This is a genomic window from Neomesorhizobium albiziae (assembly GCF_900114255.1).
GTDB lineage: Bacteria > Pseudomonadota > Alphaproteobacteria > Rhizobiales > Rhizobiaceae > Neomesorhizobium > Neomesorhizobium albiziae.
Genome location: NZ_FOSL01000011.1, coordinates 1 through 56,502, shown reverse-complemented (window position 1 = coordinate 56,502; position 56,502 = coordinate 1). Strand labels below are relative to the sequence as shown.

Sequence of the window (56,502 nt, the reverse complement as noted above, 5' to 3'; positions counted from 1 at the left end):
TCGATCTTCACGCCGAGCGCCATCAACACGTCGGCAGCGCCCGTCTGCGAGGACAGGCCGCGATTGCCGTGCTTGGCCACCGGCACGCCGCAACCGGCGATGACGAAGGCCGAAGCGGTGGAAATGTTGACGCTGTGCGAACCGTCGCCACCGGTGCCGACGATGTCGATCGCGTCTTCCGGCGCCTCGACCGTCAACATCTTGTCGCGCATCGTGGCGACGGCGCCGGAAATTTCGTCGACCGTCTCGCCGCGCACCCTCAGCGCCATCAGGAAGGCGCCGATCTGGCTCGGCGTCGCTTCGCCGGACATGATGATGTCGAATGCCGCCCGCGCTTCGGCGAAGGACAACGTCGCACCGGAGGCAACCCTGGCTATATGGTTCTTGAGTTCGCTCATCGCCGCCGTCAGAAAGCCAGTGCCCGCTGCACCGCCGCCTGGTCGACGGTGACCGTGTACTCGCTCTGCAGCCTGGCAACGAGCTGGTCCAGCAGATCGTCCGCAAGGCCGGACGAGAAGGCGTTGCGCTGCTCCTCATCAACGGAATCCGGCCCCGCGCTGGCCGGCTCGAACACTTCGGTCACCTTGAATAGGATCTGCGCGTCGTCCTGCGGCGACGAAAACAGCCCGGTTCCGCCTTGCGGCACGCCGAAGACAGTGGCCACGCCCGGCTTGCCGAAATCGGCGTCGTCAGCTTCCCGCTTCAGGCCACGCTTGGTCTGCTTCTCGGATTTGATCTCCGCCGCGAGCGTCTCAAATGCCGCGCCTTCCTTCAGCCGCTTCTCCAGCTCGGCCGCCTTGGCGGCCAGCCTGGACTGGATTTCAGCGGTTTTCCAATCGGCGACGACCTTTTCGCGCACTTCGTCGAGCGTGCGGTCGCGCGCGGGGGTGATGCCCTCCACCTCGTAGAATACGAAACCGTTGGAGCCGACGTTGAGTGCCGGATTTTCGACGTTCGCCTCGGTCTCGAAGGCGCCTGCCAAGAGGTTCTGCGACGAAGGCAGGTCGTTGACGACGGAGCCATCCGGCCGCAGCGCGGCGCGGTCGATGGCGTCGACCGTCACCACCTTGAGCTTGAGGTTGCCTGCCGATTCGCGCAGCGACGAGCCGGCGGCGCGGGCGTCTTCGTAGCTGTCGTGAACATCGAGCAGCACGCGGTTCGCCTCGACCAGCGCCAGTTCGTTGCGGATCTCTTCCTTAACCTCGGCCAGCGGGCGCACCACTTCCGGCTTGATGTTGGTGACCCGGATCAGCACCGGCCCGAACGCGCCCTGGATGACGCTGCTGACTTCATTTGCCTGCATCTTGAACGCGGCTTCGGCGACAGCATTGTCGGGCACCTTGTCCTTGGCAAAGGTGCCGAGCAAAACGTCCGCCTCAGTCTTGCCTTCCGCCTTGACCAAATCCTCGAAGGTCGAACCGGCGTCGATGCTGCCGCGTGCGGCCGTCGCCGCTTCCGGCGACTTGAAGACGATCTGCTCGATGGTGCGGGTTTCGGGCGTCGAGAACTTTGCCTTGTTGGTTTCGTAGTCCGCCGTGATCTGCTCGTCGGTGATCGCGCTGGTGTCGGCGATGTCTTCCGGTTCGAGCTTCACATAGGAGATTTTGCGGTATTCCGGCGCGGCGTAGCTTTTCTTGTTTTCCTCGAACCATTTGGCCAGCACGTCGGCAGACGGCTCTTCAACGGGCTCCACCAGCGATTTCGGCAGAGGGAGATAATCTACGGTGCGATCTTCGCCACGATAGAGCGCCACGGCGCGCAGGAAGGCATCGGGCGCCTTCATGCCGTCGGACACGGCCTCGACGATCTGCTGGCGAATGGCCACCTTGCCGCGGCTGGTCAGATAGTCGTTTGGCTGCATGCCTGCCTGCTGCAGCACGTAATTGAACTGCTGGCGGTCGAACTCGCCGCCGGGTCCCTGGAATGCAGGGTCCTGCCGGGTCAGGTCGGCCAGCTTGTCCTTGGACAGGCCAAGACCCATCTTGCGCGCCTGCTCGTCCAGAACGGCTCCGGCGACCATTTGCGAAAGAACCTGCTGTTCGATGCCGAACGCGGTCGCCTGTTCGCGCGTGATCCGCTGGCCGATCTGCTGGGACAGCACTGAGAGCTGACGGTCGTAGGCGAGGCGGAACTCGTTGGCTGATACGGAGGTGCCGCCCGCGGTCACCACGGCGTTGCCGCCGATGCCGCCTGCGAGCTGGCCCGAGATTCCCCATACGGCGAAGCTCACGACGAGCATCAAAAGCAGGGCTTTGGCGACCCAGGTTCCGGCCGCAGTACGCAAGGTGTCAAGCATGGTCAAATCCGTCTTGGCGCAATGGATGCGCCTTGGTGTCGAACGGCAATAGCGTCCTTCGCCGCCAGTGTCGATTGCTTTGTGGCCTGATTTTGGTAGGGAGAGCCATCGAAACGGCAAGGACAAGAGGGAGAAGCCGGATGACGCCGGGAATTCGTCCGCTGGTTGCGGGAAACTGGAAGATGAACGGCACCAGCGCTTCGCTCGCCGAACTCCACCAGATCGGCAATGGCTTCATGCATGGCCTCGACGCCGAGACGGAAGCGTTGATCTGCGTGCCGGCGACCCTGCTTTACCGTGCCGCGGAAATCCTGCACCAGACGCCGGTCAAGGCAGGCGGCCAGGATTGCCACACCGGGGAAAGCGGCGCCCATACCGGCGACATCTCCGCCGAGATGCTGAAGGATGCCGGGGCGAGCCACGTCATCGTCGGCCACTCCGAACGCCGCACCGATCACGGCGAAGACGACGCCACCGTATGCGCCAAGGCGGAAGCAGCGTGGCGGGCAGGGCTGGTCGCCATTGTGTGTATCGGCGAAACCCGCGCGGAACGCGAATCGGGCGCCACCCTCGATGTTTTGTCGCGGCAGATCGCCGGTTCCGTCGCGTCGGTGGCGACGGCAAAGAACACGGTCGTCGCCTACGAGCCGGTCTGGGCGATCGGCACCGGGCTGACCCCGACTGTCGCCGACGTCGCCGAGGCCCATGCCCACATACGCGCCAGGCTGCTCGAAAAGCTGGGTGCTGAGGCCGACAGGATGCGCATCCTTTACGGAGGCTCGGTAAAACCTTCCAATGCGACCGAACTGCTCGCCATTGAAAATGTCGACGGCGCACTGGTCGGCGGCGCCAGCCTCAAGGCCGCCGATTTCCTTGGCATCGCCGAATCCTACGAAAAGATCGGGTAACCGCCGGCCCGTTACGGCGTTGTATTTCAGCTTCGCCGCCCCATATTCGGCGGCGGGCTTGGAAATGCCACGAAACCCGTGTATCTGACCCGACTTCAAAGCTGGCGCCGTGCGCTCGGCCGCCCCCGAAACCTGCCGGATTATCGTATGCAAACCGTTCTTATCGTCATCCACCTGATGGTCGTTCTCGCGCTTGTCGGCGTCGTGCTCCTGCAGCGCTCCGAGGGCGGCGGTCTCGGCATTGGCGGCGGTTCGGGCTTCATGACGGCGCGGGGTGCTGCCAATGCGCTGACGCGCACCACCGGCATCCTGGCGATCGCCTTCTTTGCCACCTCGCTGGCGCTGTCGATCATGGCCCGCTATGGCGAACGCCCCATCGACATTCTCGACCGCGTTCCGGCGGCGACCGGCGAACAACAGCCGGCCGGCAACGGTGTGCTGAACCAGCTTGGCGGCGCCCCGACGCCGGCAGCGCCGAACACCGCCGATCCGGCAACCCCTGCGGCACCAGCGCAGCCGGCTGCACCGCAGGTTCCGAGCGGGCAGTAATTTCTTCCTTGAAACGGCGGCTTCGGCCGCCGTTTTTCTTTTGGCCTACAGGCAGCGGAATGCCGGCGAAATATCCGGCCAAGCTAAACTGTTGTTATTTCGACACACTTGCCTTCAATGCAGTAGTGGTGACCGGTTTCAGTGTTGGTGCGGCTGTGGTTGTGCTTGAGGCGGTTAGCGTTAATCGCTTATAAAGCGCCTAAGGGCAGTCTGGGTGGCGGTACGCGTTTGTGTGCCTCAAAGGGGCGCGTCCGCCTTCCAAAACATATATCTTGGGTAGCAACATGATCTCTCGCAGCCTCGTTCTTCTTGGCATGGGCGTCGCACTTGTGTTCGGCGTTCCGTCGATTTCCGCAGCGCAAACCGCGACGACCAAAACCGCGACGGTTCAGCAGGTGAAGCCCAAGCCGAAGGCCAAGACCACCGCCAAAAAGCCGATTAAGAAGAACAACAAGACGGTTGCGAAGGGCAAGGCGAAGAAGCCGGCCGCCAAGGAAACCGAACTGGCCGAACAGAAGCCTGTTGGCCTGTTCGCGGCGCTGTTCAAGCCGAACGACAAGAGCAAGGCCGATGCGAAACCGAATTCCAAGACTGCAAAGGTAAAGGAAAAGCCACAGAAGGTGGCGACCCGGGGGGAAATCCTCCAGCCGATGCAGCCCATTCCGCAAATTCAGCCTGTGCAGCCAGCGCTCGATCCCGAACAACTGGCCTTCAGGAATGAAGGCGAGTTGCGCAGCGAACAAACGATGCCGCGCTCCGGCTTCTTCGGCGTGCTGTTCGGCGACGACCAGGTGATGTTGCCGCAAACCCGCACCCTCGATGCCGCCCTTGCACAAAAGGAAGGGCGCAAGAAATTCACGGTGCGGCCGGAGTTCGAACCGCAGATCGTGGAATTCTCCGGTTATCCGCGCGGCACCATCGTCATCGATACCGCCAATCACTTCCTGTATCTCGTCGAAGGCCTGGGCACGGCCCGCCGCTATGGAATTGCCGTCGGCAAGGACGGACTTCAGTACAAGGGCCAGGTCAAGGTGGGCGACAAGCAGGAATGGCCGCGCTGGATTCCGACCAAGGAAATGCAGGAGCGCGAGCCCAAGAAGTACGGCCAGTATAAAGACGGCATGCCCGGCGGCGGCGAAAACCCGCTCGGCGCGCGCGCTATCTATCTCTACGACGGCAAGAAGGACACGCATCTGCGTATCCATGGCACCATCGCGCCGCAGACCATCGGCACCAACTCGTCGAACGGCTGCTTCCGCATGGTCAACGAACACGTGATCGATCTCTACCGCCGCGTGAAGGTTGGCACCCAGGTGGTCGTCCTCTAACCGCGTTTTTCAGCCAATCCCAAAGGGCCGGCACCGCCGGCCTTTTTTGTTGACCAGAATCAGGACCGGGGACCCAGCTTTTGAAAACCACCGACCCTTCCATTTTTTTCTGGCGGAATCGGTTCCGCCACGCTAAGCCCTGACTCCCATGGCGCGATATGTATTCATCACTGGCGGCGTGGTCTCCTCGCTCGGAAAAGGCATTGCAGCAGCGGCACTCGGTGCCCTTTTGCAGGCACGCGGCTATCGCGTGCGCATTCGAAAGCTCGACCCCTACCTGAATGTCGACCCCGGAACGATGTCGCCATACCAGCATGGCGAAGTGTTCGTGACCGACGACGGCGCCGAGACGGATCTCGATCTTGGCCATTATGAGCGGTTCACAGGTCGGTCAGCCAATCAGAACGACAACATCACCACTGGCCGCATCTACAAGAACATCATCGAGAAAGAACGGCGCGGCGACTATCTTGGCGCCACGGTGCAGGTCATTCCGCACGTCACCGACGAGATCAAGAATTTCGTCATCGGCGGCAATGACGACTATGATTTCGTTCTATGCGAGATCGGCGGCACCGTCGGCGATATCGAGGCGATGCCGTTCCTCGAGGCAATCCGCCAGCTTGGCAACGACCTGCCGCGCGGCCAGGCGGTCTATGTCCACCTGACGCTGATGCCCTATATCCCGGCGGCCGGCGAACTGAAGACCAAGCCGACCCAGCATTCGGTAAAGGAACTGCGCTCGATCGGCATCGCGCCCGACATCTTGCTGGTGCGCGCCGACCGCGACATCCCCAAGGAGGAGCGCAGAAAGCTGTCGCTGTTCTGCAATGTGCGCGAATCGGCGGTCATCCAGGCGCTCGACGTGGCACATATCTACGACGTGCCGATGGCTTACCACAAGGAAGGCCTGGATTCGGAAGTGCTTGCCGCCTTCGGCATAGATCCGGCGCCGAAGCCGCGCATGGAGCGCTGGCAGGAGATTTCGAGCCGTATCCACAACCCGGAAGGCGAGGTGACGATCGCCGTCGTTGGCAAGTACACCGGTCTGAAGGACGCTTACAAATCGCTGATCGAAGCCTTGTCGCATGGCGGCATGGCCAACAAGGTGCGGGTCAAGCTGGACTGGATCGAGAGCGAGATCTTCGAGAAGGAGGATCCGGCACCGTTCCTCGAAAAGGTGCACGGCATTCTGGTGCCGGGCGGCTTCGGCGAACGCGGTTCGGAAGGCAAGATTTTGGCCGCAAAGTTCGCCCGCGAGCGCAAAGTCCCGTATTTCGGCATCTGCTTCGGCATGCAGATGGCCTGCATCGAGGCCGCCCGTTCGCTGGCTGGCGTCGAGCACGCTTCGTCGACGGAGTTCGGCCCGACCGACGAACCGGTTGTCGGCCTGATGACCGAATGGCTGAAGGGCAACATGCTGGAGCAGCGCCGGGCTGCCGGCGATCTGGGCGGCACTATGCGCCTTGGCGCCTATGAGGCACAGTTGGCCGGCAATTCGAAGATCGCCGAAATCTATGGCGACACGCAGATTTCCGAGCGCCATCGCCACCGCTACGAGGTCAACATCGACTACAAGGATCGGCTGGAGGAATGCGGCCTGGTCTTTGCTGGCATGTCGCCGGACGGTGTACTGCCCGAGACGGTCGAATATCCCGACCATCCCTGGTTCATCGGCGTCCAGTATCACCCGGAACTGAAGAGCCGGCCGTTCGAGCCGCACCCGCTGTTCGCCAGCTTTATCAATGCCGCGGTAGAGCAGAGCCGGCTGGTATAAGGTATGTCGATATTCTGGTGATGCTGAGTTTGCCGAAGTAGCGATAGCCCCGCGCGGGGCTATCGCCGATCGTTGTTCAGGCCCTCGCGGCGGTGGCGCCGGCGCCAAGTGCTGCCCGGCGAAGCACGTAGTAGATGCCGCCGCCGATCGCCACGCCAAAGAACCAGCCGTACACGCCCCACCAGGACGGCAGCCAGTTGGTGAAATTGGGCAATATCGACGAGAAAACGATGCCGATGCCGGACGCAATCAGGGCATTCACGTGCCAGCCGCCCTGGAACCGGTATTCGCCAGTCTCGCGGTAAAGGTCCTCGACGTTGAGCCAGCCTTTGCGGATCATGTAATAATCCACCATCATCACGCCGAAGATCGGTCCCATCGTCGCGCCGACCATGTTGACGAAGTGCGCCGCGCCGCCTTCCCACGGCGCAAAGGGATAAAGCACCAAAGCGATCAGCGCCGCGATATAGCCGCCCCGCTTGAAACTGATATGTCTGGGGAAGACATTGGCGAAGTCGAACGCCGGCGAGACGAAGTTCGCCACCACGTTTATGCCAAGCGTCGCCACGGCGAAGGTGAGGGCGGCGAGCAGCGCCAGAAACCAGCTGTCGAACTTGGCCGAGATCTGGTCGGGATGCAGCAGCACTTCGCCGTAGACCTGGAACGCTGCCATGGTGGTGATGCCAGCGACCAGCGAGAACAGGATGAGGTTCACCGGCAGGCCCCAGATGTTGCCGATCCGCAGCGAACGTTCGTCAGGCGAATAGCGCGAGAAATCGCAGAAGTTCAAATAGAGCGCCGCGAAATAGGTCACCCAGATCGCCGCGACCGCCATAAGGGCCTCGACGGAGCCGGGAACACCGGGCACGCCCGCGTCCTTCGTCTTCTCCAGCAGGACGTCCATCGGAATGTCGCCGTAAAGCGAAATGCCACCCGCCTTGATCACCAGATAGATGGCCAGGATCAACATCATCACCCACACGGCTGGCCCGGCCCAGTCCTGGAACTTGCGAACCGTTTCCATGCCGCGCTGAATGATGAGCAGCTGCAGCGCCCAGATGACGACGTAGCAGATTACCTCCAGCGTCGAATGGCTGAGCACGTGGCTCGACTGATGGAAGGCGAGCATGCTTTCGTTGCGAATGAGCAGGGCGACGATGGCGCCCGAGGCGGCGGCCGTCTGTGCGCCGTACCAGAAGCAGGCGACGATGGCGCGCACGATCGCCGGGAAGTTGGCGCCCCAGATGCCGAAGGAGGCGCGCGCCAATACCGGGAAGGGGACGCCGGTTCGGACACCGGCGACACCGACCATGCTCATCAGGAAGTAGATGATCAGCGAGCCGATGCCGATGGCGAGCAGGAAATTGACGAGGCTGCCGCAGAACAGGAACAGGCTGGCGGCGAGATAATAACCCCAAAGGCTGTGTACGTCCGACGTCCACACGTTGAAGATCGAGAATGGTCCCCAGTTCCGAACCTTGGCAGGAGCCAGGTCCTCATTGTAGAGCGCCGGCGATGCGCCTTGTATCGTCATGACGATGTCCCTTCGTTGACGCTCATTCCCCTCGAGCGTTGACCATTGCAGTGTGCGCTTACGCTGGGGAATGGGCAACAAAAGCAATTGCCGGCTTTTGCCTTAAAGACATTCAATGCGGATCGGGGTTCTCTCGGATGATGAGAGGTGCGGGTGAGTCGGGGGGTGGGAAGGGGTTGGAAAGTCGGCGTTCCAAAGTGCCCTTCTTTCGCTCTCCTCTGACTTGCCGCGCAAACCGCCTCTCCCCCGTTCCGGGAGCGGATGGGTGTGGACGCTGCCCCTCATCCCGGCCCTTTGTAACTTGGATTCTGCCGGCTGTGGTAAAGTCCGGCGCGCGGCGGCGGACGAAAAACCGGCAGCAGGCCAGAGAGTTGGACTGTGGCGTGGTATAGCGAAGAATTCGGACGTCACGCTGAGCCCGTGAGCTATTGCGTCTTACGCTTTTTGCTCGACGAAGGGCGAGCCCCATCCTGGAGCTCGACTCCCTGACCGTTTAACTTAAGGCCGCACAAGACCATGTCGGTCCAGGCCCTCAGAAAGCGGTCATCGTCGATCTTGATTGCCCTTTCTCCCCACACCGCCTCAAATACACGGAACATGGCCAGGCTGCCGACCATCACCGCCGCGACCGCTTGGCTGTCGTGGGCGGCAATGCGTCCGGCCCGCGCGCTCTCATCCAGGCACTTGGCCACTGCGGCATAGGTACCCTGCATGATTTCCCGTCGAGCCGCCGCCTTTATCTTCGGAAATTGATCGACGTCGCGCCAAAGAATGCGCAATTCCTCGCTCTTTCCTGCGAGGACATTCAGAGTGTTCCGGCCGATCCATTCGATCGTGTGGCGCGGTTCCATATCCATTTCGAAGAGTTTCGCCCGAGCGAGTTGGGCCTCTTGGATGAACCGTTCAACGCCAATCCGAAACAGAGCCTCCTTCGACGGAAAATGCTTGTAAAGGGCGCCGGAGCCTCGAGAGAGCCCAGCAGCCTCTTGGATGTCAGGCACGCTGGTTCGGTCGTAACCTCGCTCGGCGAACAGCCGCATTGCCACTCGTAATATCCTCTCGGCCGCGTCGGTTTTCGGTGATTTCACATTAACTCCCGATGATTCAAGCAAGAAGGCTCAATTCCTCATTTACTCTGAATGCGTCGCAGGTTGAACCGAAACCTACAAGCCGATACCGTCGCGATGTGAGAGATCATTTCACTCACTATGCTCATCAATGTGTGGTTGGAGTTCCTGTGGACGAGTTGCGTTCGCGTCAAAGCGAAAAGGACCTCCCGAGCGGGATGGGTCGCCTCATTCATTGAGCTAAGCACCTTCGACACATCGAGGCAGCGGCTAAGGCGTGGCAGCGTCCGCAAGGCCGCTCGGGCAATGTCCCCTTCAGTGGTCGAGCATAAGTCGTTGTGTGCGCTCTATTGAAAACTTCCGTTGTTACTGTCCTTTTCGAACGAAGCACAATCGGCGTCGCATGGCGTGCGGTGCTGACACCTCGCCTGCAAGGATCGGGATCTATCATCTTCCATTCCTCACTACCGATAATAGGGGCTAGACGTCCGCGCGGAGAGAGAGTATTCATTCACCAGACACCCTTATCATTGCCTCTGATGGCCATTTTGAGGAGCCGCCGTGGAGAACTCCGTTGGTTCCGTAGCCATACGCCCCGGCTTCGTTGTCGATGTGCGGCTTTTGGCACTCAAGCCTGGCACCTCGAAGACGGTTGAATGGGCGCAAGGGGATTTGGCGACCGGGAAGGGATTGGTCGATGCTGTGCGGGGCGTGGACACCGTGCTTCACGCTGCGACGCTGTCGCCGATCGCGAAGCGTGGAATGAGGCCGATCGATTTCTTTTCTTCGCCGTCGACAGTCGATGTTGATGGGACGCGCCAACTTCTGGAGGCATCGTCGGGCGCCGGGATAAAGCATTTCCTGTTCGTCTCGATCGTAGGCCTCGAATCCACGTCGCTTCCCTACGCTCGCGTCAAGTTGGCGGGAGAGCAATTGGTAAAGCAATCGCAGCTCCCGTGGTCGGTGGTTCGCGCGACACCTTACTATTACTTGACGGCGCAGATGCTCGGCGGCCTACGCTGGCTTCCCATTTGGCCACTGCCCGCTGCTCCGACCAATCCAGTCGATACAACTGACGTCGCTCACTATCTGGCTGAGTGCCTCGATGACGGAAAGCGTGGGATTCGAGCGGAGATTGGAGGGCCGGAGACGATGTCGTTCGCCGAGTTTGGACGTCAATTCAAGCGCGCCAAGGGTTTTCACAGGCTCGTGGCCTCTATCCCTGTTTCGGAGAAAGCCGGGCTGGCAATGGGATTCGTCAAGACCGACGACAGAAAGGGCGTGAAGACATGGAACGCGTGGCTCAGCGAGCAGCAATCAGCTCCCAGATGATAACCTTGGCTGTACGCGACAGAGGCCATTGGAGGGAGAGATGATCGTCACGTCCATCGAATCCGAGTCGAACGTAAAGCTCGTCCTGAGCGCGATCGAGACGATATTCAACGAACACAATATCAGCGCCGTTGACGAGTTCTTCTCGGAAAACTTTGTTCAGCACAGTCCATATGTACCGCCGGGCGGGAAGCAGGAACTAAAGGAGTGGTGGCAGCGCACCGTCGAGGCAATGCCAGATATCCACGGCACCGTGGAGCACGTTGTTGCGGCTCGAGACAGTGTCGCCGTCTTTCGGACATTGAAGGGCACGATCAAGAAGGACATGCCTGATCTGGGCATTACGGCCAGTAACCAAGAGCTCGAATTCCAGGTTGCGCATCTATTTCAGGTGGCCGACGGAAAGATCGTTGGACACTGGGAAATCATGGACAGTGGCCCCGCGACCAAACTCTCCATCCAGTCAATGTGACTGCCGCTCGGTCAGGGCCCGGACCTACGGGTTCCCCCAGCAGCGCCACCGTCAGCGCTGCCGATCCGGCACCGTCGCCCTCCCTGATACCCGGTGCGCACCAGGTTCCCGTGAGGGCGATGCAGCCACTATGCCGGAGGCGGAAAGGGGCGTGCATAAAACAAAATGAAAGACTGCTGACAGATGCTGACAAATGCAGGGACGGGCGTATCTCCTCCCTTGTAGGGGAGATAACGCCAGCGCCTCGGTTGCCGCTATCGTCGCCGGCCACCATGCCCCTTGAACCGTTGCCTGCTTTGCGCCACATGCGGCCAATGACGCTTCCCATCGATCACCTGGTCCTGCCCGTTGCCGATCTCCACGCCGCGCGGGCGCGGCTTGGCGCTCTCGGCTTCACCGTGGCGCCGGTCGGCGTCCACCCGTTCGGCACGGTCAACTGTTGCGTCTACCTGCAAGGCGGCACTTTCCTGGAGCCGCTGGCGATCGGCGACCGCGCTGCGGCCGGCGCCGCGATGCGCAACGGCAATGTCTTCGTCGCGCGCGACCGGGCTTTTCGCGAAAGACAAGGCGACGAAGGGTTTTCCGCGGTGGTCTTCGGAACCGAAAACGCCGATGCCGACGACCGCAGGTTTCGCGCCGAAAAGATCTCGGCAGGCGCGATGCTCGAATTCTCGCGTCCGTTCGTCGATGCCGCCGGACAGACCGACACGGCAAGTTTCAAGCTGGCTTTCGCGGCGGAGCCGGACGCGGAAACCGCATTCTTTTTCGCCTGCGAACGGGTTAATGCGCCCAAAATCGACCGGACGGCGCTCGAACGTCATGCCAACGGGGTTTCAGCACTGAGGGGTGTCGTGGCGGTTGCGCACAAGCCCCTGAAACATCGCGACTTCCTGCGGCGACTTACCGGCGCCGACGCGGCTGGCGACAATGCCGCAGGCTTCGATATCGCGGTGGGCAATAGCACTGTCGTTGTCGTCGACCCCGCTGCGGCGAAAGCCCGATACGGGACCGCGGCGTCGACAAGCGATGGATTGCAACTTCACGCCGCTATCTTCGGCGTGGCCGATCCGGCCGCAGCAGAAAAGCTTTTCAATGCGAACGCGATCTCCTACGAGAGGCGCGACAATCGCATCATCGTGCCGCCGGCACCCGGGCAGGGCACTAATTTCGTTTTCGAGGCCATGAGATGAACAAGCCGAACCACACCGTCACCGCCGGCAAAGTCAGCTTCGCCAACGACGCCCCGCTGACGCTGATCGCCGGCCCGTGCCAGCTCGAATCGCGCCAGCATGCCTTCGACATGGCGGGAGCGCTGAGGGAGGTTTGCGGCAAGCTCGGCATCGGCCTCGTCTACAAGACCAGCTACGACAAGGCGAACCGCACTTCGCTTGGCGCCACCCGCGGCGCCGGCCTCGATACCGCGCTGCCGGTGTTCGACGACTTGCGCAAGGAGTTTGGCCTGCCGGTGCTGACCGACATCCACAGCGAGGAACAGTGCGGCCTCGTCGCGCCGCATGTCGACATCCTGCAGATCCCAGCCTTTCTCAGCCGCCAGACCGACCTTCTGGTCGCGGCGGCCAAAACCGGCAAGATCGTCAATGTGAAGAAGGGCCAGTTCCTGGCGCCGTGGGACATGAAGAACGTCGTCGCCAAGGTGACCGGTTCGGGCAATGCCAACGTGCTGGTGACCGAGCGCGGTGCCTCCTTCGGCTACAACACGCTGGTTTCCGACATGCGGGCGCTGCCGATCATGGCCGAAATCGGCGCGCCGGTGATTTTCGACGCCACCCATTCGGTGCAGCAGCCGGGCGGGCAGGGCGGTTCTTCCGGCGGCGAGCGGCGCTTCGTGCAGACGCTGGCGCGGGCGGCGGTGGCGGTCGGGGTCGCCGGCGTCTTCATCGAGACCCATCAGGACCCGGACAATTCGACTTCCTCGGACGGCCCCAACATGGTGCCGCTGAAAGACATGCCGGCGCTGCTGGAGCAGCTGATGGCGTTCGACAGGATCGCCAAGGGGTAGGGACGGCGGCATGGTCGTGGGAGAAGCGACCTGTCGCAAGGCAGAGGTAGAAGGCCCGCCGCCAATCCCATGGAATGACGGCGGGCGAGAGCATTAGTCGTAAATCTTCACGATCTTGCGTGTGCCAGGTTCGACAAGCACGGTCCTGTTGTCGACGATGACATACTCGTAGGTAACGTCCGAAACTTCTTCAAATCTGTGAACCTCGACGGTTTCCGGCAATGTCGAACCGATGTTCAACTCGACACCCGGCACCGAAATCGACGCCAGCGGTTTCTTCTTGACGTATTCACGGATGACGGTTTCCTGCTCCGGCGCGATGATCACATCCTGCGCCATTGCCACGGCCACGCCGCCGCACATCATCAAGCCAGCGATTGCGGGCGAAAGAATGTTTTTTACGCCGATAACTTTCATCGGAAAATCTCCTCCGACCAGAGCCCAAGCCATTCCGACTGGATCGGAATTTGGCTCTATCTCTTTGTTTAGCATGATCTTTCCCGAAAATCGGTTTCCACTTTTCGGGATCATGCTCTAAGTCCCTTCGCGCCGTTAACTCATGGAGGGCGGGCTTGTTCCGCCGTCGATGTCACCCTTGCTTGCCGCTGGCACTGCCCAGTTGTAGGGTGACCGGCCAAACAGTGCGCAAGGAGGGATTGCCATGTCTGTCGCCCGCGTCACCGAAATCACCGCCTCGTCGAAGAAGAGTTTTCAGGACGCCATCGAAAAGGGCATCGAGCGCGCCGCCAAGACACTGAAGAATGTCGAGGGCGCCTGGATCCAGGACCAGAAGATCGTCGTCGAGGATGGCAAGATCACCGCCTACCGGGTCAACATGAAGGTGACTTTCATCCTGGCGGACTAGGCTGTTTTGATATTCAGGTGATGCCGGTCTGCAAATGTCGGCTTTCTGCGCTTGCCGCGGCTCGCGTACCCAAATGTACGCTGCGCTCCGGTTCTCGAAATCCACCATTCTCGACTCGGCCTAACCTGAATCTCAACACACCCTGATCCTCGACTTTCTCGGAACCTTCGCTGTCGCTCCTCATTGTTCCTGCATCGCCAAGACAACGAGGAGTGTGAGATATGATGACGACCCACACTGGGCATACCGACGCCATTGCCGCTTCGCGCGTGATCGGCACCGAGGTCTACAACACCGCCGGCGAGCATATCGGCACCATCGAGGACGTGATGCTGGAGAAGAGCTCCAACGGCATCATGTTCGCGGTCATCGGTTTCGGCGGCTTTCTCGGCATCGGCGAGAAATTCCACGCCATTCCATGGTCGGTTCTCGACTACGAGAAGGACCGCGGCGGTTATGTCGTGCCTTACACCAAGGAACAGCTGAAGGCGGCGCCCGCCTATTCGATCAACGAGCTGGCCGGCAAGGATGGCGAGAAGGCGCGCGATGCCTCCTATGCCTATTACCAGGTCGATCCGTACTGGTAGCAGCGCCAGATACTAAAAAACGGCCCCGGTTGGGGCCGTTTTTTTGCCTTCCAGCGACGTCAGTTGCTTCCCCTAACACTCAAAATGCCTAATCATGCGCCTGCATGATGGAGATATTCGAATGGCCTTGCGGCTCGGGGTTGTCGCAGGACGTCAAAAACGCCGCCGCGATGAAGAACAGGCTGACGATACCGCTCAGCTGGCTTATTGGCGAAACTCCCTCCAGTCTCGCCCCACGCAGCACGAATCATAGCGCAAAACGCCGCCGGCGTCGGCGGGCAGGCCGATGACAAATGATGACATCGCCTGTCGAAAAGTTGAATCCCGGGCTCGACCGGAGGCAAGCCTGACGTAAACTGCGGACTTTGATTTTACGCATTCGCAAACTCTACTGCGGCGGCCCGAAAATCGGGATCGATTTTCGGAAAGCACGATGCAGCGATTCAAAATCTTAGAGCGTCCTTTGCGCGTCCAAAAGGACGCGCGGCGCTCTAATGACGGCGTTTTCTGCGCTTCCGGTGCTCGCGTGCTATACGTACGCTCCGCTCCGGTTCTCGAAATCCACCGCCATTTGACTCACCGCAGCGAGTTATCGAGCAGCCTCTTAGCCCTGGAGCGCCAGAATGCCATCGTTTCCCGTTTTCGACCTTTCCCGTTTCGAACAGGCAGGCGCGCAAGAGCGCCGGAAACTCGGCCGCGAGGTGGATGATATCTGCCGGTCGACCGGATTTCTTGCGATCAGCGGCCATGCGGTGCCGCAGGCGACGATCGACGGCGTCTGGCAGGCGGCGCATGATTTCTTCGACCTGCCGCAGGAAACCAAGGACGCCGTGCGCGCACCCTATCCCGGCTATCCCTACGGCTATCTTGGCAGCGGCGCCGAGGCACTGGCGAAATCCAAGGGTGTCGACACGCCGCCGGACCTGAAGGAGAGTTTCAATGGCGGTCCGCTGAAAATCCCGACCGGGCTGACCGACGCCCAAGCGCTGTCGTTCTGTTACGCCGAGACGATATGGCCGGGCGAGCCTGAAGGGTTCGTGGAAGCCTGGAAGGCCTATTACGGCGCCATGGAAGACCTTGCCGCCCGCATCATGCGGGTGTTTGCGGTGGCGCTGAGCCTGCCGGAAGGTTTTTCGAAAAATCGATCGATGCGCCGATCAGCGCGCTGAGGGCGCTCAACTATCCCGAAACGTCGACACCGCCGAAGCCGGGGCAATTGCGGGCTGGCGCCCATACCGACTACGGCAGCCTGACCATCCTTCTGCCGCAGCCCGGCTCGGGCGGGCTGCAGATATTCACGCCGGAAGGCGAATGGCGCGAGGTGCCGCCGGTGCCCGGCGCCTTCGTCATCAACATCGGCGACCTGATGGCACGCTGGACCAACGACCGCTGGGTGTCGACGCTGCACCGTGTCGTGAACGCCGACGGAAGCGCTGTGCGCCGGCAGTCGCTGGCGTTCTTCCACCAGCCGAACTGGCATGCCGAGATCGCCTGTCTCGAATCCTGCCTGGCGCCGGGCGAAAAACCGCTCTACGAACCGGTGCTTTCGGGGCCGTACCTGATGTCGAAATTCCAGGCGACGGTGAAGCCGGCCGCGTAAGGATGGATCCGGTTCGCCTGACGCGACGGCAATTTTTGCCGCCGCCGCATTGCGTTTTGCGGGCCAATGGCTAAGACGGGCGCGGCTATTCGCTACCGCTCCATCAAGGGATTTTCGAACATGACCGCAATCATCGATATCGTCGGCCGCGAAATTCTGGACAGCCGCGGCAACCCCACCGTGGAAGTCGACGTGATCCTGGAGGACGGCACGATGGGCCGCGCGGCGGTTCCTTCCGGCGCCTCCACCGGCGCGCATGAAGCGATGGAGCTGCGTGACGGCGGTCCGCGCTATCTCGGCAAGGGCGTTCAAAAGGCGGTCGAGGCGGTGAATGGCGAGCTGTTCGAGGCGATCGGCGGCATGGAGGCCGAAAACCAGATCCACATCGACCAGACGATGATCGAGCTCGACGGCACGCCGAACAAGAGCCGGCTCGGCGCCAACGCCATCCTCGGTGTGTCGCTGGCGGTCGCCAAGGCTGCGGCGGAGGCTTCCGGCCTGCCGCTCTACCGTTATGTCGGCGGCGCCTCGGCGCATGTGCTGCCGGTGCCGATGATGAACATCATCAATGGCGGAGCGCATGCCGACAACCCGATCGACTTCCAGGAATTCATGATCATGCCGATCGGCGCACCGACGCTGCGCGACGCCGTGCGCTGGGGCTCGGAAATCTTCCACACGCTGAAGAAGGGGCTGAAAGACGCCGGCCACAACACCAATGTCGGTGATGAGGGCGGCTTCGCGCCCAACCTGAAGAGCGCGCAAGCCGCGCTCGACTTCGTCATGGCCTCGATCGAGAAGGCCGGCTACAAGCCGGGCGAAGAGGTGGCGATAGCGCTCGATTGCGCGGCAACCGAATTCTTCAAGGACGGCAACTACGTCTACGAAGGCGAGAAGAAGACCCGCGACCCGAAGACCCAGGCGAAATACCTGGCCAAGCTTGCCGCCGACTATCCGATCATCTCGATCGAGGACGGCATGGCCGAGGACGACTGGGAGGGCTGGAAGCACCTTACCGACCTGTGCGGCAAGAAAGTTCAGCTGGTCGGCGACGACCTGTTCGTGACCAACTCGGCGCGGCTGCGCGACGGCATCAGGATGGGGGTGGCAAACTCGATCCTCGTCAAGGTCAACCAGATCGGCTCGCTGAGCGAGACGCTGGACGCCGTCGAGACCGCACACAAGGCCGGCTATACCGCCGTCATGTCGCACCGCTCGGGCGAAACCGAGGATTCGACGATCTCCGATCTCGCCGTCGCTACCAATTGCGGGCAGATCAAGACCGGATCGCTGGCGCGCTCGGACCGCACCGCCAAGTACAACCAGCTGATCCGCATCGAGGAAGAACTCGGCAAGCAGGCGCGCTACGCCGGCACGTCGATCCTCAAGGCCTGATCCCGTGCCAGCGGCCGCGGCGCGGTTTCATGCGGCGCGGCTCGCCGGCACGCTGGCGGTCACGACCGCTCTCTTCTGGCTTCAGGCGCCTGCCGCGCTGGCGCAGGATTCCCTGGACGGCTTCCGCACGCCGTCCGGCAACATCCAGTGCGCGTTCTTCGACGATACGTCCGTTCGCTGCAACATCGCCGACAAGGCAACGCCGTTGCCGCCGCGCCCAAAGGATTGCGAACTCGACTGGGGCAGCGACTTCGGCCTCGATGGAACGTCAAGGCGCGGAGAACTGCTTTGCGTCGGCGATACGATCCGGGGCCACTACCTCGTGCTGCCCTATGGCGAATCGTTCCGGCGCGGCAGCATCACTTGCCGCTCGGAGCGCACAGGCGTGACCTGCACCAACGAACGCGGCGCGGGGTTCGCGCTTTCGCGGAAAGAGCAGCGGCTTTTTTGAATTCCAGCGCGGTTTTTTCGCCGGCGCCAGCGTCTCGTAACCCGGCATTAAGCATGATCGGGCGACAAAGGTGCGAGAGGTTTTCGCACCATGTGGACACGCCAGCACAGACGAAGAAACACCGGACGGTTGATCGTGCCGGTCATTTCGGCGGCATTTCTCGCCTATTTCGGCTTCCATGCCTATCACGGCGAATTCGGCATCTATTCCAAGTACAGGTTCGAGGCGCGCATGGCCGAACTGCAGGCAGAGCTGGCCACGGTGAAGGGCGAGCGCGTCGAGCTGGAGCATCGCGTGCAGCTGCTACATGACGGCACGCTCGAAAAGGATATGCTTGACGAGCAGGCCCGCAAGGCGCTGAACTTTTCGCAGCCCGACGAGATCACCATCATGCGTGACCGCCCCGGCACGATTAACTGAAATCCAGTTAATCGCTTATATTTCCTGTAAATATAACGATTTAGCTGCATGACAGCCATGCATTTTTCCGCATGGCCCTACGTCATTTTGCATGCTAGCTTTTCTCATAGCCAGGGAGGTGACGGCGCTGCCAGATTGCCTCCGAATGTCCGCGAAGAGACAGCCAACAGGGAGTGATTGATGGCGACTGCCGCGAAGAAGACGTCTGCCAAATCGAAGGCGGACGCCAAGGGCCCGGGCGGCCCCGTTGCGCCGAAACCGGCCGATTTCACCAAGGAACAGGAGCTCGCGGCCTATCGCGACATGCTTTTGATCCGGCGATTCGAAGAGAAGGCCGGCCAGCTCTACGGCATGGGTTTCATCGGCGGCTTCTGCCATCTCTATATAGGCCAGGAAGCCGTCGTTACCGGCATGAAGATGGCGCTGATCGAAGGCGACCAGATGATCACCGCCTATCGCGATCACGGCCACATGCTGGCCATGGAGATGAGCCCGCGCGGCGTCATGGCCGAGCTGACCGGACGCCGTGGAGGCTACTCCAAGGGCAAGGGCGGCTCGATGCACATGTTCTCCAAGGAGAAGAATTTTTATGGCGGCCACGGCATCGTCGGGGCGCAAGTGTCGCTGGGCACGGGCCTCGCCTTCGCCAACCGCTACCGCGGCAACAAGAATGTCTCGCTGACCTATTTCGGCGATGGCGCCGCCAACCAGGGCCAGGTCTACGAAAGCTTCAACATGGCCTCGCTGTGGAAGCTGCCGGTCATCTACATCATCGAAAACAACCGCTACGCCATGGGCACCTCGGTGACGCGCTCCTCGGCCGAGACGGACTTCTCGCATCGCGGCGCCTCGTTCAAGATCCCCGGCATCCAGGTCGACGGCATGGATGTTCGCGCGGTGAAGTCGGCTTCCGACCTTGCCACCGAATGGTGCCGCTCGGGCAATGGACCGATCATCCTCGAGATGCAGACCTACCGCTACCGCGGCCACTCGATGTCCGACCCGGCGAAATACCGGACGAAGGAAGAAGTGCAGAAGATGCGCTCCGACCACGACCCGATCGAACAGGTGAAGGCGCGCGTGCTCGACAAGAAATGGGCCAGCGAAGATGACCTGAAGGCGATCGACAAGGAGGTTCGCGACATTGTCGCCGACTCCGCCGAATTCGCGCAGACCGATCCCGAGCCGGATGTTTCCGAGCTCTGGACCGACATCGTACTCTAAGGGAGGGCGCGAACATGCCGATCGAAATCTTGATGCCCGCGCTTTCCCCGACGATGGAGGAAGGCAATGTTTCCAAATGGCTGAAGAACGAAGGCGACAGAATAGTCGCCGGTGACGTGATCGCCGAGATCGAAACCGACAAGGCGACGATGGAGGTTGAAGCGGTCGATGAAGGCACGCTGGCCAAGATACTGGTCGCTGCCGGCACCGAAGGCGTGAAGGTCAATACACCGATTGCCGTCCTGGCGGTCGACGGCGAAGACGTGGACAAGGCCGGGGAAGGCATTGGCGAAGAGCCTCCGGCCAAGCCGGCAGCGGCGCCCGAAGCGCCGAAGGCCGAGGCGGAGAAGCCCGCGGCCGCACCCGTTGCCGCAGCGCCGAAGACCGAAGTGGCCGCGGATCCGGATATTCCCGCGGGAACCGAGATGGTGTCGACGACCGTGCGCGAAGCGCTGCGCGACGCCATGGCCGAGGAAATGCGCCGCGACGAAAGCGTCTTCGTCATGGGCGAGGAGGTTGCCGAATACCAGGGCGCCTACAAGATCACGCAAGGCCTGTTGCAGGAGTTCGGCCCACGGCGCGTCGTCGATACGCCGATCACCGAGCATGGCTTTGCCGGCGTCGGCGTGGGCGCGGCTATGGCCGGGCTGAAGCCAATCGTCGAGTTCATGACCTTCAACTTCGCCATGCAGGCGATCGACCAGATCATCAACTCGGCGGCGAAGACGCTTTACATGTCGGGCGGCCAGATGGGCGCGCCCATCGTCTTCCGCGGCCCGAACGGTGCGGCGTCGCGCGTCGCTGCCCAGCACAGCCAGGACTATGCCGCCTGGTACAGCCACATTCCGGGCCTGAAAGTGGTGCAGCCCTATACGGCGGCCGACGCCAAGGGCCTCTTGAAAGCGGCGATCCGCGACCCGAACCCGGTGATCTTCCTCGAGAACGAAATCCTCTACGGCCATTCCTTCGACGTGCCGAAGCTCGACGATTTCGTGCTGCCGATCGGCAAGGCGCGCATCCATAAAAAGGGCAAGGACGTTACCATCGTCTCCTGGAGCATCGGCATGACCTATGCGGTGAAGGCGGAGGCAGAGCTCGCCGGCATGGGCATCGATGCGGAGATCATCGATCTGCGCACGATACGCCCGATGGATCTCGACACCATCATTGCCTCGGTGAAGAAGACCAACCGCCTTGTCGTTGTGGAAGAGGGGTTCCCACAATCCTCGGTCGGCGATTTCATCGCCAACCAGGTGTCGCAGCGCGCCTTCGATTTCCTCGACGCCCCGGTGATCACCATTGCCGGCAAGGACGTGCCGATGCCTTACGCGGCCAACCTCGAAAAGCTGGCGCTGCCGAACGTGGCGGAGGTCGTCGCGGCGGTGAAGGCGGTGACGTATCGCTGAGGAGAATTGACGCTTTACGGCGCGGTCATGATGGTGGCCGCGTAACGTCCATCAGGCAATCGACGGAACTGATTGATCAGCATGGCAGAATCCGCAAAAAAGCGCGCTACCTATGCCGACCTGGAAGCGGTTCCGCCGCATTTGGTTGCCGAGATTATCGATGGTGAATTGCTGACGCATCCTCGGCCTTCGCCCAGACATGCCGGGGCTGCCAACGCGATATCGGCGAAGTTGACAGACCCCTTTCAATGGGGTGGCGGCGGTCCGGGAGGCTGGGTGTTCTTCCCCGAACCGGAAATCAGCTTCGGTGAAAATATTCTCGTTCCAGATATTGCTGGCTGGCGACGCGAACGCCTGAAAACCTATCCCGACAAGAACTACTTCACCATTGCGCCAGATTGGGTCTGCGAAGTCCTATCCGGCTCTACGGAGAAGCGCGACCGTACTTTGAAGATGCGCATCTATGCCGAAGCAGGCATTCCCCACATGTGGCTGATCGATCCGCGGCTGCAGATTTTGGAAGCCTTCGAGAACCGCGACCGGCGCTGGATGAAGATCGGAGACTGGAACTCCGACGACAGCGTCAGTGCGGCTCCGTTCGATACCATCTCCTTCTCGCTCGCCGACCTTTGGCCCTTGGATAAACCGCTCGGTTTCAACGAAAACCCGCAAGCCCTCTACGCCGGAGACAGATAGTTATGCCCATCAACATCACCATGCCGGCCCTCTCGCCCACGATGGAGGAGGGCAACCTCGCCAAGTGGCTGGTCAAGGAAGGCGACAAGGTCGCGCCAGGCGACGTGATCGCCGAGATCGAGACCGACAAGGCGACGATGGAAGTCGAAGCCGTCGATGAAGGCACGGTCGCAAAGCTGGTCGTGCCGGCAGGCACCGAGGGCGTCAAGGTCAACGCGCTGATCGCCATCCTCGCCGGGGAAGGCGAAGACGCGAGTGCGGCAGCGAAGAGCGGTGGCGATGCGGCGCCGGCAAAGGCCGAGGCACCGAAGGCGGAGGCACCGAAAGCCGAGCCTGCCAAGGCGGAGGCGCCGAAGACTTCCGGTAACGGCGCCGCGTCTGAAGAAGGCGCCTCCACCCCGGCGCTGCGCGCCGACACTCCCCACAAGGGGGAGGGTAACGGCGGCGACCGCACATTTGCTTCACCGCTGGCGCGGCGCATCGCCAGGGATGCCGGCGTCGATGTGGCGGCGGTGACCGGCTCCGGCCCGCATGGCCGCGTGGTGAAGGCTGATGTCGAGGCGGCGATCGCCGGCGGCGGCGCCAAGGCGGCTCCGGCAGCGAAGGCGGCCCCGGCTGCTGGCGCGGCACCTGCCGCAGCCCCCGCCGCAAAGTCGATGTCGGACGAGCAGGTGCTGAAGCTGTTCGAACAGGGCTCCTACGAACTCATCCCGCACGACAATATGAGGAAGACGATCGCCCGCCGACTGGTCGAGGCCAAATCGACGATTCCGCATTTTTACCTGACGCTCGATTGCGAACTCGACGCACTGCTGAAGCTGCGCGCCGAACTGAATGCTGCAGCCCCCGTGAAGAAGACCGACAAGGGCGAGGCGCCTGCCTACAAACTCTCGGTCAACGACCTGATCATCAAGGCGATGGCGCTGGCGCTGCGCGACGTGCCGGCCGCCAACGCGTCGTGGACCGACAGCAACATGGTGCAGCACAAGCATTCCGACGTCGGCGTCGCCGTGTCGATCCCCGGCGGGCTGATCACGCCGATCATCCGCAAGGCCGAGGAAAAGACGCTGTCGGTGATCTCCAACGAGATGAAGGACCTTGCCGCGCGCGCCCGCAACCGCAAACTCAAGCCCGAGGAATATCAGGGCGGCACAACCGCGGTTTCCAACCTCGGCATGTTCGGCATCAAGGATTTCTCGGCCGTCATCAACCCGCCGCACGCAACGATCCTGGCGGTTGGCGCCGGCGAGGAGCGGGCGGTCGTGAAGAAGGGCGAGATCACGATAGCCAACATCATGTCGGTGACGCTGTCGACCGATCACCGCGCCGTCGACGGCGCGCTCGGCGCGGAGCTTCTGGGCGCCTTCAAGCGCCACATCGAGAACCCAATGGGAATGCTGGTGTAAGACGTTTTCTCACCAAAGGGAGACCACGGCGATGACAGCCTCGGCACATGGCGAACAGTTGCGGACGTCCTGGGTGTGGATGGCGGTCCTCGCCGTCATCTCGCTGATCGGCGGTATTCTGGCGCTGCTTAATCCGCTCGCCGCCACGATTGCGGCCACGGTCATGGCCGGTTGGGTGTTTGCCGCGCTCGGCGCGATCCAGGTCATCCAATCGTTCCGGGTGACGGGCTGGCCGGGTTTCCTGTGGGCGCTCCTGTTCGGCGTCCTCACGCTCGTCGTCGGTCTGTCGCTGGTTTTCAACCCGCTTGCCGGCATGGTCTCGCTGACCCTGCTCGTGGCCGTGCTCTTCCTGGTCATCGGCGTGGTGAAAATCCTCTATTCCTTTTCGCTGCGACCGATCTCGGGATGGGGCTGGGTGTTGGTCTCCGGCATCGTTTCGCTGGCGCTGGGCGTCATGATCCTCAGCGATTTCCCTTATTCGGCGACATCGGTGCTCGGCATCCTGCTAGCTGTGGAACTGCTGTCGAACGGCGTGCTTTTCCTGCTTCTGGCACTTGGACTGCGCAAGGCCTAGGGATGGCGCCTGGCGAAACCACCCACAACCGTAACCCCGCCCCGCAAGGGGGAGGGGAACACATGGGCGCAGCAGCATGAAAACCGTTCTCTGCTATGGCGATTCGCTGACCTGGGGCTACGACGCGGTCGGCCCTGGCCGGCACGCGCTGGCGGACCGCTGGCCGAGCGTGCTGCAGGCAGCCCTCGGTACGGGCGTGCAGGTGATCGCCGAAGGGCTGAACGGCCGCACCACCGCCTTCGACGACAATCTGGCCGGGGAGGACCGCAACGGAGTGCGCACCCTGCCGACCCTGCTCGGCACCCATTCGCCGCTCGACCTCGTCATCATCCTGCTCGGCTCCAACGACATGAAGCCGTGGATCCACGGCAATCCGCTTGCGGCCAAGCAGGGCATGGCGCGGCTGGTCAACATCGTGCGCGGCCATGCCTATCCGCTGGAGGCCGAAGCTCCGCAGGTGCTTCTGGTGTCGCCGCCGGCCGTCAGTCGCACCGAGAACGCCGAGTTTGCCGGCATGTTCGCCGGCGGCGACGCGGCGTCGCGCCACCTTGCCGGGCTCTACAGCGAGCTTGCCGACGAGGCGGGCTGCGGTTTCTTCGATGCCGGGTCGGTGGCCGAGACGACGCCGGTCGACGGCGTGCATCTTGACGCTGAAAACACCCGCGCCATAGGTGCGGCACTGGCGCCGCTGGTACGTGTGATGCTGGAGCTATGATTTTTCAAGGAGATTTTCTGTGGCCGAAAATTACGACGTCATCATCATCGGCTCGGGCCCGGGCGGCTATGTCGCGGCGATACGGGCAGCACAGCTTGGCCTGAAGACGGCCATCGTCGAACGCGAGCATCTGGCCGGCATCTGCTCCAACTGGGGTTGCATCCCAACCAAGGCACTGCTGCGCTCGGCTGAGGTGATGCATCTGGCCACGCACGCCAAGAATTACGGGCTGAAAGTCGACGGCAAGATCGAGGCCGACCTGAGGGCGGTTGTCCAGCGCTCGCGCGGCATTGCCGAGCGCATGAACGGCGGCGTCGGCTTCCTGATGAAGAAGAACAAGGTCGACGTGATATGGGGCGAGGCGAAGCTGACCAAGGCAGCCTCTAGTGACAAGCCGGGCGAGATCGTCGTCGGCAAGTCGTCGAAGCCGCCGATGCAGCCGCAGGCGCCGCTGCCCAAAAACACCAAGGGCGAGGGCACCTATACGGCCAAGCACATCATCCTTGCCACCGGCGCCAGGCCGCGTGCGCTGCCCGGCATCGAACCGGACGGCAAGCTGATCTGGACCTATTTCGAGGCGATGGTGCCGCCGGAAATGCCGAAGTCGCTGCTGGTGATGGGCTCCGGCGCCATCGGCATCGAGTTTGCCTCGTTCTACCGCACAATGGGCGTCGACGTGACCGTGGTTGAGCTCCTGCCGCAGGTGATGCCGGTGGAGGACGCCGAAATCTCGGCCTTCGCCAAGAAACAGTTCGAGAAGCAGGGGATGAAGATCATCCTCGACGCCAAGGTGACCAAGGTCGAGAAGGCGGCGAACTCGGTCACCGCGCATGTCGAGATGAAGGACGGCAAAGTGGAGAAGATCACTGCCGACCGGCTCATCTCGGCCGTCGGCGTGCAGGGCAATGTCGAAAATCTCGGGCTGGAGGCGCTCGGCGTGAAGACCGACCGCGGCACCATCGTCATCGACGGTTACGGCAAGACCAATGTGCCGGGCATCTATGCCATCGGCGACGTCGCCGGGCCGCCCATGCTGGCGCACAAGGCCGAGCACGAGGCGGTGATCTGCGTGGAGAAGATCGCCGGTCTGCCCAACGTGCATCCGATGGACAAGCTGAAAATCCCCGGCTGCACCTACTGCAACCCGCAGGTCGCCTCGGTCGGCCTCACCGAAGCCAAGGCGAAGGCCGAAGGGCGCGATATCCGCGTCGGGCGTTTTCCGTTCGTCGCCAACGGCAAGGCAATCGCGCTCGGCGAGGACCAGGGCATGGCGAAGACGATCTTCGACAAGAAGACTGGCGAGCTTCTGGGTGCGCATCTGGTCGGCGCCGAGGTGACCGAACTGATCCAGGGTTTTGTCGTGGCGATGAACCTCGAAACCACCGAGGAAGAGCTGATGCACACCATCTTCCCGCATCCGACCCTGTCGGAGACGATGAAGGAGAGCGTGCTCGACGCCTATGGCCGTGCGCTCAACGCATGATTGACGCGCGCCGGCGGGACTGTTTTGCAAGCCGGTTCTGACTTATATGCGGGAAGACTGAGCGAGGAGACGGACGATGGAACAGAGCGTCGGCATCATGGGCATGCCTGGGGTAGGCTTCTTCGGCATGCTGCTGATCGGTTTCCTGGCCGGTTACATCGCCGAGAAGGCAATGAACCGCGACCATGGCCTGTTCACCAACATCCTGGTCGGGATCGCCGGCTCGTTCGTCGGCGGCACCCTGGCGGGCTTGCTGGATTTCAACTACCAGGGCTTTCTCGGCAACCTGCTCGTTGCCGCGATCGGCGCCATCGTCATCCTGTGGATTTTCGGGCGCGCCAAGGCGAGCGGAGTGAATTGAGACAAAAATGGTAACCTTGCTCGATACGGTTTCAAATCCGCCCCGCGCCAGGCATCCGGAGAAGGCTCACCGGCCTGACCAGAAAGTGCTGCGCAAGCCCGACTGGATCCGCGTCAAGGCGCCGGTCTCCAAGGGTTATGCCGAGACGCGCGAGATCGTGAAGTCGCACAAGCTGGTGACGGTGTGCGAGGAAGCCGGCTGCCCGAACATCGGCGAGTGCTGGGAAAAGAAGCACGCCACCTTCATGATCATGGGCGAGATCTGCACGCGCGCCTGTGCTTTCTGCAATGTCGCAACCGGCATTCCCACCGCGCTCGATGCCGATGAGCCCGCCCGCGTCGCCCATGCGGTGAAGCAGATGGGGCTGACGCATGTCGTCATCACCTCGGTCGACCGCGACGATCTGGCCGATGGCGGCGCGCAGCATTTCGCCGACGTGATCCACGCCATTCGCGCCGCGACGCCCAACACGACCATCGAGATCCTGACGCCGGACTTCCTGCGCAAGGAAGGCGCGCTGGAGATCGTGGTGGCCGCCAGGCCCGACGTTTTCAACCACAATCTGGAGACGGTGCCGTCGAACTACCTGACGGTTCGCCCCGGCGCCCGCTACTTCCATTCGATCCGGCTGTTGCAGCGGGTCAAGGAGCTCGACCCGTCGATCTTCACCAAGTCGGGCATCATGGTAGGGCTCGGCGAAGAGCGTAACGAAGTGCTGCAACTGATGGACGATTTGCGGTCGGCCAATGTCGACTTCATGACTATCGGCCAGTATCTGCAGCCGACGAAGAAGCACCATCCGGTGAAGAAGTTCGTCACGCCGGAAGAGTTCCAGTCCTATGCGACGATTGGCAAGACCAAGGGTTTCCTGCTTGTCGCATCCAGCCCGTTGACGCGCTCGTCCCACCATGCCGGCGACGATTTCGCCAAGTTGCGCGCCGCGCGGGAGAAGAAGCTTTCGCTCTCCGCCTGAACGAACTGGCGGAGGGCGCCGAATGCCTGAGAGATGCCCGCCGCGTTCTGGTCGTCGGCTGCGCGGGCAGCGGCAAGTCGACCCTGGCGCAGCCCGGCTGGAAGCTGCGCGCGGATCGAAAATCCGCGACGCGCTGGCCAGGCACGGCCCGGATGTGCCGGTTTTCATTCTCGATTCGCGCAGCGGTGCCGGCACCCTGCTTGCTCTTCTCGAAAGGCGTGATACGGACTGATCATGCCGCAGTTCGAGACCATTAAACACGTCAGCCACCCGCCTGAAGAGATGTTTGCGCTGGTCGCCGACGTCGAGAGGTATCCGGAATTCTTGCCACTGTGCGAAGCGCTGTCGGTGCGATCGCGCAAGGAGCGCGACGGCCGCACCGTGCTCGTCGCCGACATGACGGTGGGCTACAAGGCGATCCGCGAGACCTTCACCAGCCAGGTCCATCTGAAGCCCGACGAGAACGCCATCGACGTCAAATATCTCGACGGCCCGTTCCGCTATCTCAGCAACATCTGGCGCTTCGATGCGGCAGCGAACGGCGGCACCGACATCCATTTCTTCATCGACTACGAATTCAAGAGCCGCATCCTCGGCGCCATGATGGGCGCGATGTTCGACCGGGCGTTCCGCATGTTCACCAACGCCTTCGAGAAGCGGGCGGACGCGGTGTATGGGCGGGCAGGTTAGCGCATACTTGCGGTGTGGCCCATTGGGCGGTACACTACAGCATGATCGAGAACTTTCGTGACAGCTGGCTTCGAGAGTTCTTCGTCAATGATAGACATAGCAAACGGGTGCCGTCCGACATCGAAGCACGTCTGTTTCGCAAATTGCAGCTGATCGACGATGCAGTAAGCGATCTGGATTTGCGCAGCCCACCCAGCAACCATTTCGAGAAGCTTGTCGGACATTTGTCTGGTTGGCATTCCATTAGGGTCAATCAGCAATGGCGATTGGTGTTCGAATGGGATTCCGCCCGCGGCGTGGCCAAGGACGTCTATCTCGACAACCACTCCTATCGATGAGGTAAGGCAAATGTTGATGAGCGAGCGAGAACCGGTCAGCGTCGGCGAGATGCTCAAGCAGGAGTTTCTCGAGCCGCTGAATATTACTCAAGGCCAACTGGCTGAAGCCATGGGTGTGCCCCGCAAGCATGTGAACGAACTTTGCACCAATCGGCGTGCGGTCACTGCGGACACCGCGTTGATGCTAGCGCGTGTTTTCGGCAATAGCTCGGACTTCTGGCTTAACGTCCAGCGCCGCAACGACATCTGGAAGGCGCTGCACTCGCCGGAGCGGCGTCAAAGGATCGAGCGCGCAAGACCTGTCTCGCGAGCGGCATGACCCGCTACAGCGCGTAGCGCCGAATGGTATTCGGCGGCCGCGCTGTAACTCCTTGTTCGTGCATGTCGTTTATCCCGAAACCGAGGACACTTTCGGGCGACATGCATTAGCCTGAAAGCGCAGCGATCCCCATCTCCAGCGCCGTCCTTACCGTTTGGCGGCGGATGAAGTCGCGGCCCTTGTTTTCGAACTGATGCCGCTCGGCGATGGGCGGCTGCCCGGTCACGGCAAGGCCGAACCAGACGAGGCCGACCGGCTTTTCCGCCGAGCCGCCATCCGGTCCTGCAATGCCCGTCACGGCGAGCGCGATGCCGGCATGCGAGCGGGCGAGCGCGCCGGCGGCCATTTCGAGCGCGGTGTCACGCGACACCGCCCCATGGGCATCCAGCGTCACCGGAGAGACGCCGAGCATCTCGATCTTGGCGTCGTTCGAATAGGTGACGAAGCCGCGGTCGACCATCGAAGACGAGCCGGGAATGTCGGTCAGGACCGAAATAATCATGCCGCCGGTGCATGATTCGGCGGTGGCTGAAAGAATCTTGCGGGCAGCGCAGGCCTTGAGGAAGCGGTCGGCAAGTTCTCCAAGCTCGCTCATTCAGGGACCTCTCCGGGGTAGATGACACTGGCCGTCGCGATGGCCGCTATGCCTTCCTCACGGCCGACGAAACCGAGCTTTTCGTTGGTGGTTGCCTTGATCGAGATTCGCTCCCGGGCAATTCCAAGCATGTTCGATAGGGCCTCAGTCATGGCTTCGCGATGTGGGCCGACGCGCGGCGCCTCGCAGATGAGCGTGATATCGGCATTGGCGATGCGGCCGCCTTTCGAACGCACGATGGAGGCTGCATGTTCCACGAAGATATGCGACGCGACCCCCTTCCACTGCGGATCGGAGGGCGGGAAATGCGTGCCGATGTCGCCGGCGCCGCAGGTGGCCAGAAGCGCGTCGGTCAGCGCATGCAGGCCGACATCGGCATCGGAATGGCCGTTGAGCTTCTTCGTGTGGGGAATGGCGACGCCGCAAAGCGTCACATGGTCACCGGGCTCGAAGGAATGCACGTCGTAGCCATTGCCGGTGCGCACATCCGGAAATGCCGCCGGCCCGCCGGAAAGCCGTTCGTTGGCCATTGCGATATCCCTTGCCCAGGTCAGTTTGACGTTGTCGGGAGAGCCGAGAACAACCTTAACCGGAAGGCCGGCCCATTCGGCGATCGCCGCGTCGTCGGTGAAATCGTCGCGCCCGGCGGCGTGGGCGGCGTCGTGCGCGGAAAGGATCAGGCCGAACGGAAAGCCTTGCGGCGTCTGCGCGGCATGAAGGTGGGCGCGGGGAACCGTTTCAAGGATAGTGGTGTCGGCTGCGGCCCGCTTCAGCGTGTCGGACACCGGCAGGGCGGGCAGGGCGCCATGGCCCGCATCGACCGACGCGACGACCCTGTCGATCAACGCGGCATCGACAAAAGGGCGTACCCCGTCATGGATCAGCACGATGCCGGGTTTCTCGTCGGCGAGCGCGCTCAGCGCCAACCGGGTCGATTCCTGGCGCGTCGGCCCGCCCGGCACGACGATGAACGCACGGCTGTATTTTCCGCTTGCTGAAAGAAGCTCGCCATCGTCGGGATGGATCGCCACCACGATGCTGCCGATCGCGGGATGGCTGGCAAAGGCCTCGATGGTGCGGTGGATGACAGCGCGGCCGCCGATCCGGCGGTATTGCTTCGGACCTTCGGCAGACTGGCCGGCGCGCTCGCCGCGGCCCGCCGCGACGATGACGACCGCCACCTTGCCCTCAGGAAGCCCGGATTCTGTTGTCTTTTCACCCATGTCGAGACGCATAGCGGCGGGCTGTTACAAAGGCTAGTGCAAAGCAAGGCCAGCCCAAGCAGTGTGACGAAAGTTTGAGTGCCTTCGCAGTTGCACAAACGTGCAAAACTGTCTAGGCAATGAGCAGTGGACCAAAGTGCCCGGTTTTTGTGCATGACTTCTCTTTCCCAACTCGGCCAACCGCTTGCCATAGGCGCGGTCGAAATCCGCAACCGCGTGTTTCTTGCGCCGATGTCGGGCATCACCGACGAGGCGTTCCGCATGCGCGCGCACGGGCACGGCGCCGGGCTGGTGGTTTCGGAAATGGTGGCGAGCGGAGAGCTAGCAAGGGGCCGGCAGGAATCGGAACGGCGAATCCGGCGACCGGACATTCCCGTCCACATGGTGCAGCTTGCCGGGCGCGAGGCGGGTCACATGGCGGAAGCCGCACGTATCGCGGCAGGCGAGGGCGCCGACATCATCGACATCAACATGGGCTGCCCCGCCAAGAAGGTGACCGGCGGTTATGCCGGTTCGGCGCTGATGCGCGAGCCCGACCACGCGCTGTCGCTGATCGAAGCGGTAATCGGTGCGGTCAAAGTGCCGGTGACGGTGAAAATGCGGCTCGGCTGGGACGAGGGCGCGCTCAACGCGCCGCTTCTGGCGCGCCGCGCAGAGCAGGCCGGCGTGCGGATGGTGACGGTACATGGCCGCACGCGTTGCCAGTTCTACCAGGGCAAGGCCGACTGGCGGGCGATCGCACGGGTGAAGCAGGCGGTATCCATTCCCGTCGTCGCCAATGGCGATGTGACCTCGGCGGCCGATGCTGCGCTGGTGCTGGAACAATCCGGCGCCGACGCGGTGATGGTCGGCCGCGGCAATTACGGCGCGCCGTGGACGTCTGCCGAAATCGCCGAGGCTGCAGGTGCGGCGGCAGCGCAGGGCATTCCCGCAGGCGGTGAAGAACTGGCGGATTATGTGATCGCCCACTACGAGGCGATGCTGTCGCTCTACGGCGTCGAAAGCGGCCTGCGGCAGGCCCGAAAACACCTCGGCTGGTATCTCGACCGCCACGCCGCCTCGGTTTCGGCGGAACAGCGCAAGGCGATCATGACCGGTCTCCAGCCGCAAAGCGTGATTGCCGAGCTGCGCGAAGCGTTCGTCGCGCAAGCCGGCAACCTCCAGCTACTGAAGGACGTCGCATGAATGTGACGCAGGCAGCAACGCCGGCGCCGGCCGACGCCGCGCAGATCGTGCTCAACACGATCCGCCATCCGGTGATCATGATCAGCGCCGAGGGGTTCATCACTTTTGCGAATGCCGACGCGGAAGATTTCTTCCGCGCCAGCGCCACCATGCTCGGCCGCCATACGCTGAGCAAGTTCGTGCCGTTCGGCAGCCCGCTGCTGACGCTGGTTGAGCAGGTGCGGGAGCGCCGCGCGCCGGTGAACGAATACCGCGTCGATATTTCCTCGCCGCGGCTCGGCGTCGAAAAGATCGTCGACATCTATGTCGCGCCGGTGCCGGAACTGCCGGGTTCGGTGGTGGTGATGTTCCAGGAACGCTCGATGGCCGACAAGATAGACCGCCAGATGACGCATCGCGGGGCGGCGCGCTCGGTGACCGGCCTGGCCGCCATGCTGGCGCACGAGATCAAGAACCCGCTGTCGGGAATTCGCGGCGCTGCCCAGCTTCTGGAAACCGCGGTGTCGGACGAAGACCGGGCGCTGACACGCCTGATCACCGACGAAACCGACCGCATCGTCTCGCTGGTCGACCGGATGGAGGTGTTTTCGGACGAGCGGCCGATCGACCGCTATCCCGTCAACATCCATATCGTGCTCGATCATGTGAAGGCCATTGCCAGAAACGGTTTCGCCAGAGGAATCAAGATCATAGAGGATTATGATCCATCATTGCCTCCGGTTTATGCCAACCGCGACCAACTGATCCAGGTGTTCCTGAACCTAGTCAAGAACGCCGCAGAAGCGATCGGAAGCGATCCGCAAGGCGAGATCACCCTGTCGACCGCGTTTCGGCCGGGCATTCGCGTTTCGGTGCCGGGCACGCAGGACCGTGTCTCGCTGCCGCTGGAGTTTTCGGTGCGCGACAACGGGCCAGGCGTACCGGAAGACATCCTGCCGATCCTGTTCGACCCCTTCATCACCACCAAGCCGAACGGCTCCGGGCTCGGGCTGGCGCTGGTGGCGAAAATCGTCGGCGAGCATGGCGGCGTCATCGAATGCGATTCGACGCCGCGCGGCACCCTGTTCCGCATATTGCTGCCGGCATGGAAAGAAACGCCGGTCGCCGGCGACAGCGATGCAAGGTCTGGCCGATGAGTGTACGTGGAAACATTCTGGTCGCTGACGACGATGCGGCGATCCGCACCGTGCTGAACCAGGCGCTATCGCGCTCGGGGCACGAGGTGCGCGTCACCTCGAACGCGGCCACGCTGTGGCGCTGGGTGGCGGCGGGCGAGGGCGATCTCGTCATCACGGACGTGGTGATGCCCGACGAAAACGCCTTCGACATGCTGCCGCGCATCAAGAAGGCGCGGCCGGAGTTGCCGGTCATCGTGATGAGTGCGCAGAACACCTTCATGACGGCGATCCGGGCGTCGGAAACCGGCGCCTACGAATATCTGCCGAAGCCTTTCGATCTCACCGAGCTTCTGACCATCGTCAACCGGGCGCTTTCGGAGCCAAAGCGGCTGTCGCCCGAACCGCGCGGCGACGATCAGCCCGAAACGATGCCGCTGGTTGGCCGTTCCGGCGCCATGCAGGACATCTACCGGATGCTCGCCCGCATGATGCAGACAGACCTGACGGTGATGATTTCGGGCGAATCCGGCACCGGCAAGGAACTGGTGGCGCGCGCGCTGCATGAATATGGCCGCCGCCGCAACGGACCATTCGTGGCGATCAACATGGCGGCGATCCCACGAGACCTGATCGAGTCGGAGCTGTTCGGCCACGAGAAGGGGGCTTTCACCGGCGCGCAGAACCGCTCGACGGGTCGCTTCGAGCAGGCCGAGGGCGGCACGCTGTTCCTTGACGAGATCGGCGACATGCCGATGGAGGCGCAGACCAGGCTGCTGCGCGTGCTGCAGCAGGGCGAATACACCACCGTTGGCGGCCGCACGCCGATCAAGACCGACGTGCGCATCGTCGCAGCCACCAACAAGGATCTGCGCACGCTGATCAACCAGGGGCTTTTCCGCGAGGACCTGTTCTACCGGCTGAACGTGGTGCCGCTCCGCCTGCCGCCGCTGCGCGAACGGGCCGAAGACATTCCCGACCTCGTGCGCCATTTCTTCAAGCAGGTGGAGAAGGAAGGCCTGCAGATCAAGCGTATCTCCAGCGGCGGCGTAGAGCTGATGAAGCGCTATGCCTGGCCGGGCAATGTGCGCGAGCTGGAAAACCTTGTCCGCCGGCTGGCGGCACTTTATCCACAGGACGAGATTTCGGCCGAGATCATCGACGCCGAATTGCGCACCGGCGAAGCGCCGCCCCCTTCGGGAGGTGGCGTACTGCCTGACGATCTGTCGATCGGGCAGGCGGTGGAGCACTATCTCCAGCGCTATTTCGCCCAGTTCAAGGGCGATCTGCCGCCGCCGGGCCTCTATCAGCGCATCCTGGCCGAGGTGGAGTATCCGCTGATTCTCGCGGCCATGACCGGCACGCGCGGCAACCAGATCAAGGCGGCGGACCTGCTCGGCGTCAACCGCAACACGCTGCGCAAGAAGATCCGGGAGCTCGGCGTCAACGTCTACCGGGGCTCCAAACAGGGCTGATCGCGCTAAAGACTTCTCACGGTGACCCGGTTCCAACATCGGTATCCCTGCCGAAAGCACGCCGTTCAGGCGAATGTCGGGATCGAAGTAACGCTGGCAAGTGTGTGATTCTAATCAATTTCTTGATTTTTCATCGCGCGATGCCCGCGACGTCGGGTATATGAAAATGTCAAAATTGTTCCGCCAGCATAGTTTTGTTGCATAATCGCCACAATGCGTTGCATAGATGCAACGGAATCACTGGCTTTCAGAAGCAAGAATGACGACTGACATCCAGGCAGCGGCACGGCCGCTGTTTCCGAAATCGACTTCCGAAACGCGCCGTCTCCTGGCATTGCCCGGCGTCATCGCCGTGGTCGGCGCCATGCTGACGGCTGCGATCTCGTTCGTCATCCTGCTCGGCGGTCTTGAGCCCTACATCGCGCCCACGGAAAGGACGACGCTGGCGGTCATCGCCATCAACGCGGTGTTCGTGCTCCTGCTGATCACGCTCATTGCCCGCGAGGCGCATCGCATCCTGATGGCCAGGCGGCGCGGCAAGGCGGCATCGCGGCTGCATGTGCGCATCGTCGCCATGTTCTCGCTGGTCGCGGCGATCCCCGCCATCCTGGTTGCCGTGGTCGCCTCGATCACTCTCGACATCGGCCTTGACCGCTGGTTCGAGATCCGGACCAAGACAATCATCAGCCAGTCGCTGTCGATCGCCGACGCCTATGTGCAGGAGAACGGCCGCACCCTGCAGAACACGACGCTTTCGATGGCGTTCACGCTGGACCAGGCGCAGGCGCTCTACAATCTGGACCGGACGGGATTTCGCGAGCTGATGACCAGGCAGGCCATCGGCCGCGGCCTGGCGCATGCCGCCCTCGTGCGCGCCGACGGTTCGATGGTCGCGGCAGCCGACACCAAGGCTGATTTTCCGATCCCGGAAATCCCCGACGAGTGGATCCAGTCGGCGACGGAAGCGCAGCCGGTGCTGATCGAACCGCGCAGCCGCAACATCGTCGGCGCCATCGTCAAGCTGCGCGATATTCCCGACGCCTATCTCTACACCATCCGCCTGGTCGACCCGGAAGTGATCAAAGCGCGCCAGATCGTGCGCTCCAATGCGGCCGAATACCGTGGGCTCGAGGCTTCGCGACCGACGACGCAGATCGCCTTCGCGCTGCTCTATCTCGGCTTGACGCTGATCGTGGTGCTGGCCGCGATCTGGACGGGCATTGCGGTCGCCGACAGGCTGGTGAGGCCGATCCGCCAGTTGATCGGCGCTGCCGACGAAGTCTCCACCGGAAATCTCGATGTGTCGGTTCCGGTCAGGATCTCCGACGGAGATGTCGGCTCGCTCGCCGATACCTTCAACAAGATGATCCTGGAGCTGAAATCGCAACGCAACGAACTGCTCAACGCCAAGGATCTGATCGACGATCGCCGGCGATTTTCCGAGGCGGTCCTGGCGGGCGTCACCGCAGGCGTCATCGGCGTCGATTCCCACGGCAACATCACCATCGTGAACCGATCGGCGCAGACGATGCTGGCGATTTCCGAAAAAGCGGTCGGCCAGAACCTGTCGATCATCCTGCCGCACGTCGGCCGCGTGCTGGAGATCGGCCGCAAGTCAGGGCGCCCGGTGTATCGCGAACAGGTAACATTCTACCGGGCAGGCGCCGAGCGCACCTTCAACGTGCTGGTCACGGTCGAGGAAGAAACCGAGACGGACGATCAGTCCTATGTGGTCACCATCGACGACATCACCGACCTCGTACAGGCGCAGCGCACGTCCGCGTGGGCCGACGTGGCGCGCCGAATCGCCCACGAGATCAAGAACCCGCTGACGCCGATCCAGCTTTCGGCCGAACGCATCCGCCGCCGCTACGGCAAGGTAATCACCGAAGACCGCGAAGTCTTCGACCAGTGCACCGACACGATCATTCGCCAGGTCGAGGACATCGGCCGCATGGTCGACGAGTTCTCCGCTTTCGCGCGCATGCCCAAACCCGACATGCAAACACTCGACCTGCGCGAACCGCTGCGCGAAGCATCGTTCCTCGTGGAGGTCAGCCGGTCCGACATCAGTTTCGAGCGAGCCTTCGGCAGCGAGCCGCTGATGGGCACGTTCGACAGCCGGCTGATGGCGCAGGCCTTCGGCAACATCATCAAGAACGCCGCGGAGGCGATCGAGGGCGCCGAGCGCGACAACGCCCAGCCGGGCGTCATCCGTGTGCGCGCCGGCCGGGAAGGCAGCATGATCCGCGTCGACGTTATCGACAGTGGCAAGGGATTGCCGCGCGAAAACCGGCAGCGGCTGCTCGAGCCCTACATGACGACGCGCGAGAAGGGCACGGGACTTGGCCTCGCTATCGTCAAGAAGATCGTCGAAGACCACGGCGGCAGATTGGAACTGCACGATGCTCCCGCGGATTTCCACGGTGGGCGAGGGGCGATGATATCGATCGTACTCCCGGCGGCAACGGCCCAGGCACGCACTGAGACGCCGCCGTCAACCGGAAAAGAAACTGAAAAGGTCGGTAATGGCTTCTGACATTCTCATCGTTGACGACGAAGAAGACATCCGCGAACTGGTCGCAGGCATACTGAGCGACGAGGGCCACGAAACACGCACCGCATTCGACAGCGACAGCGCATTGGCGGCGATCGCGGACCGGGTGCCGAGGCTGGTGTTCCTCGACATCTGGCTGCAGGGGTCGCGGCTCGACGGCCTGGCGCTGCTCGACCAGATCAAGATCATGCATCCCGGGCTTCCGGTCGTCATGATTTCGGGCCACGGCACCATCGAGACGGCGGTTTCGGCGATCCGCCGCGGCGCATACGATTTCATCGAAAAGCCGTTCAAGGCGGACCGGCTGATCCTGATCGCCGAACGGGCGCTGGAAACCTCGAAACTGAAGCGCGAGGTCTCCGACCTCAAGCTGCGCAGCGGCGAGAGTTTTGACCTGATCGGCATGTCAACGGCGATGAACCAGTTGCGCCAGACGATCGAGCGCGTCGCCCCGACCAACAGCCGCGTCATGATCATCGGCCCGTCGGGATCGGGCAAGGAACTCGCCGCACGCGCCATCCACGCCCATTCGTCGCGCAAGGGCGGCCCGTTCGTGTCGGTGAACTCCGCCACGATCACGCCCGAACGCATGGAGATCGAGCTGTTCGGCACCGAATCGAACGGCGGCGAACGCAAGGTCGGTGCGCTGGAGGAAGCGCATCGCGGCATCCTCTATCTCGACGAAGTGGCCGACATGCCGCGCGAGACGCAGTCGAAAATCCTGCGCGTGCTGGTCGACCAGCAATTCGAGCGGGTAGGCGGAACCAAACGGGTCAAGGTCGACGTGCGCATCATCTCGTCGACGGCGCAAAATCTGGAGGCGATGATCGCCGAAGGCCGCTTCCGCGAAGACCTGTATCATCGCCTGGCCGTGGTGCCGGTGATGGTGCCGGGGCTTGCAGAACGGCGCGAGGACATCCCCTTCCTGGTCGACCATTTCATGCGCCAAGTGGCGCGCCAGGTCGGCATCAAGCCAAGGCGCATCGGCGACGACGCGCTGGCGGTGCTGCAGGCGCACAACTGGCCGGGCAATGTGCGGCAGCTGCGCAACAACATCGAGCGGCTGATGATCCTGGTGCGCGGCGACGATGTCGAGGCGCCGATCAGCGCCGACCTTCTGCCTTCCGAGATCGGCGATGTCATGCCGCGCGCGCCCAACCAGTCGGACCAGCACATCATGGCGCTGCCGCTGCGCGAGGCGCGGGAAATGTTCGAAAAGGAATATCTGTTGGCCCAGATCAACCGTTTCGGCGGCAATATCTCGCGCACCGCCGAATTCATTGGTATGGAACGTTCGGCCTTGCACAGGAAACTGAAGTCGCTCGGCGTCTGATCGCCGGCACACATTTGTTGCAGCAATTTCGCAAACTGCGGCACTAACCGATTGCGGAAAAAAGATAAAATGCGCGTCCAGCTTATTCGCAATGCGACCCTGAAAATGAACTATGGCGGCGCGACGATCCTCGTCGATCCCTACTTCGCGGCACGCCACAGCCTGCCGTCCTTCACCGGCCGGTCGCCCAATCCGATGACCGAACTGCCGGTTACGACCGATGAAATCGTCGACGGCGTCGAACTGGTGATCGTCTCGCACCTGCATACCGACCATTTCGATGCGGCCGCCATGGAACGCCTCGCGAAGGACCTGCCGGTGATCTGCCAGCCGGGCGATGAGGAGACGATCAGCAAGGCAGGTTTCCGCGACGTGACGCCGCTCGAAAGTGAACTGAAGTGGCGCGGCATAAAAATCACCCGCCGCGAGGGCAATCACGGCACCGGCGCGGTGCTGGAAAAGATGGGCAACGTGATGGGCTTCAGCCTTGAGGCGGAAGGCGAGCCTTCCGTCTACTGGACTGGCGATACGGTGTTTTATCCGCCAGTCGAGCAGACGATCCGTGAGACCCGGCCCGATGTCGTCTTCACACATTCCTGCGGGGCGGTCTGGGACAACACGCTGATCGTCATGGACGGCGCGCAGACCGTGGCGACATGCGAAGCGGCGCCGGGACATGCGACGGTCGTAGCCGTGCACATGGAAGCGCTCGACCACGCCTCTGTCGATCGCGCCGCGTTGCGCGCGTTTGCCGACGCCAAGGGGGTGGCGGCCGAGCGGTTGCTGATACCCGCCGATGGCGCGGTCATGGAATTTTCCAAGCCTCGCGTTTAACCGAATCTGTCGCCGTTACCATCCGAAGCTGAAGAAAATCCGGGATTTACGAAACAATGCCGCGCATCGCTTACGTCAACGGCCGCTATGTCGCTCATGCCGACGCTGCGGTCCACATCGAGGATCGCGGCTATCAGTTCGCAGATGGCGTCTACGAAGTGTGCGAAGTGGCGCGCGGCTACATCGTCGACATGAAGCGTCATCTGGACCGTCTGGGCCGCTCGCTGAAGGAACTGCGCATCGCTTGGCCAATGGCCCGGAAAGCGCTGGAAATCGTGTTGCGCGAGGTGGTCAACCGCAACCGCGTGGTCAACGGATTGGTCTATGTGCAGGTGACGCGCGGCGTCGCCGGGCGCGATTTCCTGTTTCCTGCCGATACCAAGCCGGCTTTGGTCGTGACCGCCAAGAAGGTCGACCCGGCGCTTGGCGCCAAACGCGCGGAAAGCGGCATCAACGTCATCACGGTGCCGGAGAATCGCTGGGACCGCGTCGACATCAAGTCTGTCGGCCTGCTGCCCAATGTGCTTGCCAAGCAGAAGGCCAAGGAGGCCGGCGCCCAGGAAGCCTGGTTCGTCGACGAAGACGGCAACGTGAAGGAGGGCGGGTCGTCCAACGCGTGGATTGTCACCAAGGACGGCTTCCTGATCACGCGGCCGGCTGAACATGGCATCCTGCGCGGCATCACCCGGACAACGTTGTTCGAGGTGGCGGCCAAGCTGGGGCTGAAGATCGAGGAGCGCAGTTTTTCCATTGCCGAAGCCAAGGCGGCGCGCGAGGCCTTCATCAGCTCCGCAACGACAATCGCGATGCCCGTGGTGGCGATCGACGGCGCCCCGATCGCCAACGGCCATCCCGGTTCAGTGACCCTTACGCTACGGCAAGCATTTTTTGACGTTGCGGAAAAAACTCAAGCCTGATAACGGCTTCGCCAGAACAGACATTGGTTAATTCTCTTGCTTGCCCGGTTGTCTTGCAGCGACGGGGATACGCGTTGCGCGCTTGACAGCGGCGTTTTATTTTGGCGCACTAGCCGCACTGCCCAGGGGATCGGCGAAAGAAAACAAAAATGGCGGAACGATCGCAAAATCTTCAGGACTTGTTCCTGAATTCAGTTCGCAAGAGCAAGAACCCGCTCACCATCTTTCTCATCAACGGCGTCAAACTCACCGGAGTCGTGACGTCCTTCGACAATTTCTGCGTGCTGTTGCGCCGCGACGGCCATTCGCAGCTTGTCTACAAACATGCCATTTCCACCATCATGCCGAGCCAGCCGGTTCAGATGTTCGATGGCGAGGAAAACGGCAAGGAAGCTTGATTTTTGGCCAAAACTGAAGGCGCGGCGAACATGCCGCGCAAAGCAGGCAACGGCGAGACCGGCAATGGCGCCGGTGGATCAACCGGGCGCGCCGTTATCATCGTGCCGATCCTGACGCGCGAGCGCCCCGATGAAAACGCCTCGACGGGACGGCCGCGGCTGTCACGCTCGCCCGAAGCGCGCCACGAGGAGGCGGTCGGGCTGGCCCGCGCCATCAACCTCGATCCAGTGCACACCGCAATCGTCAACGTCGCCGACCCGAAGCCCGCGACGCTGCTCGGCTCCGGCAAGGTCGACGAATTCGCCGACATCGTCAAAGACGGGAAGGCCGAGCTGGTGGTCGTCGACCATCCGCTGACGCCGGTGCAGCAGCGCAACCTCGAAAAGGCGCTGAACGCGAAAGTGCTCGACCGCACCGGGCTGATCCTCGAGATCTTCGGCGAACGCGCCCGAACCAAGGAAGGCTCGCTGCAGGTGGAACTCGCCCATCTGAGCTACCAGAAGGGCCGGCTGGTGCGCAGCTGGACCCACCTTGAAAGGCAGCGCGGCGGCGGCGGGTTTCTGGGCGGTCCCGGCGAAACGCAGATCGAAGCCGACCGGCGGGCCCTGCAGGACAAGATCATCAAGCTAAAGCGCGAGCTGGAGACGGTGCGGCGCACCCGCGACCTGCACCGCGCCAAGCGCAAGAAGGTGCCGTTCCCGGTGGTCGCCATCGTCGGCTACACCAATGCCGGCAAGTCGACGCTGTTCAACCGGCTGACCGGGGCAGGGGTGCTGGCCGAGGACATGCTGTTCGCCACGCTCGACCCGACCTTGCGCCGGGTGCGGCTGCCGCACGGCACGCCGATCATCCTGTCGGATACGGTTGGCTTCATTTCCGACCTGCCGACGCATTTGGTCGCGGCGTTCCGCGCCACCCTGGAAGAGGTGGTCGAGGCCGACCTGATCATCCACCTGCGCGATATTTCCGATCCCGACACCGCGGCCCAGGCCGAGGACGTCGAGCAGATTCTGGCCGATCTCGGCGTCGACGCATCGCATGCCGAGCGGGTGATCGAAGTCTGGAACAAGATCGACCGGCTGGACGACGCCAGCCGTGAAAGGTTGCTCGACGAAGCGGCCGGCGGCCAGAAAGGCCCGCCGATCGCCATATCGGCGATCACCGGCGAGGGAATTGGTGCACTGGCGGCGATCATCGAGAACCGCGTTTCTGGCGACCTGGAGGCGATCGATGTCACGCTGGCGCCAAGCCAGCTCGGCAACATCGACTGGCTCTACCGCAACGGCGATGTCGTTTCGCGCACCGACAACGAGGACGGCAGCGTCTCCGTGACGCTCAAGGCGACCGCTGCGGCGCGCGCCGAGATCGAAAGCCGGCTGCGTTTGAAAAGCGGTATCTGATTGCCTCACCCCACCCGGCCCTTCGGGCCACCCTCCCCATCAAGGGGAGGGAGAGCCTAAGCTTGCTGTCTCCCTTCCCCTCGATGGGGAGGTGCCGAGCGAGGCGGAGCGGGCGTAGGAGCGCTCTACTGGTTGCGGCCCTTCGCTTGCTGCCAGAGCGCTTCCATTTCGTCGAGCGTCGCCTTCTCAAGGTTGCTTCCCGATGCTTCCAGTTCGCGCTCGACATGGTGCAGCCGTGAGCGAAACTTTTCGTTGGTGCCGCGCAGCGCCGTCTCGGCGTCTATCTTCAAATGGCGGCCGAAATTGACCAGCGCAAACAGCACGTCGCCGAATTCGTCCGCGATTGACGACGTGTCCTGTTTCTCCATCGCCTCGCGCAGTTCGCCGATCTCTTCCTCGATCTTGTCGAGGATCGGCTTGGCGTCCTTCCAGTCGAAGCCGACATGCGCGGCCTTTTCCTGGAGCTTCAAGGCGCGGGTCAGCGCGGGCAGGCCGACCGGCACGCTGTCGAGGTAGCCCGCGCCATTGTCTTCGGGATCGAGACCGCGGGCGAGACGGGCCTCTCGCTTCTCGGCCTTCTCTTCAGCCTTGATCCTGTTCCACATGCCCTTGGCCATGCCGGCGCCACGGGCGTCGTCGTCGCCGAAAACATGGGGATGGCGGCGGATCATCTTCCTGGTGATAGCCTCGACCACATCGCCGAAGCCGAATTCGCCCTGTTCCTCGGCCATGCGCGCGTGGAACACCACCTGCAGCAGGAGATCGCCGAGTTCGTCGCGCAGATCGTCGAGATCGCCGCGCTGGATGGCGTCGGCGACTTCATAGGCCTCCTCCAGCGTATAAGGCGCGATGGTCTCGAACGTCTGCTCGATGTCCCAGGGGCAACCCGTCACCGGCGTTCGCAGCGCCGCCATGATTTCGAGCAGGCGGGAGATGTCCTTTGAAGGCTTCATAAGGCAATGCTAGCGCGGCGGCGCGCCTGCGGGTACCAGCGTGGCGGCGGCAGGGTCGCTTGTCCACAGCTGGCATAACCCCAATTGCGGGCATCGGGTGTCCTTTGCACGGCCGTCGGTCAATATCTCATGTTGACATAAAGATGTCTTTATGTGATTCCACAAGGGGTGTCGCAATAGGGAAAAATCATGTCGCAAACGAGTGCAACGCTCGATGCATTGTTCGGCGCCGTTGCGGCAAAACGCGACGGTTCGGAGGTGCTTTCGGCACTGCGGGCTGCAGCTGCCAAGCGCATCCTCATCCTCGACGGCGCCATGGGCACGCAGATCCAGGGGCTCGGTTTCGGCGAGGATCATTTTCGCGGCGACCGCTTCGGCGGTTGCGCATGCCACCAACAGGGCAACAACGATCTTCTGATCCTGTCGCAGCCGGCGGCGATCGAGGAAATCCACTACCGATACGCCATCGCCGGCGCCGACATCATCGAGACCAACACGTTTTCGTCCACCTCTATCGCCCAGGCCGATTACGGCATGGAGGACATGGTCTATGAGCTGAACCGCGACGGCGCCCGGCTGGTGCGGCGCGCGGTGCTCCGAGCCGAACAGGAGGACGGCAAGCGCCGTTTCGTCGCCGGCGCGCTGGGGCCGACCAACCGCACCGCGTCGATCTCTCCGGATGTGAACAATCCCGGCTATCGCGCTGTAACCTTTGATGATTTGCGCATTGCCTATGCCGAGCAGCTGCGCGGCCTGATCGACGGCGGCGCTGACCTGATCCTGATCGAGACGATCTTCGACACGCTCAATGCCAAGGCGGCGATCTTCGCCTGCAACGAGGTGTTCGAGGAGAAGGGCATCTTCCTGCCGGTAATGATCTCCGGCACGATCACCGACCTTTCCGGCCGCACTTTGTCTGGCCAGACGCCGACAGCGTTCTGGAACTCAGTCCGCCATGCCAATCCTTTCACCATCGGCCTCAACTGCGCGCTCGGCGCCAATGCGATGCGGGAGCACCTGGCCGAGATTTCCGGCGTCGCCGACACGTTGGTCTGCGCCTATCCCAATGCCGGCCTGCCCAACGAATTCGGCCGGTATGACGAGAGCCCGGAATTCATGGCCGAGCAGATCGAGGAGTTCGCGAGGGAAGGGCTGGTCAACATCGTTGGCGGCTGTTGCGGCTCGACGCCCGAGCATATCCGCGCCATTGCGGAAGCCGTGAAAAAGTATCCGCCGCGCGCCATACCCGAAATGGCGCCGCTGATGAGGCTGTCGGGGCTGGAGCCTTTCGCGCTGACCGACGAAATTCCTTTCGTCAATGTCGGCGAGCGCACCAACGTCACCGGTTCGGCGAAGTTCAGGAAGCTGATCACCGCGGGCGACTATGCTGCCGCACTCGATGTCGCGCGCGACCAGGTCGCCAACGGCGCCCAGATCATCGACGTCAACATGGACGAGGGCCTGATCGATTCGGCAAAGGCGATGGTCGAATACCTCAACCTGATCGCCGCCGAGCCGGACATCGCCAAGGTTCCGGTGATGATCGACAGCTCCAAATGGGAGGTGATCGAGGCCGGCCTGAAATGTGTGCAGGGCAAGCCGCTGGTGAACTCGATTTCGATGAAGGAAGGCGAGGCGGCCTTTCTGCACCATGCGAAACTCTGCCGGGCATACGGTGCTGCCGTCGTCGTCATGGCCTTCGACGAGCAGGGGCAGGCGGACACGCAGGCGCGCAAGGTGGAAATCTGCACCCGCGCCTACAGGCTTTTGACCGAGCAGGCGGGTTTCCCGCCGGAAGACATCGTCTTCGATCCCAACATCTTCGCGGTGGCCACGGGCATCGAGGAGCACAACAACTACGGCGTCGACTTCATCGAGGCGACAAGGCAGATCATCCAGACGCTGCCGCATGTGCATGTGTCGGGCGGCGTTTCCAACCTGTCCTTCTCGTTCCGCGGCAATGAGCCGGTGCGCGAGGCCATGCACGCGGTGTTCCTCTACCACGCCATCCAGGCGGGCATGGACATGGGCATCGTCAACGCCGGCCAGCTCGCCGTCTACGAATCGATCGAACCTGACCTGCGCGAAGCCTGCGAGGACGTGGTGCTGAACCGCAGCAGCAGCGCCACAGAGCGCATGCTGGAGATCGCCGAGCGCTTCAAGGGCACCGCCGGCAAGGAGGCGAGGGAACGTGACCTCGCCTGGCGCGAATGGCCGGTGGAACAGCGCATTTCGCACGCGCTGGTCAACGGCATCACCGAATTCATCGACGCCGACACCGACGAGGCGCGGCGTGCTGCCGAACGGCCCCTGCATGTGATCGAAGGCCCGCTGATGGCCGGCATGAACGTCGTTGGCGACCTGTTCGGCGCCGGAAAGATGTTCCTGCCGCAAGTGGTGAAATCGGCCCGCGTGATGAAGCAGGCGGTGGCCGGTCTGCTGCCACATATGGAAGCCGAAAAGCTCGCCAACGCGGCAAAGGGCATAAGCGGCGACGAACGCCAGACCGCGGGCACCATCCTGATGGCGACGGTCAAGGGTGACGTCCACGACATTGGCAAAAACATCGTCGGCGTCGTGCTTGCGTGCAACAATTACGAGATCATCGATCTCGGCGTCATGGTGCCGGTAACCAAAATCCTTGAGACGGCGCGGGAGGAAAAAGTCGATATCATCGGCCTTTCCGGCCTGATCACGCCGTCGCTCGACGAGATGGTGCATGTAGCGTCGGAAATGGAGCGGGAAGGCTTCGACATTCCGCTTTTGATCGGCGGCGCGACCACCAGCCGGGTGCACACGGCGGTAAAAATCCATCCGCGCTACAACAAGGGCCAGACGGTCTACGTGACCGACGCCAGCCGGGCCGTCGGCGTGGTTTCAAGCCTTCTGTCGCCTGACGCCAAGGGCGGCTATGTCGATGCGCTGCGTGGCGAATACAGACGAGTGGCCGACGCGCATGCGCGTTCGGAAGCCGACAAGCAAAGGCTGCCGCTCGCCAAGGCGCGCGCCAATGCGGTGAAGATCGACTGGTCCACATACCAACCACCGAAGCCAGCGTTCCTGGGCACCCGCGTCTTCCAGACCTGGGATCTGGAGGAGCTTGCCCGCTACATCGACTGGACGCCGTTTTTCCAGACCTGGGAATTGAAGGGGCGCTATCCCAAGATTCTCGAGGACGAGGCACAGGGACCGGCGGCGCGCCAGCTTTTCGAAGATGCGCAGGCGATGCTCACAAAAATCATCGCCGAGAAATGGTTCGCGCCGAAGGCGGCGATCGGATTCTGGCCGGCCAATGCGGTGGGCGACGACGTCCGGCTTTATACGGACGAGGGCAGGGCGCGGGAACGCGCCACCTTCTTCACGCTGCGCCAGCAACTGGCCAAGCGCGATGGCAAGCCGAACGTTGCGCTGGCCGATTTCGTCGCTCCTGAGGGCATCGAAAGGCCGGACTATATCGGCGGTTTCGTGGTGACGGCGGGCATCGAGGAAGTGGCGATCGCCGAACGTTTCGAGCGCGCCAACGACGACTATTCCTCGATCCTGGTCAAGGCGCTGGCCGACCGGTTCGCCGAAGCGTTCGCCGAGCGGATGCATGAAAAGGTGCGCAAGGAATTCTGGGGATATGCACCGGACGAAAATCTTTCTCCCGACGCGCTGATCGGCGAACCCTATCGCGGCATCCGTCCAGCGCCCGGTTATCCCGCGCAACCCGACCACACCGAGAAGGTGACCTTGTTCGAACTGCTCGACGCAGAGAAGAACGCCGGCGTCAGCCTGACCGAAAGCATGGCGATGTGGCCGGGATCGTCGGTCTCCGGCCTCTATCTCAGCCACCCGGAGAGCTATTATTTCGGCGTCGCCAAGGTCGAGCGCGACCAGGTCGAGGACTATGCGCGCCGCAAGGGCATGCCGATCGGCGAGGTCGAGCGCTGGCTCGGGCCCGTCCTGAATTACGTGCCGACCGCGACGGCGGTCGAGGAGGCGGCCTGACAAGGGTGACGGGATCGCTATTCCAGCATCGTCATTCGATGTTTGCTTCACCGGGAAGGACACGGTTTTGATGTAACGCATGTCGTTGTCGCAAAACCGCTGCACACTTTTGCGCGACATGCGTTAGGCTGGGCGGGACAATGAAAAGGGCGATTGCGAGATGATCACTGGACCCATGTGCAAGGCGGCGAGAGCCCTGGTGGAAATCACGCGATCCAAGCTCGCCACGGCCGCCAAAGTTGACGAGGCCGTCATCGAGGCTTTCGAGCGCCAGATCAATGTTCCCGAGCCTGCAATCGTGGATGACCTGCAATCGGCTCTGGAAGAGTTGGGGGCAAGTTTCATCCCGGAGCAAGGCTCGAACGGCGCCGGGGTGCGTCTGAAGTTCAGCCGGTCGGTCACTCGCAGGCTCGCTGCGCTGGAAAACGAAGGCGGGCCGACAGGCACCGACGAGGTTCCCTAGCCGCGTAGATCGGCAGGAACCCGATGCAATTCGATGGCGATGTCGCAACCGACTTCGCAATTGCGCATTAAATCGAAATCGCTCAACGTGATTGAAGCCGATGCATCCCTGTTGGGCGGGAGGTGGAGGTAGTGAGATGATAATGCGCGTCTACCGCTGCACTGTCGTTGCCGGCAAAGAGGCGGAATTCCGGGAATTCGCATTCACGAAGAGCCACCCATGGCTGCGCAAGCAGCCGGGCCTGATAGCCTTCTACGCAGGAAGGCCGCTGCCTGACAGCAGTGAGCGCTCACGTTGCATGGTTCAGATCTGGGAAAATACCGCCGCGATCAAAGCCGCCATCGGCGAAGATTGGCGTCAGCCGCGCAAACTGCCCGACGAGGCCCTCGCGTTCATCGAGTCCGTAAGCGTCGAACATTATGACATTGCGGACGAGTTCAAGGCCGGAGCCTAGGCGGACTGCATCACCTTTCGGCTTTACGCCGTGCCATCAGAATCACCGCCAGGACGCAGCACAGCAGCCCAAGCGACAATGGCAGCCCCTTATGTCCGACCAGTTGCATCGCCAGTCCTGTGGCGGGCGAACCCACGATGCCACCGGTGCCCCATACAAGCGAGAAGGCCGCGGTGCCGGCGATCAGGGCCTGACCTTTGAAACGCTCGCCGAGCTGTACCAGCGCCATTGTGTAGATGCCGAACGAGACCCCGCCCCAGACGAAAAGGAGCGGCCAGATGAGCCATGAGTTGAACATCAGGGGCAGAGCCAAGCAGCCGGCCAGCGAAGCGAGCACACAGAACAACATGGTCCGTGCCGAGCCAAACCGTTCAGCCATGCGTCCGAGCACAATTTGCAGCGCGGCATCGCCTGCGATGAAACAGGCGATGAGCGAAGCGATGCGCACTTCGCCGCTGCCGAGTGCGGCGCCATAGACCGCGAACATCGAAATCAGGGTCTGTTCGAACGCTGCTGCGGCGAAAACCGCGAACAAGAGCATCGGGGCCAGTGCGAAGAAGCCGCCGACCGATGTTGCCTCGCCTTCATGCGCCATTTTCGGCAGGCGCGAAACGACCGCAAGCAGGATGAGACCACAGAGAAGGAAGGCCGCGATGCCGATCATGAAGGGCGGCCAACCCTCAGTGCCGACCAGGCCGAGCGACATCGGGCCGATGGCGAAGCCGCCCGAAACGATGGACGAATAGAGGCCCATCATGCGGCCCCGGCGCGACGGCGGCGTAATCGAGATCAGCCAGGTTTCGGCGATCACGTAGGGCGGCTTGGAAAAGAAGCCGAGCAGGAAGCGCAGCGGCATCCACGCCCAGACGTCCTGCGTCCAGGCAATCGCGATCAGGGTGGCCGCGGTCAGGACCGAACAGAGGATCGCCAACCGCGCCGCGCCCACGTGCTGCGCCAGCACCGGCGTGAAGGCCGAGGAGACAATGAAACCCAGCGGCATCATTGCCGCCGACAAGCCGATCAGGCCGGGCGCAGTGCCCTGGCGCTCGAGGATGAAGCTGAGCAGCGGATAGGTCACCCCCGCCGCCACGGCGCCCAACGTGACGGTCGCAATAAGACCCGCCATGGCGGCCCATGGGATACGATCCTCTTGCGGCGATATCGTGCCTTCGGCAATCATGCGGAAGTCGCCTTATGCCTGCCAGAAGGGCTTGGCGATCTCCGCCTCGACCTGCCGTCTTGTCAGACCGATATCATCGATCAAATGCGGATTGGACGCCGACATCTGCTCAAGTTCCCAGCGAACACGTATCCGTTCGTCCCAGGTCGCGATCATGCTTCGCAGGCTCTCAAGGCGTCGACGCGATGTGTCCGCCGGTCCCACAGTCGTTTCCAGCCGCGCTGCCTGATGCGGCGCCGATGCAAGAAGGGCAGGGGTATCGGTCATGGCAACCTCCATATGGTTTGAGGGTCTGGGTACCCTCGACCTGAGAGATTCTGCAGGAAACGAACGGTGCCGTCGTTAAGCCCTCCCAAATAGTTCCAAAAACTTCCAAACGGGCTATAGATGCGCCGCATGCAGGGATCGCGCTTCGCCTTTGGTCCGTTCGTGCTTGATCCGGGTGCAGGAACGCTCCTTCGGAACGACGATCCCGTTGCCGTTGGCCACCGCGGACTGAAGCTGCTTGCAGCACTCGTCGGACGACCCGGCGAAATCCTGGGCAAGGCCGAATTGATGGACGCGGCGTGGCCGGGCACGGCTGTGGAGGAAGGCAACCTCACCGTCCAGATCGCGCAGCTCAGGAAGCTGCTTGGCCCGGCCGGCGATGATGGGAGCGGTGAATGGATCGCAACGGTTCCGCGTGTCGGCTACCGCTTCCTGGGCGCCGTCGAACGGCTTGGCGGCGAAAAGCGAAAAGCGTTGCCGCTGCCCGGCAAACCATCGATAGCCGTGCTGCCCTTTGTGAATGTCAGCAACGATCCCGAGCAGGAAGCCTTCGCGGACGGGTTGACCGAAGACCTGATCACCGACCTTTCCAGGATCTCCGGCCTGTTCGTCATCGCCCGTAATTCAGCCTTTGCCTACAAGGGAAAGGCGATGGACGTGCGCGCCATCGCCGAAGACCTTGGCGTCCGCTACCTGCTGGAAGGGAGCGCACGACGCGCCGCGGGAAGCGTGCGTATCAACGTCCAGCTGGTTGACACTGTGAGCGGCGAACATTTGTGGGCGGAACGCTTCGATCGCAGTCTGGAAGATATTTTTACCGTTCAGGACGAGGTCACCGGAAAGATCGTGGAAGCGCTGCTCGGCCGGCTGCACGCACAGCCGCCGCGTAACCGGCCCAAGAATCTCGAGGCCTACGATCTTTGCGTGCGGGCGCGAAAGCTGATGGATGACTCACCGCAGGCGGCGCAGGAAGCGCATTTGATGCTGACGCGCGCGGTTTCGCTCGATCCGGAATACGCCGAAGCCTATCGCTGGCTTGCCATGAACCACTGGATGGGATGGGTGCATAGCGGCGGGCCAGCAGAACCTGCCCGCAAGGTTGCCCTGGAACTTGCGCGCAAGGCCGTTGCGATTGATCCCAACGATGCCGGCAGCCGCTGGGTCCTGGCTTATTTGCTTGCCTATGAGCGCTGCTTCGCCGAGGCGGATGCGGAATTCGCCAAGGCGATCGAGCTCGACCCGAACGAGGCCGACACTTTTGCGGCATTGTCCGACATCGCGATCCTGGCCGGGCGGGTAGAGGAGGGGATTGAGCACATGCGCAAGGCGTTCCGGCTGAACCCATTTCCGGCTAGCTGGTACTATTTGACGCTCGGCCAGGCGCAATATGCGGTCGGCGATTACGAAGCCGCCGTCGAGACACTGCGCAGGGACGAGACCTATCGCACAAGCTCACGCCGTTTCCTGGCGGCAAGCCTTGCTCAACTCGGCCGGCTCGACGAGGCGCGCGCGGAGGCCGAACTGTTCCTCGTCGGCAACCCGGATTTCACAATCCACCACTGGGCCGAGACGGAGCCATTCCGCGACGCCCCGACGCTTATGCATTTCGTTGATGGTTTTCGAAAGGCGGGTTTGCCGGAATGACGCCCTGGCAGGACCGTCGTGAAGTCGAGCTTATCTTGGAGAGAGGCCATCGAGCAGGAAACCGAGGCCTTTCCGGAAAGCACCATCCCAATCGTCATCCAACAGCAGGCGGGAGCGTTCGATTGTCGGGTAGCGTTCGCTGAGACGCTGCTGCGCGGCGGCCCTGTCGTCGTCCGAAAGGTCGAAGCTCGCCCGGGTGATGGTGGCGCCCATCACATAGTTCCAGAGCGACCATATCGCGACGTTCATGTCCGCGGCCGCTACACCGGCCCTGGACAACGTCTCGCTCAGCATTTCCAGCCGGCTGAGGATGTTCGGGCCGAGCGCCCGGCGCGGCAGCAGCGATGCCGACCAGGGATGGCGCAGCATGCTGGCGCGCCAGTCTTCGAGTATGTGAACGATTTCTTCGCGCCAGTCTTGAAACTCGGCCATTTGCCGCGATCCGCGATATTCGAGCACCGAGTCCAGCGCCAGATCGAAGACATCCTCTTTGTTGTCGACGTACCAATATAGGCTCATCACACCTGAGCCGAGGCGATCGGCCAACCGACGCATGGTCAATCCGTCGAGACCTTGAGCGTCCAGCAGATCCACCGCAGTCACCACGATACGTTCCCGAGAGAGGGGCGGCTCACTGCGCGGTTCCTGCACGGGCTGGAGCCGCTCATCATTTGTCCGTTGTTTGCTTCGGGCGCCGCGTTTGGCTGCCATTCGTCTTCCTCGCTAGTATCGTGTTTTCGAATTTGGCAGGCAACGTCAGGAATGTCGATGCTAAGCGGTTGACTCGTACGTCGTACCATACGATGACTCGTATATCGTACGATTCATGGCGATGGGCCAAAGTTCGATCACGCCGGCTGCGAGGGTACGTCTGCTCGCAGTCCGCAGAGCCAAGAGAAAATCATGTCACGCACAATCAAGCATCTGCTTATCGGAGGGCTAATCATCATGACCATGGGAGTTTCCGCTGCCACGACAGCGAATGAGAACGATCGCGAACTGACCATCGTCAATCCGCAAAACCTCTATGACCCGACGCCGAATGGCTACAGCACGGCGGTGATCATGCCCCGCAACGCCAGGATCGCCTACATCTCCGGGCAGGGCGGCCAAGACGGCATGGGCGCCCTGTCGCCCGACTTCGCTGTCCAGGTGAAACAGGCATATGCGAACCTGCGCACCGCGCTTGATGGGATCGGGGCGAAACCCGATCAGGTCGCCAAGCTCACGGTCTTCGTGGTCGATCACGACATGTCCAAGCTCGAGGTGCTGACCAAGAACGTCAAGGAGATGTTCGGCGAGGCGCTGCCGGCGCAGACGCTGGTTCCCGTTCCCAAGCTTGCAATTGACCCCATGCTGTTCGAGGTGGAGGCCGTGGTCGTGCTTGACTAGCGGCGGAGTTGTTGCCGGATTGCTCGAATTGAAATGGACGAGCGCGCCGCTGACGGCTGCGCGCTTACGACGAGGCCCGGGGCAACAGGTTTCCGCCTGTACGCCTTCAGGATTCTACCTGGGCGATCCCTGGATAGAGCGCCGGATGATCAATCACCCAAAGCCATGATCCGTCGGATTGTTGGCGGGCGACTTCAACGGTGATGGTTCCGTCTGGAAGTCGGGCCGACGTGATAGCAAGTTCTCCGTTCGTTAGAACTCGGGCCGGCGATCCGGGCTCTATGAGAGGCTCTGATGCGAGGAAAGCCCGAAATGCTTCGCCGATGGCAGTTCTGCCCACAGCGACATTGCCACCAGGCAACGCCATGACGGCATTTTCCTCATAGAGCAGGGCAAGCGCGTCCGCGTCTCGATCGATCAACCGCTCGACCAAGAGCCGTGGTAAATCTTCTGGTCGTCCGGCAATTTCTGTCATTGTGCTCTCGTCGAGTCCATGTCACGGCATCTGCTTAGCAGGGGTGGGCGCGAAAACCATGTCAGGAGACTCCGCAAAGAGCGGCGCCCGACGGGAGCGCCCGATCGAGCGCGATCCAGTAAGCTCCCTCGGCTTTAGCTTTGAGAGTCCGCCGCTGGATGTATCACGGCGGACTGGCGCTGCACAGGCAGGTCCACTTCCCACCTTTTGCCGAAATTCATCAGGGCAGTGGGATTCTGGCTGCTTGCCCGAATTCTCCATCAATCTTTGGTGGTCAACGAGTTGATCTAAGGGAATGTGGGCGACAGCCGAGATCGCGGCCAGGCACACGAAAGATCACCGGGAAAAGGAAAGGCGGCATCGATTGGGCGGTGACCGCTGAAGCGGGCAGGGCGTCTGAGGCAGGCTTCTGGCTTTTTCAGTTGCCACTAGTTAGCGGAGGTGTACTTATGTGCGCTCGCATTTCAGGTCTGGCGGTCGGGTACCGCATCCTGCGAGGTCACGGCGCAAAAATTCGCCCATGCGCCGCGGGATGGGCTTGTCGATGGCGGTCTCTAGGTCGATCAGTTAGTCTCATGGCGGCAGTGTCGGTCGTTGCGGGCACCGCGCACGGGGCCGCGTTTCGTGTCGTTGTTCCACGAAAGTCGCTGAGTTCGGGTGCGAAGCGCATATGGCGCAAGGCGCCGCACTGCCGACCCCCCGCACCCGAACTTCCTTGCGAAGGATGATCCTACTTTGAGGGCAACCATCGCCCATGACACAAGGGCTTCAACGTAGCGGCCCAATCAGTCTTCTGCCGGGTCGCGCACGGACAGCCGTCACTCCGGCAACCCCGCGATCCGCATGTGTTCGATCCAGCGGTCGAGGCTTCCGGGCGCGGTCCAAACCTTCTCCCATTCACTGCGTTGTTGGCTGATTGACTGGCCGGGCGAGTCCTGGAGGAAAACCGCAAGCGCGTCCTTTGCCTCCCGATCGTTTCCCAGACAAGCGTGTATCCCCGCAAGCATTCGGTGTGCGCCGCTCGGGATTCTGGACATCTTCCGCATCGCCGCCAGCGCAGCCCGGCAATCGTTCTTTTCCCAGAGCGCCCAGCCCATCTGCCAGTGGAGCAAGTCAGGGTGGAAAGGATCGATGCCCTTGGCCTGCTCGATCCGATCGATCGCTTCGTCGGTGCGGCCAATATACAGCAGCGGGTCCGTACTGCCGTGGAGGATGTTTGAATTGCTGGGATTCAGGGCGATCGCCTGATTGTACCGTGCAAGGGCCTGCTCGATCTCTCCGGCTTCGGTATGGATGCGGGCGCGGACATGATGCGCCTCGGCATCGTCTGGAGCGAGCAGGAGAGCCTTGTCGGCGTATTCGGCGGCGCGCTTCAACGCGTCGTCCCGGTTATGCTCGTGCTCGTGCCACCCAAATGTCGCATCATGGCGATAGGACCAGGCCAGCCCGATATAGCCGAACTGGGCGTTCGGATCCGCTTTGATCGCCTTCAGGCTCAGTTGCCGCAGCAGTTGGTTCCCCGCGGCAGTGAAATCACTGCGCATCTCGGCAATCCCCATCAGGTGATAGTGGAGCGCGCTGACCTGCGCAGCAGTACTCTTTGGCAGGGGGCGCTGGATCCTGCGCCCGACCCGATCCGCAAGCGTGCGGATGATCTCCTCCTGGACGACGAAAAGATCGCCAATCTCGCGGTTGTAGGTGTTGGCCCAGAGATGCGATCCGTCCTGCGCATTCAGCAACTGGGCAGTCACTCTCAGCCGGTTTCCGATCTTCTGCTGGCTGCCTTCGAGCAGGTAGTCGACGCCGAGTTCGTCTCCGATCTGCCTGGTGTCCGCCGGCTGGTCGCGGTACCTGAAGCTCGAGTTCCGGGCGATGACGGCATAAGTCTTGCTCCGCGCAAGCTCGGTGATGATCCCCTCGGCGACGGCATCGCTGAGATATCCCACGTCCGCGCCGGTACTCATGTCGTCGAAGGGAAGGATTGCAATCCTCGGCATAGCGCTCGAACGAACCGGAGCGGCTCGCCATGTTTCCGCGCCGTAGTATGCGCCGATCGCTGCCGCGACGAGAACGAGTGCAGCAAGAATGAAGCCGCTTCGCGAGAATCGTGTCCTGGCACGTGCCGCGCCGGCTGCGGCGTTTGCATCCGCCGCACCGAATGGATCGGCATTCAGTCGGTAACCTCGCTTGGGGAGGGTTTCCACGATCACGTGCGCGTCGTCCCCCACCGCGCGGCGAATATCGGCAATGCATTGAGTGAGGCTGTCGTCGGTGACGAAAGTATCGGGCCAAACCGCCTGCATCAGCGCATCCTTGGACACGATCTCGCCCGGTCGCGCCGCGAGCACGGAAAGCACCTCGGCGGTCTGGCTGCGAAGATTTACCGCTTTGCCGTCGACGGTTCGGAGTTCTTTGGTTTTCGTCAGGAAGACAAAACCGCGAAACGTGATCGTTTCAGCGGATTTCAGGTCAATTTCAGGAGCCTTTCGGGACATTTCACCCTCCTGGCGCGCCTCCTTAGCGTAGCCAATTCGGCCGTCGCTTCCAAGCGATCCTGGCGGCACTGGATTGGGAAAGCAGGAAGACATGAAACGGACCGGGTTCTTCATCGCTCTCGCTCTCCTTTTGGCGGCGCACACGGCTGCAAAAGCGGATTCCCGCACCGCACATTTCTGTGGCCCTGATCATGTCAACGAGGTTGCCTCGGACGACGTTCGTTCCAACCCCGGCGGTTATTATGTCGCCAGCCTCAAGTCGATGGATGACCGCGCCATGTTCACCGCTATCGTTGTCACAATCCATCTGACCAACCGGGGGAAGCTAATCAGGCTGCCCCACGTGAAACCCATGACCTCCATGGCCGAATGCAGAGCTTGGACCCATCAACAGGAGTTCATGCGCGTACTCTCCGGCTATCTTGCCACCTTCCATTACTGCGACTGCGCATTAGAACCATGATGTTGCAAGGTTCTGGTCGCGCTTGGACCGAAGGGATCTCGATGAGCTGGCCATCTTCGTGATGGAAGCCAATCAGCCCATCGCCGCTCAATCATATTGCCTGCGCATCCCGCATCCGGTCGCCGAACGCCATGTCAAAGCTGATTAGAGGGGCGACATTGTCAGCCAGTTGGAAACGCGACACTGGCTCTGGCGATCAGCCCCCGATCCGACCGGCTGGGCCGGGTTGAAAGGGCGGAGCGGGGGCGGGTGAGGGACACCCCTTCGGCTTTAGCTTTCTCAGTAGCAATTGTTCCGTCGCCGGCTGATACTCGTTTGCACCTGGATGGGCGGGGTAGGGATCAAAGCCGCACGATGCTTCCGGAAATCCACCTGCAAGGCGACGTCGATGTCGCCGCGCTGTCACCACTTCTGCGCGGCATGCTTCTTTCGGTTGCCTATGCTGACGGCGAGGGTGGCATCGGGTTAACAGCCACCGGCGCCATGAACCGCAAGTTCGTGCATTGGGCCGCTGTGCACTTCCTCTGGCCAGGGTTCACAGCCGAAGACCTCTACAGCATGAACAAGGTGCTCAATGAACGTGACATGCCGCCGCTTTGGGTCGTGCGCGACATGGCCCGCCATCTGAAGCTTCTTCGCCGGAAAAAGGATGTGCTGCTGCCAACCAGGCGCGGCCGGGAGTTCCTGGCGAACCCGAACGCCTTCTTCGATCTGATCGCCACGGATTACCTCTACTCGTATGTCCACGACACCGAACGAGAGGAAGAGGTCCGGGCGCGGTTGCGCTGGTGGCGCATGTTCCTCAATCTCCTCAATATCAAGGCCAGAAAAGGGTGCACGCCAATGGAGGTTGTGAAGATCCTCTATCCAGACTTCGCGCCTCTGTCGGACACCGAAATAACCCTAG

At 62.2% G+C, this 56,502-nt stretch carries 57 protein-coding genes (1 of these 57 only partly in view); 44 read left to right on the top strand and 13 right to left on the bottom strand.

The annotated features are described in order from the left end of the window. Both trpD and F3H98_RS17795 read right to left on the bottom strand, forming a co-directional pair. Positions 1-398: the start of an anthranilate phosphoribosyltransferase gene (gene trpD, locus F3H98_RS17800; RefSeq protein ID WP_149761509.1), read on the bottom strand. The gene continues 625 nt to the left of window position 1, outside the view; the window shows 398 of its 1,023 coding nt (coding positions 1-398); its start codon is at positions 396-398; its stop codon lies off the left edge, out of view. Positions 399-406: 8 nt separating this feature from the next. Continuing rightward, complete coding sequence (locus F3H98_RS17795; RefSeq protein ID WP_149761508.1) at positions 407-2,296, bottom strand: SurA N-terminal domain-containing protein; 1,890 nt, start codon at positions 2,294-2,296, stop codon at positions 407-409. A 140-nt stretch (positions 2,297-2,436) separates the two neighbouring features. On the opposite strand from F3H98_RS17795, the gene tpiA reads away from it, so the two are divergent. The 4 genes from tpiA to F3H98_RS17775 all read left to right on the top strand — a co-directional run bounded on the left by tpiA (position 2,437) and on the right by F3H98_RS17775 (position 6,858). Beyond that, entirely contained in the window at positions 2,437-3,204 is a 768-nt protein-coding gene (tpiA, locus tag F3H98_RS17790) for a triose-phosphate isomerase (protein WP_149761507.1), read from the top strand. Between the two features lie 147 nt (positions 3,205-3,351). Then, positions 3,352-3,753 (top strand): preprotein translocase subunit SecG, encoded by a 402-nt coding sequence (secG, locus tag F3H98_RS17785; protein ID WP_149761506.1) that lies wholly within the window; start codon positions 3,352-3,354, stop codon positions 3,751-3,753. Between the two features lie 284 nt (positions 3,754-4,037). Next, positions 4,038-5,081 carry a L,D-transpeptidase gene (locus F3H98_RS17780; protein WP_149761505.1) on the top strand — a complete coding sequence of 348 codons (1,044 nt, stop codon included), beginning with the start codon at positions 4,038-4,040 and terminating at the stop codon, positions 5,079-5,081. 148 nt (positions 5,082-5,229) lie between these two features. Further along, positions 5,230-6,858 carry a CTP synthase gene (locus tag F3H98_RS17775; protein WP_149761504.1) on the top strand — a complete coding sequence of 543 codons (1,629 nt, stop codon included), beginning with the start codon at positions 5,230-5,232 and terminating at the stop codon, positions 6,856-6,858. Between the two features lie 76 nt (positions 6,859-6,934). On the opposite strand, the gene F3H98_RS17770 is transcribed toward F3H98_RS17775, so the two are convergent. Beyond that, positions 6,935-8,392: an NCS1 family nucleobase:cation symporter-1 gene (locus F3H98_RS17770; protein ID WP_149761503.1), complete on the bottom strand. Its 1,458-nt coding sequence runs from the start codon at positions 8,390-8,392 to the stop codon at positions 6,935-6,937. A gap of 425 nt (positions 8,393-8,817) precedes the next feature. Next, on the bottom strand, positions 8,818-9,438 hold the full coding sequence (locus tag F3H98_RS17765) for a TetR/AcrR family transcriptional regulator (RefSeq protein ID WP_149761502.1): 621 nt from the start codon (positions 9,436-9,438) through the stop codon (positions 8,818-8,820). 582 nt (positions 9,439-10,020) lie between these two features. Between F3H98_RS17765 and F3H98_RS17760 the strand changes: the two genes are divergently transcribed. The 4 genes from F3H98_RS17760 to kdsA all read left to right on the top strand — a co-directional run bounded on the left by F3H98_RS17760 (position 10,021) and on the right by kdsA (position 13,283). Then, on the top strand, positions 10,021-10,791 hold the full coding sequence (locus F3H98_RS17760) for an SDR family oxidoreductase (RefSeq protein WP_149761501.1): 771 nt from the start codon (positions 10,021-10,023) through the stop codon (positions 10,789-10,791). 40 nt (positions 10,792-10,831) lie between these two features. Further along, entirely contained in the window at positions 10,832-11,263 is a 432-nt protein-coding gene (locus F3H98_RS17755) for an ester cyclase (RefSeq protein WP_149761500.1), read from the top strand. A gap of 314 nt (positions 11,264-11,577) precedes the next feature. Then, the gene (locus tag F3H98_RS17750; RefSeq protein WP_149761499.1) at positions 11,578-12,453 is read left to right on the top strand and encodes a VOC family protein; all 876 of its coding nucleotides are present in this window, start codon (positions 11,578-11,580) and stop codon (positions 12,451-12,453) included. Next, positions 12,450-13,283, top strand: a complete 834-nt coding sequence (gene kdsA / locus F3H98_RS17745) for a 3-deoxy-8-phosphooctulonate synthase (RefSeq protein ID WP_149761498.1) — start codon at positions 12,450-12,452, stop codon at positions 13,281-13,283. The genes F3H98_RS17750 and kdsA overlap by 4 nt, the downstream gene beginning before the upstream one ends. Positions 13,284-13,376: 93 nt before the next feature. Here kdsA and F3H98_RS17740 read toward each other — a convergent pair whose 3' ends face one another. Beyond that, positions 13,377-13,649 carry a DUF1236 domain-containing protein gene (locus F3H98_RS17740; RefSeq protein WP_244621779.1) on the bottom strand — a complete coding sequence of 91 codons (273 nt, stop codon included), beginning with the start codon at positions 13,647-13,649 and terminating at the stop codon, positions 13,377-13,379. Between the two features lie 295 nt (positions 13,650-13,944). Between F3H98_RS17740 and F3H98_RS17735 the strand changes: the two genes are divergently transcribed. From F3H98_RS17735 to F3H98_RS17645, 20 genes are all read left to right on the top strand, one after another. Next, positions 13,945-14,148 carry a dodecin family protein gene (locus tag F3H98_RS17735; RefSeq protein ID WP_149761497.1) on the top strand — a complete coding sequence of 68 codons (204 nt, stop codon included), beginning with the start codon at positions 13,945-13,947 and terminating at the stop codon, positions 14,146-14,148. A 224-nt stretch (positions 14,149-14,372) separates the two neighbouring features. Further along, on the top strand, positions 14,373-14,735 hold the full coding sequence (locus F3H98_RS17730) for a PRC-barrel domain-containing protein (RefSeq protein ID WP_149761680.1): 363 nt from the start codon (positions 14,373-14,375) through the stop codon (positions 14,733-14,735). A gap of 623 nt (positions 14,736-15,358) precedes the next feature. Further along, a complete protein-coding gene (locus F3H98_RS31800) occupies positions 15,359-15,904 on the top strand; it encodes a 2-oxoglutarate and iron-dependent oxygenase domain-containing protein (protein ID WP_244621769.1) in 546 nt (181 codons plus the stop codon). Positions 15,905-15,951: 47 nt separating this feature from the next. Further along, a complete protein-coding gene (locus tag F3H98_RS31795) occupies positions 15,952-16,335 on the top strand; it encodes a 2OG-Fe(II) oxygenase family protein (RefSeq protein ID WP_244621768.1) in 384 nt (127 codons plus the stop codon). Between the two features lie 120 nt (positions 16,336-16,455). Next, entirely contained in the window at positions 16,456-17,730 is a 1,275-nt protein-coding gene (gene eno, locus F3H98_RS17720; RefSeq protein WP_149761496.1) for a phosphopyruvate hydratase, read from the top strand. 4 nt (positions 17,731-17,734) lie between these two features. Next, a complete protein-coding gene (locus F3H98_RS17715; protein WP_244621767.1) occupies positions 17,735-18,181 on the top strand; it encodes a DUF6636 domain-containing protein in 447 nt (148 codons plus the stop codon). A gap of 90 nt (positions 18,182-18,271) precedes the next feature. Next, entirely contained in the window at positions 18,272-18,601 is a 330-nt protein-coding gene (locus F3H98_RS17710) for an FtsB family cell division protein (protein ID WP_149761495.1), read from the top strand. Between the two features lie 180 nt (positions 18,602-18,781). Beyond that, positions 18,782-19,825, top strand: a complete 1,044-nt coding sequence (gene pdhA / locus F3H98_RS17705; RefSeq protein WP_149761494.1) for a pyruvate dehydrogenase (acetyl-transferring) E1 component subunit alpha — start codon at positions 18,782-18,784, stop codon at positions 19,823-19,825. A gap of 14 nt (positions 19,826-19,839) precedes the next feature. After that, positions 19,840-21,231, top strand: coding sequence for a pyruvate dehydrogenase complex E1 component subunit beta (locus F3H98_RS17700; protein WP_149761493.1), 1,392 nt, complete (start codon positions 19,840-19,842; stop codon positions 21,229-21,231). Positions 21,232-21,312: 81 nt separating this feature from the next. Next, on the top strand, positions 21,313-21,927 hold the full coding sequence (locus F3H98_RS17695; protein WP_149761492.1) for a Uma2 family endonuclease: 615 nt from the start codon (positions 21,313-21,315) through the stop codon (positions 21,925-21,927). A 2-nt stretch (positions 21,928-21,929) separates the two neighbouring features. After that, a complete protein-coding gene (locus tag F3H98_RS17690) occupies positions 21,930-23,333 on the top strand; it encodes a pyruvate dehydrogenase complex dihydrolipoamide acetyltransferase (RefSeq protein WP_149761491.1) in 1,404 nt (467 codons plus the stop codon). A gap of 31 nt (positions 23,334-23,364) precedes the next feature. Beyond that, a complete protein-coding gene (locus F3H98_RS17685; RefSeq protein ID WP_149761490.1) occupies positions 23,365-23,907 on the top strand; it encodes an HdeD family acid-resistance protein in 543 nt (180 codons plus the stop codon). A 76-nt stretch (positions 23,908-23,983) separates the two neighbouring features. Next, the gene (locus F3H98_RS17680) at positions 23,984-24,622 is read left to right on the top strand and encodes an SGNH/GDSL hydrolase family protein (RefSeq protein WP_149761489.1); all 639 of its coding nucleotides are present in this window, start codon (positions 23,984-23,986) and stop codon (positions 24,620-24,622) included. 19 nt (positions 24,623-24,641) lie between these two features. Then, the gene (gene lpdA, locus F3H98_RS17675) at positions 24,642-26,105 is read left to right on the top strand and encodes a dihydrolipoyl dehydrogenase (protein WP_149761488.1); all 1,464 of its coding nucleotides are present in this window, start codon (positions 24,642-24,644) and stop codon (positions 26,103-26,105) included. A gap of 76 nt (positions 26,106-26,181) precedes the next feature. Further along, positions 26,182-26,466 (top strand): GlsB/YeaQ/YmgE family stress response membrane protein, encoded by a 285-nt coding sequence (locus F3H98_RS17670; protein WP_149761487.1) that lies wholly within the window; start codon positions 26,182-26,184, stop codon positions 26,464-26,466. A gap of 7 nt (positions 26,467-26,473) precedes the next feature. Further along, entirely contained in the window at positions 26,474-27,439 is a 966-nt protein-coding gene (gene lipA / locus F3H98_RS17665; protein WP_149761486.1) for a lipoyl synthase, read from the top strand. A 22-nt stretch (positions 27,440-27,461) separates the two neighbouring features. Next, the gene (locus tag F3H98_RS17660; protein WP_149761485.1) at positions 27,462-27,671 is read left to right on the top strand and encodes a hypothetical protein; all 210 of its coding nucleotides are present in this window, start codon (positions 27,462-27,464) and stop codon (positions 27,669-27,671) included. Between the two features lie 2 nt (positions 27,672-27,673). Continuing rightward, positions 27,674-28,129: a type II toxin-antitoxin system RatA family toxin gene (locus F3H98_RS17655; RefSeq protein WP_149761484.1), complete on the top strand. Its 456-nt coding sequence runs from the start codon at positions 27,674-27,676 to the stop codon at positions 28,127-28,129. A 41-nt stretch (positions 28,130-28,170) separates the two neighbouring features. After that, entirely contained in the window at positions 28,171-28,467 is a 297-nt protein-coding gene (locus F3H98_RS17650; protein WP_149761483.1) for a type II toxin-antitoxin system RelE/ParE family toxin, read from the top strand. A 10-nt stretch (positions 28,468-28,477) separates the two neighbouring features. Beyond that, positions 28,478-28,786 (top strand): HigA family addiction module antitoxin, encoded by a 309-nt coding sequence (locus tag F3H98_RS17645; protein ID WP_149761482.1) that lies wholly within the window; start codon positions 28,478-28,480, stop codon positions 28,784-28,786. Between the two features lie 106 nt (positions 28,787-28,892). Here F3H98_RS17645 and F3H98_RS17640 read toward each other — a convergent pair whose 3' ends face one another. Both F3H98_RS17640 and F3H98_RS17635 read right to left on the bottom strand, forming a co-directional pair. Beyond that, positions 28,893-29,381: a CinA family protein gene (locus F3H98_RS17640; RefSeq protein ID WP_149761481.1), complete on the bottom strand. Its 489-nt coding sequence runs from the start codon at positions 29,379-29,381 to the stop codon at positions 28,893-28,895. Beyond that, positions 29,378-30,604, bottom strand: coding sequence for a bifunctional 2-C-methyl-D-erythritol 4-phosphate cytidylyltransferase/2-C-methyl-D-erythritol 2,4-cyclodiphosphate synthase (locus F3H98_RS17635; RefSeq protein ID WP_244621766.1), 1,227 nt, complete (start codon positions 30,602-30,604; stop codon positions 29,378-29,380). The genes F3H98_RS17640 and F3H98_RS17635 overlap by 4 nt, the downstream gene beginning before the upstream one ends. 153 nt (positions 30,605-30,757) lie before the next feature. Here F3H98_RS17635 and dusB point away from each other — a divergent pair, with 153 nt between their 5' ends. From dusB to hflX, 9 genes are all read left to right on the top strand, one after another. Continuing rightward, complete coding sequence (dusB, locus tag F3H98_RS17630) at positions 30,758-31,789, top strand: tRNA dihydrouridine synthase DusB (protein WP_149761479.1); 1,032 nt, start codon at positions 30,758-30,760, stop codon at positions 31,787-31,789. Beyond that, entirely contained in the window at positions 31,786-32,925 is a 1,140-nt protein-coding gene (locus tag F3H98_RS17625; RefSeq protein WP_149761478.1) for a two-component system sensor histidine kinase NtrB, read from the top strand. Before dusB ends, F3H98_RS17625 begins: the two co-directional genes overlap by 4 nt. Beyond that, entirely contained in the window at positions 32,922-34,379 is a 1,458-nt protein-coding gene (gene ntrC, locus F3H98_RS17620) for a nitrogen regulation protein NR(I) (protein ID WP_149761477.1), read from the top strand. The genes F3H98_RS17625 and ntrC overlap by 4 nt, the downstream gene beginning before the upstream one ends. A 259-nt stretch (positions 34,380-34,638) precedes the next feature. After that, the gene (locus F3H98_RS17615; protein WP_149761476.1) at positions 34,639-36,918 is read left to right on the top strand and encodes a sensor histidine kinase NtrY-like; all 2,280 of its coding nucleotides are present in this window, start codon (positions 34,639-34,641) and stop codon (positions 36,916-36,918) included. Next, entirely contained in the window at positions 36,908-38,269 is a 1,362-nt protein-coding gene (gene ntrX / locus F3H98_RS17610) for a nitrogen assimilation response regulator NtrX (RefSeq protein ID WP_149761475.1), read from the top strand. Before F3H98_RS17615 ends, ntrX begins: the two co-directional genes overlap by 11 nt. 69 nt (positions 38,270-38,338) lie before the next feature. Continuing rightward, on the top strand, positions 38,339-39,103 hold the full coding sequence (locus tag F3H98_RS17605) for an MBL fold metallo-hydrolase (RefSeq protein ID WP_149761474.1): 765 nt from the start codon (positions 38,339-38,341) through the stop codon (positions 39,101-39,103). Between the two features lie 56 nt (positions 39,104-39,159). Next, positions 39,160-40,020 (top strand): D-amino-acid transaminase, encoded by an 861-nt coding sequence (locus F3H98_RS17600; RefSeq protein WP_149761473.1) that lies wholly within the window; start codon positions 39,160-39,162, stop codon positions 40,018-40,020. A 149-nt stretch (positions 40,021-40,169) separates the two neighbouring features. Further along, positions 40,170-40,418 (top strand): RNA chaperone Hfq, encoded by a 249-nt coding sequence (gene hfq / locus F3H98_RS17595; RefSeq protein WP_149761472.1) that lies wholly within the window; start codon positions 40,170-40,172, stop codon positions 40,416-40,418. Positions 40,419-40,448: 30 nt separating this feature from the next. Further along, positions 40,449-41,819, top strand: a complete 1,371-nt coding sequence (hflX, locus tag F3H98_RS17590; RefSeq protein WP_149761471.1) for a GTPase HflX — start codon at positions 40,449-40,451, stop codon at positions 41,817-41,819. Positions 41,820-41,944: 125 nt separating this feature from the next. On the opposite strand, the gene mazG is transcribed toward hflX, so the two are convergent. Then, the gene (gene mazG, locus F3H98_RS17585) at positions 41,945-42,772 is read right to left on the bottom strand and encodes a nucleoside triphosphate pyrophosphohydrolase (protein WP_149761470.1); all 828 of its coding nucleotides are present in this window, start codon (positions 42,770-42,772) and stop codon (positions 41,945-41,947) included. A 189-nt stretch (positions 42,773-42,961) separates the two neighbouring features. Between mazG and metH the strand changes: the two genes are divergently transcribed. The 3 genes from metH (at position 42,962) to F3H98_RS17570 (ending at position 47,679) form a co-directional block, all read left to right on the top strand. Beyond that, positions 42,962-46,762: a methionine synthase gene (metH, locus tag F3H98_RS17580; protein WP_149761469.1), complete on the top strand. Its 3,801-nt coding sequence runs from the start codon at positions 42,962-42,964 to the stop codon at positions 46,760-46,762. Positions 46,763-46,922: 160 nt separating this feature from the next. Next, positions 46,923-47,225 carry an XRE family transcriptional regulator gene (locus tag F3H98_RS17575; protein ID WP_149761468.1) on the top strand — a complete coding sequence of 101 codons (303 nt, stop codon included), beginning with the start codon at positions 46,923-46,925 and terminating at the stop codon, positions 47,223-47,225. Positions 47,226-47,367: 142 nt separating this feature from the next. Then, on the top strand, positions 47,368-47,679 hold the full coding sequence (locus F3H98_RS17570) for an antibiotic biosynthesis monooxygenase (RefSeq protein ID WP_188130451.1): 312 nt from the start codon (positions 47,368-47,370) through the stop codon (positions 47,677-47,679). Between the two features lie 10 nt (positions 47,680-47,689). On the opposite strand, the gene F3H98_RS17565 is transcribed toward F3H98_RS17570, so the two are convergent. After that, the gene (locus tag F3H98_RS17565; RefSeq protein ID WP_149761466.1) at positions 47,690-48,859 is read right to left on the bottom strand and encodes an MFS transporter; all 1,170 of its coding nucleotides are present in this window, start codon (positions 48,857-48,859) and stop codon (positions 47,690-47,692) included. 12 nt (positions 48,860-48,871) lie between these two features. Then, positions 48,872-49,126, bottom strand: coding sequence for a DUF1127 domain-containing protein (locus tag F3H98_RS17560; protein WP_149761465.1), 255 nt, complete (start codon positions 49,124-49,126; stop codon positions 48,872-48,874). Positions 49,127-49,255: 129 nt separating this feature from the next. Here F3H98_RS17560 and F3H98_RS17555 point away from each other — a divergent pair, with 129 nt between their 5' ends. Next, the gene (locus tag F3H98_RS17555; protein ID WP_149761464.1) at positions 49,256-50,770 is read left to right on the top strand and encodes a winged helix-turn-helix domain-containing tetratricopeptide repeat protein; all 1,515 of its coding nucleotides are present in this window, start codon (positions 49,256-49,258) and stop codon (positions 50,768-50,770) included. A 30-nt stretch (positions 50,771-50,800) separates the two neighbouring features. Here F3H98_RS17555 and F3H98_RS17550 read toward each other — a convergent pair whose 3' ends face one another. Next, on the bottom strand, positions 50,801-51,481 hold the full coding sequence (locus F3H98_RS17550; protein ID WP_149761463.1) for a TetR/AcrR family transcriptional regulator: 681 nt from the start codon (positions 51,479-51,481) through the stop codon (positions 50,801-50,803). A 192-nt stretch (positions 51,482-51,673) separates the two neighbouring features. Here F3H98_RS17550 and F3H98_RS17545 point away from each other — a divergent pair, with 192 nt between their 5' ends. Continuing rightward, positions 51,674-52,162, top strand: a complete 489-nt coding sequence (locus tag F3H98_RS17545; RefSeq protein WP_149761462.1) for a RidA family protein — start codon at positions 51,674-51,676, stop codon at positions 52,160-52,162. A 106-nt stretch (positions 52,163-52,268) separates the two neighbouring features. On the opposite strand, the gene F3H98_RS17540 is transcribed toward F3H98_RS17545, so the two are convergent. Both F3H98_RS17540 and F3H98_RS17535 read right to left on the bottom strand, forming a co-directional pair. Then, the gene (locus tag F3H98_RS17540) at positions 52,269-52,637 is read right to left on the bottom strand and encodes a YybH family protein (protein ID WP_149761461.1); all 369 of its coding nucleotides are present in this window, start codon (positions 52,635-52,637) and stop codon (positions 52,269-52,271) included. 818 nt (positions 52,638-53,455) lie between these two features. Further along, positions 53,456-55,246 carry a winged helix-turn-helix domain-containing tetratricopeptide repeat protein gene (locus F3H98_RS17535; RefSeq protein ID WP_149761460.1) on the bottom strand — a complete coding sequence of 597 codons (1,791 nt, stop codon included), beginning with the start codon at positions 55,244-55,246 and terminating at the stop codon, positions 53,456-53,458. On the opposite strand from F3H98_RS17535, the gene F3H98_RS17530 reads away from it, so the two are divergent. Both F3H98_RS17530 and F3H98_RS17525 read left to right on the top strand, forming a co-directional pair. Beyond that, positions 55,224-55,595: a hypothetical protein gene (locus tag F3H98_RS17530; RefSeq protein WP_149761459.1), complete on the top strand. Its 372-nt coding sequence runs from the start codon at positions 55,224-55,226 to the stop codon at positions 55,593-55,595. The genes F3H98_RS17535 and F3H98_RS17530 overlap by 23 nt on opposite strands. Before the next feature lie 354 nt (positions 55,596-55,949). Next, positions 55,950-56,502: hypothetical protein (locus tag F3H98_RS17525; protein ID WP_149761676.1), on the top strand; the 553-nt coding region annotated here is incomplete at its 3' end.

Coding starts and splice junctions, on each gene's coding strand:
- F3H98_RS17795 (WP_149761508.1), bottom strand. CDS start 2,296: ATGCTTGACACCTTGCGTACTGCGGCCGGAACCTGGGTCGCCAAAGCC.
- tpiA (WP_149761507.1), top strand. CDS start 2,437: ATGACGCCGGGAATTCGTCCGCTGGTTGCGGGAAACTGGAAGATGAAC.
- secG (WP_149761506.1), top strand. CDS start 3,352: ATGCAAACCGTTCTTATCGTCATCCACCTGATGGTCGTTCTCGCGCTT.
- F3H98_RS17780 (WP_149761505.1), top strand. CDS start 4,038: ATGATCTCTCGCAGCCTCGTTCTTCTTGGCATGGGCGTCGCACTTGTG.
- F3H98_RS17775 (WP_149761504.1), top strand. CDS start 5,230: ATGGCGCGATATGTATTCATCACTGGCGGCGTGGTCTCCTCGCTCGGA.
- F3H98_RS17770 (WP_149761503.1), bottom strand. CDS start 8,392: ATGACGATACAAGGCGCATCGCCGGCGCTCTACAATGAGGACCTGGCT.
- F3H98_RS17755 (WP_149761500.1), top strand. CDS start 10,832: ATGATCGTCACGTCCATCGAATCCGAGTCGAACGTAAAGCTCGTCCTG.
- F3H98_RS17750 (WP_149761499.1), top strand. CDS start 11,578: ATGACGCTTCCCATCGATCACCTGGTCCTGCCCGTTGCCGATCTCCAC.
- kdsA (WP_149761498.1), top strand. CDS start 12,450: ATGAACAAGCCGAACCACACCGTCACCGCCGGCAAAGTCAGCTTCGCC.
- F3H98_RS17740 (WP_244621779.1), bottom strand. CDS start 13,649: ATGATGTGCGGCGGCGTGGCCGTGGCAATGGCGCAGGATGTGATCATC.
- F3H98_RS17735 (WP_149761497.1), top strand. CDS start 13,945: ATGTCTGTCGCCCGCGTCACCGAAATCACCGCCTCGTCGAAGAAGAGT.
- F3H98_RS17730 (WP_149761680.1), top strand. CDS start 14,373: ATGACGACCCACACTGGGCATACCGACGCCATTGCCGCTTCGCGCGTG.
- F3H98_RS31800 (WP_244621769.1), top strand. CDS start 15,359: ATGCCATCGTTTCCCGTTTTCGACCTTTCCCGTTTCGAACAGGCAGGC.
- eno (WP_149761496.1), top strand. CDS start 16,456: ATGACCGCAATCATCGATATCGTCGGCCGCGAAATTCTGGACAGCCGC.
- F3H98_RS17710 (WP_149761495.1), top strand. CDS start 18,272: ATGTGGACACGCCAGCACAGACGAAGAAACACCGGACGGTTGATCGTG.
- pdhA (WP_149761494.1), top strand. CDS start 18,782: ATGGCGACTGCCGCGAAGAAGACGTCTGCCAAATCGAAGGCGGACGCC.
- F3H98_RS17700 (WP_149761493.1), top strand. CDS start 19,840: ATGCCGATCGAAATCTTGATGCCCGCGCTTTCCCCGACGATGGAGGAA.
- F3H98_RS17695 (WP_149761492.1), top strand. CDS start 21,313: ATGGCAGAATCCGCAAAAAAGCGCGCTACCTATGCCGACCTGGAAGCG.
- F3H98_RS17690 (WP_149761491.1), top strand. CDS start 21,930: ATGCCCATCAACATCACCATGCCGGCCCTCTCGCCCACGATGGAGGAG.
- F3H98_RS17685 (WP_149761490.1), top strand. CDS start 23,365: ATGACAGCCTCGGCACATGGCGAACAGTTGCGGACGTCCTGGGTGTGG.
- F3H98_RS17680 (WP_149761489.1), top strand. CDS start 23,984: ATGAAAACCGTTCTCTGCTATGGCGATTCGCTGACCTGGGGCTACGAC.
- F3H98_RS17670 (WP_149761487.1), top strand. CDS start 26,182: ATGGAACAGAGCGTCGGCATCATGGGCATGCCTGGGGTAGGCTTCTTC.
- lipA (WP_149761486.1), top strand. CDS start 26,474: ATGGTAACCTTGCTCGATACGGTTTCAAATCCGCCCCGCGCCAGGCAT.
- F3H98_RS17660 (WP_149761485.1), top strand. CDS start 27,462: ATGCCTGAGAGATGCCCGCCGCGTTCTGGTCGTCGGCTGCGCGGGCAG.
- F3H98_RS17655 (WP_149761484.1), top strand. CDS start 27,674: ATGCCGCAGTTCGAGACCATTAAACACGTCAGCCACCCGCCTGAAGAG.
- F3H98_RS17650 (WP_149761483.1), top strand. CDS start 28,171: ATGATCGAGAACTTTCGTGACAGCTGGCTTCGAGAGTTCTTCGTCAAT.
- F3H98_RS17645 (WP_149761482.1), top strand. CDS start 28,478: ATGTTGATGAGCGAGCGAGAACCGGTCAGCGTCGGCGAGATGCTCAAG.
- F3H98_RS17640 (WP_149761481.1), bottom strand. CDS start 29,381: ATGAGCGAGCTTGGAGAACTTGCCGACCGCTTCCTCAAGGCCTGCGCT.
- F3H98_RS17635 (WP_244621766.1), bottom strand. CDS start 30,604: ATGGGTGAAAAGACAACAGAATCCGGGCTTCCTGAGGGCAAGGTGGCG.
- dusB (WP_149761479.1), top strand. CDS start 30,758: ATGACTTCTCTTTCCCAACTCGGCCAACCGCTTGCCATAGGCGCGGTC.
- F3H98_RS17625 (WP_149761478.1), top strand. CDS start 31,786: ATGAATGTGACGCAGGCAGCAACGCCGGCGCCGGCCGACGCCGCGCAG.
- ntrC (WP_149761477.1), top strand. CDS start 32,922: ATGAGTGTACGTGGAAACATTCTGGTCGCTGACGACGATGCGGCGATC.
- F3H98_RS17615 (WP_149761476.1), top strand. CDS start 34,639: ATGACGACTGACATCCAGGCAGCGGCACGGCCGCTGTTTCCGAAATCG.
- ntrX (WP_149761475.1), top strand. CDS start 36,908: ATGGCTTCTGACATTCTCATCGTTGACGACGAAGAAGACATCCGCGAA.
- F3H98_RS17605 (WP_149761474.1), top strand. CDS start 38,339: ATGCGCGTCCAGCTTATTCGCAATGCGACCCTGAAAATGAACTATGGC.
- F3H98_RS17600 (WP_149761473.1), top strand. CDS start 39,160: ATGCCGCGCATCGCTTACGTCAACGGCCGCTATGTCGCTCATGCCGAC.
- hfq (WP_149761472.1), top strand. CDS start 40,170: ATGGCGGAACGATCGCAAAATCTTCAGGACTTGTTCCTGAATTCAGTT.
- hflX (WP_149761471.1), top strand. CDS start 40,449: ATGCCGCGCAAAGCAGGCAACGGCGAGACCGGCAATGGCGCCGGTGGA.
- mazG (WP_149761470.1), bottom strand. CDS start 42,772: ATGAAGCCTTCAAAGGACATCTCCCGCCTGCTCGAAATCATGGCGGCG.
- metH (WP_149761469.1), top strand. CDS start 42,962: ATGTCGCAAACGAGTGCAACGCTCGATGCATTGTTCGGCGCCGTTGCG.
- F3H98_RS17575 (WP_149761468.1), top strand. CDS start 46,923: ATGATCACTGGACCCATGTGCAAGGCGGCGAGAGCCCTGGTGGAAATC.
- F3H98_RS17570 (WP_188130451.1), top strand. CDS start 47,368: ATGCGCGTCTACCGCTGCACTGTCGTTGCCGGCAAAGAGGCGGAATTC.
- F3H98_RS17565 (WP_149761466.1), bottom strand. CDS start 48,859: ATGATTGCCGAAGGCACGATATCGCCGCAAGAGGATCGTATCCCATGG.
- F3H98_RS17560 (WP_149761465.1), bottom strand. CDS start 49,126: ATGACCGATACCCCTGCCCTTCTTGCATCGGCGCCGCATCAGGCAGCG.
- F3H98_RS17555 (WP_149761464.1), top strand. CDS start 49,256: ATGCAGGGATCGCGCTTCGCCTTTGGTCCGTTCGTGCTTGATCCGGGT.
- F3H98_RS17550 (WP_149761463.1), bottom strand. CDS start 51,481: ATGGCAGCCAAACGCGGCGCCCGAAGCAAACAACGGACAAATGATGAG.
- F3H98_RS17545 (WP_149761462.1), top strand. CDS start 51,674: ATGTCACGCACAATCAAGCATCTGCTTATCGGAGGGCTAATCATCATG.
- F3H98_RS17540 (WP_149761461.1), bottom strand. CDS start 52,637: ATGACAGAAATTGCCGGACGACCAGAAGATTTACCACGGCTCTTGGTC.
- F3H98_RS17530 (WP_149761459.1), top strand. CDS start 55,224: ATGAAACGGACCGGGTTCTTCATCGCTCTCGCTCTCCTTTTGGCGGCG.
- F3H98_RS17535 (WP_149761460.1), bottom strand. CDS start 55,246: ATGAAGAACCCGGTCCGTTTCATGTCTTCCTGCTTTCCCAATCCAGTG.